We start from the raw sequence: 55,549 nt of genomic DNA, 5'->3' as shown, positions 1-55,549 counted from the left end.
GGGCGAAGCCGACGAGGGAGAAGCCCGGCGGCAGCAGGCCGCGGTTGGCCAGGTCGTAGATGGCCGGCATGAGCTTCTTGCGGGACAGGTCACCGGTGACCCCGAAGATGACCAGGCCGGACGGCCCCGCGATGCGCGGGAGCCGCCGGTCGGAGGGGTCGCGAAGCGGGTTGACGGGTGCCGGCGGGAGATCGTCCGCGTCCGACAGTGGTGTCAACTCGGGGAAATCAGTGCTCACTTGATGGGCTCCGCTTTCGTGCGCTGTGAGCAGGGGGTCACTTCTCGTCGGCGAACGAGGCCAGCGAGGCGGTGACGGTGTCGAGCAGTTCGTTCCAGGACTGCTCGAACTTCTCCACGCCCTCGTCCTCCAGCACCTGGACCACGTCGTCGTAGTCCACGCCCGCGGCGGCGATGGCGTCCATCACGGCCTTGGCGTCGGCGTAGTTGGGGACGATGGTGCCGCCGGTGACCACGCCGTGGTCGTCGGTGGCGTCCAGGGTGGCCTCGGGCATGGTGTTGACGGTGCCGGGGGCGACCAGCTCGGTGACGTACAGGGTGTCCGGCAGGGCCGGGTCCTTGACGCCGGTGGAGGCCCAGAGCGGGCGCTGCGGCTTGGCGCCGGCGGCCTCCAGGGCCTTCCAGCGGGCGCTGCCGGCGGTCTTGCCGTCGACGGTGCCGAAGACCTCCTCGTAGGCCTGGTAGGCGAGGCGGGCGTTGGCCAGGGCGGCCTTGGAACGGAGGTCCTTGGCCGCGCCGCCGATCTTGTCCAGGCGCTTGTCGATCTCGGTGTCGACGCGGGAGACGAAGAAGGAGGCGACCGACTCGATCTGGGAGAGGTCCAGGCCCTTGGCCTTGGCGGCCTCCAGACCGGTCAGGTAGGCGTCGATGACGGCCTTGTAGCGGTCCAGCGAGAAGATCAGCGTGACGTTGACGCTGATGCCCTTGCCGATGACCTCGCCGATCGCGGGCAGGCCGGCCTTGGTGGCGGGGATCTTGATGAAGACGTTCGGGCGGTCGACCAGCCACCACAGCTGCTTGGCCTCGGCCACGGTGGCGGCGGTCTCGTGGGCCAGCCGCGGGTCGACCTCGATGGAGACCCGACCGTCGCGGCCGTTGGACGCGTCGTAGACCGGGCGCAGCACGTCGGCGGCGTCGCGCACGTCCGAGGTGGTGATCATGCGGACGGCCTCGTCGGTGGTGACCTTGCGGACGGCGAGGTCGCGCAGCTGGCCGTCGTAGGAGCTGTCGCCGCCGCCGATGGCCTTCTGGAAGATGGTCGGGTTGGTGGTCACGCCCACCACGTGCTTGTGCTGCACCAGCTCGGCGAGGTTGCCGGTGTTCAGCCGCTTGCGGCTGAGGTCGTCCAGCCAGATCGCCACGCCTTCGTCGCTGAGGCGCTTCAGTGCGTCAGTCATGGTGCTTCCGTCCCTTTACTTCTTCGCTGTGGGGTGGTGTGGGGGCGGGCCGGGGCGCCGATGTGCGGTCGGCGCCCCGGCCCGGTGCCGTCAGCGGTTGACGGCCTCGAGCGAGCGCAGCGCGTTGTGGGCCTCGGCGACCACGCGCTCGGCGGTGATGCCGAACTCCTCGAAGAGCACCTGGTAGTCGGCGGAGGCGCCGAAGTGCTCCAGCGAGACGATCCGGCCGTGGTCGCCGACCAGCTCGCGCCAGCCCTGGGCGATGCCGGCCTCGACCGAGACGCGGGCCTTGACCGACGGCGGCAGCACGCTGTCGCGGTAGGCCTGGTCCTGCTCCTGGAACCACTCGAAGGACGGCAGCGACACGACGCGGGTGGCGATGCCCTCCGCCTCCAGGACCTCGCGGGCCTTGACGGCCAGCTGCACCTCGGAGCCGGTGCCGAGCAGGATCACCTGCGGGGTGCCGGTGGAGGCCTCGGCCAGGATGTAGCCGCCCTTCGCGGTGTCCTCGGCGTTGCCGTAGGACGAGGAGGTGCGGTCGAAGGTCGGGACGTTCTGGCGGGTGAGCGCCAGGCCGACCGGGCCGGGGTGGGTGGTCTGGCGCTCGATGACGGTGCGCCAGGCGACGGCGGTCTCGTTGGCGTCGGCCGGGCGGACCACGGTCAGGCCCGGGATGGCGCGCAGCGAGGCCAGGTGCTCGACCGGCTGGTGGGTCGGGCCGTCCTCGCCGAGGCCGATGGAGTCGTGCGTCCACACGTAGGTGACCGGCAGCTTCATCAGGGCGGCCAGGCGGACGGCCGGGCGCATGTAGTCGGCGAAGACCAGGAAGGTGCCGCCGTAGACGCGGGTCTTCCCGTGCAGCGCGATGCCGTTCATGGTGGAGCCCATGGCGTGCTCGCGGATGCCGAAGTGGATGGTGCGGCCGTAGGGGCCGGCCGACTTCAGCGGGTTGCCGTCGGGGAGGAAGGAGCTGTCCTCGTCGATGGTGGTGAGGTTGGACTCGGCGAGGTCGGCCGAGCCGCCCCACAGCTCCGGGATCACCGCGCCGAGCGCCTTGAGGGTCTCGCCGCTGGCCTTGCGGGTGGCGACGGCCTTGCCGGCCTCGAAGACCGGAACGGCCTTCTTCCAGCCGTCGGGCAGCTCGCGGGCCTCGATCCGGTCGAACTCGGCGGCGCGCTGCGGGTTGGCGGCGCGCCAGGCGTCGAAGGTCTGCTGCCACTCGGCGCGGGCGGCCTTGCCGCGCTGGACGACCAGCCGGGCGTGCTCGATGACCTGGTCACCGACCTCGAAGGTCTTCTCCGGGTCGAAGCCCAGGACCTTCTTGGTGGCGGCGATCTCGGCGGCGCCGAGCGCGGAGCCGTGGGCCTTGGCGGTGTTCTGGGCGTCCGGGGCCGGCCAGGCGATGATCGTGCGCATCGCGATCATCGACGGGCGGGAGGTCTCGGCCTTCGCGGCGGCCAGCGCCTCGGCCAGCGCGGCGACGTCGATGTCGCCGTTGGCCTTCGGGGTGACGCGCTGGACGTGCCAGCCGTACGCCTCGTAGCGCTTGAGGACGTCCTCGGAGAAGGCGGTCTCGGTGTCGCCCTCGATCGAGATGTGGTTGTCGTCGTACAGGGCGACCAGGTTGCCGAGCTTCTGGTGGCCGGCCAGCGAGGAGGCCTCGGCGGAGATGCCCTCCTCCAGGTCGCCGTCGGAGACGATGGCCCAGATGGTGTGGTCGAACGGCGACTCGCCGGCCGGGGCGTCCGGGTCGAACAGGCCGCGCTCGAAGCGGGCGGCCATGGCCATGCCGACGGCGTTGCCGATGCCCTGGCCGAGCGGGCCGGTGGTGGTCTCGACGCCGGCGGTGTGGCCGTGCTCGGGGTGGCCCGGGGTGCGGCTGCCGGCCACCCGGAAGGCCTTGAGGTCGTCGAGCTCCAGGCCGTAGCCGGAGAAGTAGAGCTGGGTGTAGAGCGTCAGGCTGGTGTGACCGGGGGAGAGGACGAACCGGTCACGGCCGACCCAGGACGGGTCGGTGGGGTCGTGGCGCAGGAAGCGCTGGAAGATCAGGTAGGCGGCGGGGGCCAGCGACATGGCCGTCCCGGGGTGTCCGTTGCCGACCTTCTGAACCGCGTCCATCGCCAGGACGCGGGCCGTGTCGACGGTCCGCTCGTCGAGGTCCGACCACTCGAATGCATTCGGCGTCGTGCTCACCCTGTCTCAGGGCTCCTTCCATTGTGAAGAGTGACCCCGTGAGGGACCGGGTCGGCCACGTCGCTGGGGCCGGACGCTGGGTGGTGCCGGTCACGGAGGGTAGATCCCGCTTCTGTGGGCGAGCCTACCGTCCGGGCCGGGGCTCACCCTCCGTGGTGGGACAACTCAGGCATGTTGGTCGTCATTCCCCGGACTGTCCGTGGACGACCGTGCGCCGGCACGGCCCGCCCCTTTGTCCACCCTCGCCCGGATCCGTCCGGTTCGCCTCTCCGGGGTGCGGGAGGGGGGACGAGGGCCCCCGCGGGGGCCGCCTCGGCAACGTTCCAGGTCGGGGCGGTGGGGGTTCACCCGGGGGTGTGCGTTCCGCCTCGCCGGGGCACCCCGGGGCCGGTGGGGAGATATGGAGCGTCTAAGGTGGCGTGGTACGCGCAGAGCGGACGATTCGGGAGACAACGTTCCGGTGGCCGCCTGTGAGGATTCATCTTCAGTTGGGGTGTTAGTGACCGCCGTCGAATCCCGTCCCGCCGGGGTCACCGGGGCGAGGCCTGCGCACCGGCCGTTCGGGGCCCGTGTCGGCGCCTTCGTCGCACTGACCAAGCCGCGGATCATCGAGCTGCTGCTGATCACCACCGTTCCGGTGATGTTCCTGGCGGAGCGCGGTGTGCCGGACCTGCTGCTGGTGCTGAAGGTGGTCCTCGGCGGGTACCTCTCGGCGGGCGGCGCCAACGCCCTCAACATGTACATCGACCGCGACATCGACGCGGTGATGTCCCGCACCGAGCGCCGGCCGCTCGTCACCGGCATGGTCTCGCCGCGCGAGGCGCTGGTGTTCGGCATCGCGCTCGGCGTCCTGTCGACGGTCTGGCTGGGCGTCCTGGTCAACTGGCTGTCCTCGGCGCTGGCGCTGGGCGCACTGCTCTTCTACGTGTTCGTCTACACGCTGGGGCTCAAGCGGCGCACCGCGCAGAACATCGTCTGGGGCGGCATCGCCGGGTGCATGCCGGTCTTCGTCGGCTGGGCGGCCGTCACCAACTCGGTCTCCTGGTCGGCGCTGGTGCTCTTCCTGGTGATCTTCTTCTGGACGCCGCCGCACTACTGGCCGCTGTCGATGAAGGTCCGCGAGGACTACGCCCGGGCCGGGGTGCCGATGCTGCCGGTGATCAAGGGCAACCTCGCGGTCGCCAAGCAGATCGTCGCCTACTCCTGGGTGATGGTGGCGGTCTCGCTGCTGCTGTGGCCGCTGGCCGACACCAGCTGGCTCTACCCGGTGGCGGCGGTGCTGCTCGGCGCGGCCTGGCTCAAGGAGGCGCACGCGCTGTACGGGCGGGCCAAGGCCGGTGTGGTGGGCGCCAAGCTCAAGGAGATGCGGCTGTTCCACTGGTCGATCACCTACCTGACGCTGCTGTTCGTGGTGATCGCGGTGGATCCGTTCGTGAAGTGATGCGCTGACTGCCGAGAAGGCCCCGGTCGATCCGACCGGGGCCTTCTCCGTTTCCGTGCTTCCGCGCTCTTCCGTTCCGCTACCGGGCGGGGAGCTCGGAGGGGCCGACGTGGCCGTCCAGCCAGTCCTTGAGCGGCTGCGAGGCGTGCAGGAAGCCGGTGATCCGCCGGTACGCGTCCCGGGTGCCCAGCCAGGCCTCCGGGGCCCACTCCTGCCAGGCGATCAGCCCCTTGTGGCGCAGCAGCGCGATCCGCGGGTGGTCCTTGGGGTAGCCGCGCGGGGCGGACTTCAGGGAGTCCCGGCCGACCACCTCGGGGCCCTTCGCGCGGACCCGCTCGACCACCCGTTCCAGCTCCGCGCCGGAGACGTCCTCGGCGACCGCGGCCCGGTAGCGGTCCAGCTGGTCGGCGGCGAGCCGGTACAGCCCGTTGCCGCAGGCCAGGCCGTCGGCGGAGAGCTGGACGTAGCCGCCGGCCCGCAGATGGGCGCCGATGTGGGTCTTGTACGGCGACTTGTCGGCGCTGAACCGGACGTCGCGGTTGGGGCGGAAGATCCTGCCCGGCCCGAACTCGGGTTCCAGCTCGGCCAGCAGCCGCTCCATGGGCTCCCGTACGGCGTGCTCGTACTGGCCCTTGTGGGACTGCCAGAAGGTCTTGGAGTTGTCGGCCTCGAGGTGCTCGTAGAAGTCGAGAGCCTCGGCCGGCCAGCCGTCGAAGGTCACCCCTCCAGTATGTGGCCCGGTGCACACGGCGCTCCCGTCGCCAGCTTCGCTACCGCTCGGTAGCATGCGGGCATGAGCAGCGCAGAGACCGCCACCCCCGCCGCGCCGGACGCCCGTGCCGAGCGCCGCGCCAAGCGCATCGCCAAGAACCTGACCGCCTTCGCCGCGCAGCACGGCGGCAGCGCGGACGGCGTCGTCGAGTACGTCGGCGCGGTCGCCACCCGGATCGTGGTGGTCGGCGCCGACGGCGCGTGGGGCGACCAGGTCGCGCCCAGCTACGCGGTGGGCCGCCGCGCCGCCGAGCTGGCCGGCGTCACCCTGCACGACTCCTTCGAGGGCGAGCTGGCCCTGAAGGTGCGGACCGGCGCCTACGAGTGGAAGCGGATGGCCGGCCTCCAGCTCGGCGGCTGACCCCTTCCGGCAGGGCGCACGCACGCCGAAGGGCCCCGGTCTCGTCGACCGGGGCCCTTCGTTCGCGTCCGGGGGCCGTCAGACGGCCGCGGGCTCGGCGACCCGGGAGGCCGGGGCGCCGGCCGCGACGGGGGCGTCGTCGCGGGCGCGCAGGGCGAGCGGGATGCGCAGGGCGGCGATCCACAGGACGGCGGCGCCCAGCATGTGGAGGCCGACCAGGATCTCGGGGACGTCCGTGAAGTACTGGACGAAGCCGATCACGGCCTGGAGCAGCAGGCCGATCAGCAGCTCGCGGGCCCGGGCCTTGGCGGCCGGCGGGGCCTTGACCGCCGCGAACACGAAGATCACCGCGATCGACAGGCCGATCGAGACGAAGGCCAGGTCGGCGTGGGCCTGGGCGAGGCGGTCGTAGTCCACCGGGATGCGCGGGACCATCTTGTTGTCCTGGGGCGTGCCGGGGTGGTGGCCCGCGCCGGTGACCAGGGTGCCGGCGGCCACCAGCAGGCCGATCACACCGACCAGGACGTAGCTGAGCCGCTTGATCGGCTCGGCCACCAGCGGGCGGACCGGGCCGTCGCCCTCCTTGCTGCGCTCCCACATCAGCGTCGCGACCCAGACCAGGCCCATCGCGGCGATCAGGTGCAGCGCCACGGTGTAGGGGTTGAGGCCGGTCAGCACGGTGATGCCGCCGAGCACGGCGTTGCTCATCACCAGCCAGAACTGCGCCCAGCCGAGCTTGGTCAGGCTGTGCCGCCAGGGGCGGTGGCAGCGCGCGGCGAGGATCGCCCAGCCGATGGCGGCGCTCAGGACGTAGGTGAGCATCCGGTTGGTGAACTCGATGACGCCGTGGAAGCCCATCTCGGCGGTCGGGGTGAGGCTCTCGTCGGTGCAGCGGGGCCAGGTGGTGCAGCCGAGGCCGGAGGCGGTGAGCCGGACGGCGCCGCCGGTCACGACGATCACCACGCTCATCACCAGCGCGGCGAACGCGGCGCGCTTGACCATGGCGGCGGAGGGCTGCCAGCGCTCGGCGAGCAGGGAGAAGGGGGTGGTCTTAGGCACGGCGTCCATGGTATGCGGCCTTACGGCCGATCTTGGGGCGGGGCGGTCGTGGCCGCGGCGGCCGAGCGGCGGAGTCTTCCCGTGTCGACATAGCGGCAAACCCGTCAACCGTAAAGGGGTGGCAAAAAGGACTGTTCGGGCAAGCCGGTCATTGGTCTTGACCAATCACCCATTTGGCCGAAAGAGTGCGGCTTGGTCCATACCTTTTTCAGGTGGACCCCTCCCACCCCCCGCACGTAAGCGGAGAACCTGCACATGCGTATATCCGTACCCGCCGCAGCGCTCGCGCTCGGTGGATCTCTCGTTCTGGCCGGGCTGGTAGCCCCGGCCGCCCAGGCCGCCGACCCGAACCAGTGCCTGAGCCTCGGGGTCGCCAACCTCTACGGCGAGTTCGTCGAGACCGACGACACCCACACGCCGGACGCCGAGGGTGCGGTGGCGGTCGGCGGCAACGCCGACTTCACCGGTGGCTTCTCGGTCGGACAGGAACTGACCGCCGACCAGGTCAAGGCGCTGCCGGGCGGCAACGCCCTGGTCGTCGCCGGCAAGCTGACCGGTGGCAACACCCAGGTCATGAAGGGTAACGGCATCTACGGCTCGGCCGCCGCCGGCGCCGTGATCCAGGCCCATCAGGGCAACACCGGGCAGGGCGCCTCGCCGATCGACTTCGGCGCCGAGTTCGCCCGGGCACGCGCCGTCGCCACGACGCTGGCGGGGCTGCCGCAGACCGCCGGTGCCACCGTCGAGGCCAAGGGCAAGGAGCTCTACCTCACCAGCGGCGACGCCAGGTTCAACAGCTTCACGGTCTCCGCGGCCGCCCTGCAGGGCGCCACCGACATCTTCGTGAAGGTGCCGGCCGGCGCCGTCACCGTGGTCACCGTGACCGGCCAGTCGTACGACCAGGCCGCCGCGCGGACCACCGGCTTCCACCTGTGGGACGAGGGCAAGAAGGCCTACGTCCTGGACGACAAGGTGCAGAGCGCGCACGGCGGCGCCGTCCGCTCCAAGCTGCTCTGGAACTTCCCGACCGCCACCAAGGTGGTCAAGAGCAGCTCGGCCGCCTGGTCCGGCACCGTGCTGGCGCCGAACGCCGCGTTCGACCTCGGCTCGGCCGCCCCGGTGAACGGCTCGGTCATCGTCAAGTCGCTGAGCGGCAAGGGCGGTGCGGAGACGCACCACTATCCGTTCACCGGCTGCCTGCCGGCCGTCGTGCCGCCCACCACGCCGCCGACCGCCCCGGCCACCACGCCGCCGGTGGTGGTGCCGACCGGTACGCCGTCCGCCACCACCACGCCGTCGACGCCGGCCACCCCCGGCGCCACCACCACGCCGTCGACGCCGGCCACCCCCGGCACCACCGGTACGCCCGCTCCGTCCGTGACGCCGGGCGGTTCGGGCAGCCCGTCCGCGTCGGGTACGGCCGCGCCGTCCGGGGGCGCCTCGGCGAGCCCGTCGGCCTCCGCCTCCGGCGCGGCGGTCGTGCCGGCCGCGGCGGCGAGCCCGTCGGCCCAGGCCAACGCCGGGGGCGACCTCGCCCACACCGGCTCCGGCCCGGTCGTGCCGCTGGCGATCGGCGGCGCGGTGGTGATCGCCGCCGGTGGCGCGCTGGTCCTGGTCGCGCGTCGGCGCAAGGCGGCCGGCCAGGTCTGAGCCCGCCACGGGATCGTTCCGGCCCCGGCCGGAACGATCCGGCCCGGCCCTCACTGATCCGGATTGCCCGATCAGGCACCCCCGGTGATCGCGAACGATCACCGGGGGTCGCGCTTTTCGGCCACTCTGGCAGAGTTCACTTCAAGTTGGGCGAAGCGGCGTCGTCCGAGGCAGTGGGTGTGATGGGCTGCCGATGCACAGGCCGGTGCGGACGCATAGAGGAAATCCGGCCGCGCAGCGGGGTGTGGAGGGGAGCGGGGGTGCCGGTAGAGTCCCCCGGACAGTCGTAGCGGGCCACCGCTGTTCCACTCAACACGCCTGCTGCACAACACCGTTCGGAGGGGACAACGAGATGGCGCGACAGCGGCGGCAGACAGGGATCGGAACCGGCGCGGCGATCGCGGGCACGGCGGCGGCCGCCGTCCTGCTGCCGGTGGTGCTGGCGACCAGCGCCTCGGCGCACGTGCCGACCTGGCAGGTGACGTGCGACAAGATCGTGATCGACCTGACCAACTACAGCCCCGAGGCGAACATCAAGAACGTCGTCAGCCTGAGCATCGACGGCGTGAAGCTGCTCGACCAGCAGGTGTTCGGCAAGGAGTTCCACCAGACCTTCCCGGTGGCCGCGCACAGCGCGCCGGTCGACGCCACCTTCGTGGTGACCACCACCGAGGACCCGAAGAACAACGACTGGAACAAGACGGAGACCAAGACCATCCCGGTCTGCGCGACCCCGACGCCCACCCCGACCCCGACGCCGACTCCCACGCCGACGCCGACCCCCACCCCGACGCCGACCCCCACGCCGACCCTGACCCCGACGCCGACTCCCACGCCGACGCCGACCCCGACGCCGAGCCGTACGGCGACGCCGACCCCCACCCCCACGCCGACCCACTCGGTGACGCCCACCCCGAGCCGCACGCCCACCCCGACGCCGACCCCGACCGCTACGCACACCCCGGTCGCGCCGGCGCTCGCGCAGACCGGTAGCAGCGACGCCACCCCGGTCATCGCGGCCGTCGGCGGCGGCGTCGTGCTGCTCGGCGGCGCGCTCCTGCTGCTCGCCCGCCGCCGCCGCGGCGACAACACCGAGGGCTGACACCCGCGACCTGCACGGACGGCGGCCCTCGCTCGAAGCGTCGAGCGAGGGCCGCCGGGTTGGCGGACGGGGTGGCGCCGGCGGGCAACTGAGTACGTGTACTCATGCACCGCACCCGTCGAGCCGGAAGACTTCCGGTGACACGACAGTGAGACAAGGCGCAGGGGGGAACCGTGCCGAATCCCGATGGTGCTTCGGGGGTCAAGGTCAATCCGGCGGCGTTGGAAGGCTGTGGCCAGGCCGCTCAGCACATAGCCGGGCAGGTGCCGGGAGAGACGGCGAAGATCGTCGCGCCGAGCGATCAGGCGGCCGCGACGCTTCAGGGCTGGTCCACGGCAACCGCGATACGCAATTGCGGCACGAACTGGAAGAAGCTGCTGGACAAGCTCTCCGGCGACATGTCGGACGTCGGCTCCAAGCTCGTCACGACAGCGGGCTACTACCGGCAAGTGGAGCAGAGCGTCTACGCGCACCTCCGCGGTGCGGCGGGCCCCGCTCAGGGCGGCGCGACGCCGGCGCCGGAGACCGATCCGTTCGGGACGGTCCTGGTGGGCGAGAACTCGACCGCCGCCGCCATGGCACGTGCCGCCGCAGAGCGGAAGGCCCAGTAGCCGGTGGACATCACGAGCCTCTACAACGCCAACATCAACAACATCACCACCGCGAAGAACGCCTTCGACACCCTGGCCAAAGCCTTTGGGCAACATGTGGATGCCTGGCAGCACGAGGTCGCCGACCGGCTGAGCGCCTCGCAGTGGACCGGTCCCAGCTCCGCCAAGGCCCACGGCCGTATCGCGGATCTGGGAGGTCAGCTCCGGGCTGCCCGGCAGGAGATCTCGTTCGTCAGCAAGGCGCTGGCCAACGCCGCCGAACAGTTCGCGCTGGCCCAGTCCCACTTGATCAGCGCCCTGGACGACGCCAAGAACGCGAAGCTCAACGTCGCCCCGGACGGGAGGATCACATGGGACAACGAGCCCTCCTCCCCGAACTTCGCCGGCGCCGGTGCCGAGACGGCCGCAGTCGCCATCAGCAACCGCATCACTGCCGCACTCAACGAGGCGGTTCACGCCGACCAGGAGATCAGCACGCGACTGAGCCACCTGGCGGCCAACGCGAGCAGCGGCACCGGACTGAACGCCGCCACAGTGGCACAGGACCAGGCCGCCGAGACGGCCCGCGAGAACATACCCGTGGCGGGTACCGACCCGAACAGTGTCAAGCAGTGGTGGAACGGCCTCTCCGAAGCTCAGCAGCAGAAGTTCATCGAGGCCCATCCCGACCGGATCGGCAACCTGGACGGCATCCCGGCCGTTGCCCGTGACCGGGCCAATCGCATCACCCTGCAGCAGGCGAAACAGGACCTCCAACTCCAGTTCGACCACCTGGGGCCCGAGCCGCCCGCGAAGGTCGCGGGTGTAAGCGGCGCCGTGTCGAACCCCGCCCGCGACGAGTGGGAGAGGAGGAAGGCCCTCCTGCAGGAGCAGTTGAACGGTGTGAACGCCATCGACGAGCGGCTGACGACCAAGGTCGACGAGCGGAATCCGCCGACCTACCTGCTGGGCTTCGACACCAGGGGCAATGGCCATGCCATCGTCGCCGTCAACAATCCGGACACCGCTGACAACGTCTCGACGTATGTCCCCGGCACCGGCGCACGGCTCGGCGGCATCAAGGGCGACATCGTCCGCTCGGACCGGATGGTCGCCGCGGCCAATGAGGCCAGCAACAGGTCGAAGACCACGTCGTCCATCACCTGGGTCGGATACGACGCACCGCAGTCGATCGTCCCGGACGCGACGAAGGACACCTACGCGAAGGATGCCGCAAGCAGCCTTCACGGTTTCGAGGCGGGACTTCGCGCCACCCATCAGGGGACTCCGTCGAACAATACGATCCTTGGTCACAGCTACGGGACTACGACCGTCGGCTATGCCATGCGCGACAAGGGCCTGCCGGTCGACAACGTCGTCCTGATCGCCAGTCCTGGTGCAGGCGTCGAGCATGCTCGTGATCTCGGCGTCGATCCGTCTCACGTCTTCGTTGCGAAGGGCGACATCGACAGGATCGACATGGCGCCTCCCCTGAGGGCCGACAACCTGGTGAGCAATGGTGCCAACAACATCGGTTCCTGGTACGGCGTCGTGCAGAACCCCGACCATCACCTGATCCACGGACGGGACCCCATGGTCCCTGACTTCGGAGCACGGGTCATCCCGACCACTCCGGGGACGGGTCACTCCGACTACTGGAACGACGGGTCAGCGTCTCTCCAGGCCATGGGGGAGATCATCGCGGGAAAGCGGAATTCATGAGGGCTGGAAACCACACATCCACAGCGTCGCCATGGCTTGGTCGGACGGTCGTCGCAGCCGTGCTGGCCATTGCGGTTGCGGCTCTGAGCTCCTGTGGGGTGACGACCGTCGCGGAGCGGCGGAAGGCGACGATCACGCTGAACGAGGCCAAGAAGCAGGTGGACAGTTACCTCGCCGAGATCCAGGCGAAGATGCCCCTCGAGCCCTTGGCGAGCAGCATCAGCGACTTCAGCGATCTGGAGTGTGAGCTCAATGACGTCGGCCCGCACGGTAGGAAGGAGACCTCACGCGGGTTCAGCTTCGGGGATGTCCCGCTGGCGAGCAGGACGGAAGCCGCTGCTGCCTTCCGTGCTCTTCTGATCGGGAAGGGGTTCGAGCCGGCTCCGGAAGCCACTCCTGACTGGGTGAAGCTGGAGAACCCCAAGGACAGGTTCGTCGCGATCCTCAACGGAGCCTCGGATGACGGCCACCAGCTCTCGCTGAAGGTCGTCTCCCCCTGTGTCTGGCCGAACGGGACGCCGTCCCCCTGACGTGGGGCGGTGGCCCGAAACGTCCGCCCCTCGCTCGGCCGAGCGAGGGGCGGACGCTTCGGGCCGGAGGCGTGCGGGCTACTCCCAGCGGAAGAAGCGGGCGGCGGCCGCGAGGGCGAGGGCGGACCAGACGGCCAGGATGCCGAGGTCGGCCCAGGGGGTGCCGGCGCCGGACTGGAGGACCGAGCGGAGGCCGTCGGAGAGGGCGGCGATCGGGAGGAGTTCCAGGACGGACTGGACGGCGGCGGGGAACTTCGAGAGCGGGACGATCACGCCGCCGGCCAGCAGCAGCAGGATGAAGACCAGGTTGGCGGCGGCCAGGGTGGCCTCCGCGCGCAGGGTGCCGGCCATCAGCAGGCCGAGGCCGGAGAAGGCGGCGGTGCCGAGGACGAGCAGGGCGGCCACGGTGAGGGGGTTGCCCTGCGGGGACCAGCCGAGGGCCAGGGCGATCACCGACAGCAGCGCCACCTGGAGCGCCTCGGTGACCAGGACGCAGCCGGTCTTCGCGGTCAGCAGCGCCCAGCGGGGGAGCGGGCTGGCGCCGAGCCGCTTCAGCACGCCGTAGCGGCGCTCGAAGCCGGTGGCGATCGCCTGGCCGGTGAACGCGGTGGACATCACCGCGAGCGCGAGCAGCCCCGGGGCGAGGAAGTCGACCCGCTTGCCCGGCCCCTCGACGGCGACGATGTCCACGGCGGAGAAGAGCACCAGCAGCACCGTCGGGATGACCACGGTGAGCAGCAGCTGCTCCCCGTTGCGCAGCAGCATCCGGGTCTCGAACGCGGTCTGGGCGAGCAGCATCCGGCCGACCGGTGCGGCCCCCGGCCGCGGGGCGTAGTCGGTGGTGGTCATGAGCGCAGGTCCCGTCCGGTCAGGTCGAGGAAGACGTCTTCGAGGCTGCGGCGCTGCACCGCGAGCCGTTCGGGCAGGATCCCGCCGGCCGCGCACCAGGCGGTGACGGTGGCCAGCAGCTGCGGGTCGACCGGTGCCTCGACGCGGTAGCTGCCGGGGGAGGTCTCGGCGGCGGTGGCGCCCTCGGGCAGTTCCTTGAGCAGGGTGGCGAGGTCCAGCCCGGGCGGGCCGTCGAAGCGCACGGTGGACTCGGCGCCGCCGCGGCAGAGCTCCTCCGGGGTGCCCTCGGTGATCACCTTGCCGCGGTCGACGATCGCGACCCGGTCGGCGAGCTGCTCGGCCTCCTCCATGTGGTGGGTGGTAACCACCACGGTGACGCCGTCCCGGCGCAGGTCGCGGACCAGCTCCCAGGTGGCGCGGCGGGCCTGCGGGTCCAGGCCCGCGGTGGGCTCGTCCAGGAAGACCAGCTCGGGGCGGCCGACCACGGCCATCGCCAGCGCCAGCCGCTGCTGCTGCCCGCCGGAGAGCCGCCGGTAGGTGGTACGGCCGCAGGAGCCGAGGCCGAGCCGCTCGACCAGCGCGTCGACGTCCAGCGGATGGGCGTGCAGCTTGGCGGTGTGCCGGAGCATCTCGACCGCGCGGGCGCCCGCGTAGACGCCGCCGGACTGCAGCATCACGCCGATCCGCGGGCGCAGCTCGGCGCTCTGGGCGACCGGGTCGAGGCCGAGCACGCGCACGGTGCCGGCGTCCGGGCGGCGGTAGCCCTCGCAGGTCTCGATGGTGGTGGTCTTGCCGGCGCCGTTGGGGCCGAGAACGGCGGTGACGGCGCCGCGCGCGATGCTGAGGTCGAGACCGTCCACCGCGGGCTTGTCCCCGTAGCGCTTGACCAGCCCGGTGATCTGGACCGCGGGTTCGGATTGCATACGGGTGAGTCTAAGAGGCCCCAACAGGCCGTTTGCACACTGGGCTTGATCACTTCATCCGCTGGTCAGGTAAGGCTTACCTGCGTGACAGATGCCACGGGTGAGGCCTGGATCACGGCTTGTCCTGTCGGAAGTAATTACGCAACACTGGTGTTGTGAAAAACATGCGCGAGCACGCCACGCACCAGGAGGCCGAGTCGGCCCCCGGCTGCGCCGTGCCCGCGACGGCGGCCGAGGTGCTGCTGGACGGCCACCGCGCCACCCGCGACCGGGTCGCCCGCTCGATCCTGGACCACGGTCCCTCCTCCGCCGCCGACCTGGCGAACCGGCTCGGCCTCACCGCCGCCGCTGTCCGCCGTCACCTGGACGGCCTCACCGCCGCCGGTCTGGTCGAGTCCCGCGAGCAGCGGGTCTACGGCAGCCGCGGCCGGGGCCGCCCGGCCAAGGTCTTCGCCCTGACCGACGCCGGCCGGGACGCCTTCTACCAGGAGTACGACCAGCTCGCCGCCGACGCCCTGCGCTGGATCTCCGACTCGGTCGGCGGCGGCAAGGCCGGCGAGGAGGCGGTGGCCGCCTTCGCCCGTGCCCGGTTCGGCCGGCAGGCGGAGAAGTACCTGGAGGCGCTGCGTTCCACCGGGGCGGCGGAACGCACCGAGGCACTGGCCCAGGCGCTGAGTGCCGACGGGTACGCTGCCACGGTGCGGAGGGTCCCGTCGGCCGCGGCGAAGGCCCCGGCGGGCGCCCAGCTCTGCCAGCACCACTGCCCGGTCGCGCACATCGCCGAGCAGTTCCCGCAGCTCTGCGAGGCGGAGACCGAGGTCTTCTCCCAGCTGCTGGGCACCCATGTGCAACGGCTGGCCACCATCGCCCACGGCGACGGGGTCTGCACCACCTATGTGCCGGCACCCGGTGCCGCATCGTCGCCCGCCCTGCGCACCGCCGCGGGCCGGGACACCGGTGCCGCGCCGACTGCCGGTACGTCCACCGATGATTCAGCGTCCGCGCGTTAGGAAGCCCGCATGACTGACACCGTTTCGCACCCCGAGCTCGAAGGCCTCGGCACTTACGAGTACGGCTGGGCCGACCCGGACGTGGCCGGCGCCGCCGCCAAGCGCGGACTGAACGAGGACGTCGTCCGCGACATCTCGGCCAAGAAGAGCGAGTCCGAGTGGATGCTGAACCTGCGTCTCAAGGGCCTCAAGCTGTTCGGGAAGAAGCCCATGCCGACCTGGGGCTCCGACCTGTCCGGCATCGACTTCGACAACATCAAGTACTTCGTCCGCTCCACCGAGAAGCAGGCCGAGTCCTGGGAGGACCTGCCGGCGGACATCAAGGCGACGTACGACAAGCTGGGCATCCCGGAGGCGGAGAAGCAGCGCCTGGTCGCCGGTGTCGCCGCCCAGTACGAGTCCGAGGTCGTCTACCACCAGATCCGTGAGGACCTGGAGGAGCAGGGCGTCATCTTCCTGGACACCGACACCGCGCTGCGCGAGCACCCGGAGCTGTTCAAGGAGTACTTCGGCACCGTCATCCCGGCCGGCGACAACAAGTTCGCCGCGCTGAACACGGCCGTGTGGTCCGGCGGCTCCTTCATCTACGTGCCGAAGGGCGTGCACGTCGACATCCCGCTGCAGGCCTACTTCCGGATCAACACCGAGAACATGGGCCAGTTCGAGCGGACGCTGATCATCGTCGACGAGGACGCCTACGTCCACTACGTCGAGGGCTGCACCGCGCCGATCTACTCCTCCGACTCGCTGCACTCGGCGGTCGTGGAGATCATCGTCAAGAAGGGCGGCCGCTGCCGCTACACGACGATCCAGAACTGGTCGAACAACGTCTACAACCTGGTCACCAAGCGCGCCGTGGCGTACGAGGGCGCGACCATGGAGTGGGTCGACGGCAACATCGGTTCCAAGGTCACCATGAAGTACCCGGCCGTCTACCTGATGGGCGAGCACGCCAAGGGCGAGACCCTGTCCATCGCCTTCGCCGGTGAGGGCCAGCACCAGGACGCCGGCGCCAAGATGGTCCACATGGCGCCGAACACCTCCTCCAACATCGTCTCCAAGTCGGTGGCCCGGGGCGGCGGCCGTACCTCCTACCGCGGTCTGATCGAGATCGGCGAGGGCTCCAAGGGCGCCAAGTCCAACGTGCTCTGCGACGCGCTGCTGGTCGACACCATCTCGCGCTCGGACACCTACCCCTACGTGGACGTCCGCGAGGACGACGTGTCCATGGGCCACGAGGCGACCGTCTCCAAGGTCAGCGAGGACCAGCTCTTCTACCTGATGAGCCGCGGCATGACCGAGTTCGAGGCCATGGCGATGATCGTCCGCGGCTTCGTCGAGCCGATCGCGCGCGAGCTGCCGATGGAGTACGCGCTGGAGCTGAACCGGCTGATCGAGCTGCAGATGGAGGGCTCCGTCGGCTGACCCGCCGGCCGCCCCGCCGTCCATCGACACGTATTTTGAGGAAGAGAGCACAACGAACAGCCATGGCTGACACGCCTTTGAATGTCGCTGCGAACAACACCGGCTCCACCACCGCCGGTTCGATCGAGGTCGGCACCGCCGGCGCCGGCGCCCAGCTGGCCGGCCCCGGCACCGGCCGGGACAGCGTCCGGCAGCCGATCGACGCCCGCGTCGCGGTCGAGCCGTCCTACGACGTCGCGGACTTCCCGGTGCCCACCGGCCGCGAGGAGGACTGGCGGTTCACCCCGCTGCACCGCCTCGCCGGCCTGCACGACGGCACCGCCGCCGAGGCCGAGAAGGGCGAGGACAAGGTCGAGCTGAGCCTGCCCGAGGGCGTCACCGCCGAGGCCGTCGGCCGCGACGACGCCCGCCTCGGCAAGGCCGGCAAGCCGGTCGACCGGGTCGCCGCGCAGGCGTTCAGCGCCTTCGAGCAGGCGCTCGTGGTCACCGTCCCCAAGGAGACGGTGCTCACCGAGCCGGTGCGGATCGACGTGCACGGCGAGGGCGGCACCCGCTTCGCCCACGTGGTCATCGACGTCAAGCCGTTCGCCGAGGCCGTCGTGGTCCTGGGCCACACCGGCACCGGCACCCGGGCCGCCAACGTCGAGCTGCTCGTCGGCGACGGCGCCAAGCTCACCTTCGTCTCCGTCCAGGACTGGGACCGCGACGCCGTGCACGTCGCCCAGCAGACCGCGCTGATCGGCCGCGACGCCTCGCTGAAGTCCGTCGTCGTCACCTTCGGCGGTGACGTGGTCCGCCTGCACCCGCGGGTGCGCTACGCCGCGCCCGGTGGCGAGGCCGAGCTGTTCGGCCTCTACTTCGCCGACGCCGGCCAGCACCTGGAGCACCGGCTGGTCATCGACCACGACACCCCGCACTGCCGGTCCAACGTCGTCTACAAGGGCGCGCTGCAGGGCCAGGACGCGCACGCCGTGTGGATCGGCGACGTGCTGATCCGCGCCGCCGCCGAGGGCACCGACACCTACGAGCACAACCGCAACCTGGTGCTCACCGACGGTGCCCGGGTCGACTCCGTGCCGAACCTGGAGATCGAGACCGGCGAGATCGTCGGCGCCGGCCACGCCTCCGCCACCGGCCGCTTCGACGACGAGCAGCTCTTCTACCTGCAGGCCCGCGGCATCCCGGCCGACGAGGCCCGCCGCCTGGTGGTGCGCGGCTTCTTCGCCGAGCTGGTCCAGCAGATCGGCGTCGCCGAGATCCAGGACCACCTCATGGAGAAGATCGAGGCCGAGCTGGAAGCGGCGGTCTGACACCCATGAGCTTCCTTCGCGCCTGCGCGCTGAGCGAACTGGCTGAGGACGTGCCCAAGCGCGTCGACCTCAACGGTGTCCCGGTCGCCGTCGTCCGCACCGACGAGGGGGTGTTCGCGATCAACGACATCTGCTCGCACGCGAACGTCTCGCTGTCCGAGGGCGAGGTCGAGGACTGCATGATCGAGTGCTGGCTGCACGGCTCCAGCTTCGACCTGCGCTCCGGCAAGCCCTCCGGCCTGCCCGCCACCAAGCCGGTCGCTGTCTACCCCGTAAAGATCGAAGGGGACGATGTGCTCGTCTCCGTCAACCAGGAGTCCTGAGTACACATGGCTACCCTTGAAATCCGCGACCTGCACGTCTCCGTCGAGGCCGAGAACGGCCCCCGGGAGATCCTGAAGGGCGTCGACCTGACCGTGAAGCAGGGCGAGACCCACGCCATCATGGGTCCGAACGGCTCCGGCAAGTCCACCCTGGCCTACTCGCTGGCCGGTCACCCCAAGTACACCGTCACCGGCGGCACCGTCCTGCTGGACGGCGAGGACGTCCTGGAGATGTCCGTCGACGAGCGCGCCCGGGCCGGCGTCTTCCTGGCCATGCAGTACCCGGTCGAGGTCCCCGGTGTCTCGGTCTCCAACTTCCTGCGCACCGCCGCCACCGCCGTCCGCGGCGAGGCCCCCAAGCTGCGGCTGTGGGTGAAGGAGGTCAAGGAGGCGATGGCCGCCCTCCAGATGGACCCGGCCTTCGCCGAGCGCAACGTCAACGAGGGCTTCTCCGGCGGCGAGAAGAAGCGCCACGAGATCCTCCAGCTGGAGCTGCTGAAGCCGCGGATCGCGATCCTCGACGAGACCGACTCCGGCCTGGACGTCGACGCGCTGCGGATCGTCTCCGAGGGCATCAACCGGGTCCGTGAGACCGGTGAGGTGGGGACCCTGCTGGTGACCCACTACACCCGCATCCTGCGGTACATCAAGCCCGACTACGTCCACGTCTTCGCGGGCGGCCGCATCGTCGAGTCCGGCGGTGCCGAGCTGGCCGACAAGCTGGAGGAGGAGGGCTACGAGGCCTACGTGAAGGGTGGCGCGTCCGAGTGACCCGTACGCACGAGTCGGCGGCGTCGACGGTCCTGCCGGGACTGCTCGACACCGACGCGATCCGCAAGGACTTCCCCGTCCTGCAGCGCCTGCTGCACGACGACAAGCCGCTCGTCTACCTGGACAACGCGGCCACCTCGCAGAAGCCCCGCCAGGTGCTCGACGCGCTGAACGCCTACTACGAGCGGCACAACGCCAACGTCCACCGCGGCGTGCACGTGCTCGCCGAGGAGGCCACGGCGCTCTACGAGGGCGCCCGCGACAAGGTCGCGGCGTTCATCAACGCGCCGAGCCGCGACGAGGTGATCTTCACCAAGAACGCCTCCGAGTCGCTCAACCTGGTCGCCAACATGCTCGGCTGGGCCGACGAGCCCTACCGGGTGGACGCCGAGTCCGAGATCGTCATCACGGAGATGGAGCACCACTCCAACATCGTCCCGTGGCAGCTGCTCTCGCAGCGCACCGGCGCGAAGCTGAAGTGGTTCGGGCTGACCGACGAGGGCCGGCTCGACCTCTCCAACATCGACGAGCTGATCACCGAGAAGACCAAGGTGGTCTCCTTCACCCTGGTCTCCAACCTGCTCGGCACCGTCAACCCGGTCGAGGCCATCGTGCGCAAGGCGCAGGACGTCGGCGCGCTGGTCGTGATCGACGCCTCGCAGGCCGCCCCGCACATGGTGCTGGACGTGCAGGCGCTGGAGGCCGACTTCGTCGCCTTCACCGGCCACAAGATGCTGGCCCCGACCGGCATCGGCGTGCTCTGGGGCCGCCAGGAGCTGCTGGAGGACCTCCCGCCGTTCCTCGGCGGCGGCGAGATGATCGAGACCGTCACCATGGGCTCGTCCACCTACGCCCCGGCGCCGCACAAGTTCGAGGCCGGCACCCCGCCGATCGCCCAGGCGGTCGGGCTGGGCGCGGCCATCGACTACCTGTCCGGCATCGGCATGGAGCGGATCGCCGCCCACGAGCACGCCATCACCGCGTACGCGGTCGAGCGGCTGCTGGAGGTCCCGGACCTGCGGATCATCGGCCCGCGCACGGCCGTCGACCGCGGCGCGGCGATCTCGTTCACGCTGGGCGACATCCACCCGCACGACGTGGGCCAGGTGCTCGACGAGCAGGGCATCGCGGTGCGCGTCGGCCACCACTGCGCGCGGCCGGTCTGCCTGCGGTACGGAATTCCGGCGACCACGCGGGCGTCGTTCTACCTGTACTCGACGCCGGGCGAGGTCGACGCGCTGATCGACGGCCTGCACCACGTCCGGAACTTTTTCGGCTGAGGACGGGGCACGCGACCATGAAGCTCGACTCGATGTACCAGGACATCATCCTGGACCACTACCGCAACCCGCACGGCAAGGGGCTGCGCGACGGTGACGCCGAGGTGCACCACGTCAACCCGACCTGCGGCGACGAGATCACCCTGCGGGTGAAGCTCGACGGCGGCACCGTCGCCGACGTCTCCTACGAGTCCCAGGGCTGTTCGATCAGCCAGGCCAGCGCCTCGGTGCTGAACGACCTGGTGGTCGGCAAGTCCGTCGGCGAGGCGCAGGCGGTCCAGGAGGCCTTCCTGGAGCTGATGCAGAGCAAGGGCCAGGGCGAGGGCGACGAGGAGGTGCTGGAGGACGCCGTCGCGTTCGCCGGCGTCTCCAAGTACCCGGCCCGGGTCAAGTGTGCCCTGCTCAGCTGGATGGCCTGGAAGGACGCCACCGCCAAGGCCCTCGCCGAGCACCCCACCGTCACCGACTGACACCGCAGAGGAGGACACCCACCACCATGAGCGACGAAACCACCACCTCCCCTGCGGAGGAGACCGCGTCCGGCCCGGTCGGCACCAGCGCCGGCACCGTCTCCGTCGAGGACCTGACCGAGGCCCTGATGGATGTCGTCGACCCCGAACTGGGCATCGACGTCGTCAACCTCGGCCTGATCTACGGCGTCCACATCGACGAGTCCGATGTGGCCACCATCGACATGACGCTCACCTCGGCGGCCTGCCCGCTGACCGACGTCATCGAGGACCAGGCCAAGACCGCCACCGACGGCCTCGTCCAGGACCTGCGCATCAACTGGGTCTGGATGCCGCCGTGGGGCCCCGACAAGATCACCGACGACGGCCGCGAGCAGCTGCGCGCCCTCGGCTTCAACGTCTGAGGCCTGTCCGCCGCTTTTGCGTGGCCCCTTCCTCCTCCTGGGGGAAGGGGCCACGCGTTTTCAGCTTTCCGTGACGTGCACGGCCTTCGCGACCAGCTCGCCGATCCGGTCGACGGCGGTGGAGGGGCCGGGGAAGAACCGGTTCTTGGTAAGCGCGAAGGCGATCCCCGTCGCGGTGTCGGCGTACGCCGCGCTGCCGCCCATGCCGGGCATGCCGAAGGTGCTCAGGGTCTGCTGCGGATCGGCCCCGGGCCGGCCGAGGTTCCAGCCCAGCGCGCGCGGCACCGGGAAGCCGATCAGCTGGTCGACCTCGGCCGTGGCCAGGGCCGTGATCTCGCGCAGCCGCTCCTCCGACACCAGCCGGATGCCGTCCACCTCGCCGAGCAGCGCGGCGTACATCCTGGCCACCGCGCGGGCGGACATCGTGCCGCCCGAGGGGATGTCCGAGGTGAGCACCACGGGGTCGTTGCCGTACGTGGCGCTCGGGGTCACGGCGGGCGGCGTCGCCTTGAACAGCGGCAGGTCGGCGGGCATCGCCGCGATCATCTCGGCGGAACCGGGCGCGTCCTCAAGGCGGGCGAGCCGCCCGAGCTCGGACTCCGGGACACCGACGAACAGCTCGTCGGCGATGCCCAGCGGCTGCGCCACCTCCTCCCGGAGCACCTGCGAGACCGGTCGGCCGGTGGCCCGGCGCACGATCTCACCCATCACGAAGCCCCAGGTCATCGCGTGGTAGCCGGTCCTGGTCCCGGGCTCCCACCAGGGCTCGGAACCGGCGATCAGCGCACACATCCCGTCCCAGTCGGCCAGCTCCCGCACCGTGAGCCCGGCCGGCACCGCCGGGACGCCGAGCGAGTGCGTCAGGGCGTGCCGCACGGTCGCCCCGGCCTTGCCATGGGCCCCGAACTCGGGCCAGAGCTCCACGATCGGCCGGTCGTACTCGATCACCCCGCGCTCCGCGAGCACGTGCACCACGGTCGCGGTCACCCCCTTCCCGGTGGAGGCGCTGTAGAACGGCGTGTCCGGGCCGACCGCCCGCCCGCTCCCCGGATCGGCGACCCCCGCCGCAACGTCCACCACCAGCTCCCCGTGCCGGTACACCGCGACCTGGACGCCCAGCTCCTCGCCCGACTCCACCATCTCGTCAACGGCCCGCTGCACAAGCTCCTGCATCCCGCTCTCCTCCTCGGCTGCGGCGCTCCTGTGCACCGCTCACCCGTAGGTCGCCACCGGGGGAGCGATCTCGACATGCGGTGCTCTCGCTCCCAGCAGGGCGGCACGTGCGCGTGCGACACCTCTTTCCGTCACGGAAGCACCACCTTCGGCCGCCTTGGGCCGTCCACCGAGGCCCGCGCAGGCCCGGCAGATCCCCGGCGCGGGCACCGGATCGTGGCACTTGGCGCACTCGGAGTAGCTTGCTTTCTGTGTCCCTTCCGCCGGCCGAGAGGGCGGCATCTTGTGCTCCAACCGATAGCGGAGCACGGCCGCCGCCGAATGCATCGGAGCCGGCAGCCCCGGCAACAGGGCGTGCGCGAGGTCGGTCGCGCTGCACCCGCGCGCCAACCACTGCGCCACCAGCGGCGCCAGTTCCCGCGCCTCGGCCTCGCCCAGCCGCAGCCGGGGCTCGGCCCGGATCACGCGGAACAGGGTGGCCACCGCCTCCCGCCCGCCGTCGTCGGCCGACTCCGCGGGGAGGGTGGGTTCTTGGCACCGTTCCTTTACAACAGGGCCGCCAGCAATGCCGGTTGGCGGCCCACCGGACGCCGGACGGGTGACACCCGGCCGCGCGAGCTGGGGGGTGTCGTAGACGTGCGCCTCGCTGCGGAGGGTGCCGTCGGGCAGCCGGACCTTCTCGACGCGGTAGTACCCGGCGTCGGTGAGTTCCTTCAGGGCCTTGCGGACGGCTCCGCGCCCCTGCGGACTGGTGTCGGCCATGTGCCGCCCGTCCTCCCGCCAGCCGTCGGGCCGGGAGAGGAGGTCCGCGAGCAGACCGCGAGCGGTGTAGCTCAACCGCCGGTACTGCAACACGGAGTTGGGCAGCACGGTGAAGTTGCGCACGTGGGCGCTACGATGGATGTGCATAGGGAGGCTTGTCTCCTGTTGCCGGACCCCGGGGTGTTCCAGCACCGCCGGGGTCGCATTTTTCTCTTTGAGTACGGAACGTACCATGCCATTTGACACAGCGTGAGCTGTTCGTGACTACCTGATAGGGTCCAAGGCTCCCCCCGGCTCGGCGACTCCCGCTACCGTTCCGCGAGCTATTGGAGAACTGACGCAAAGGGGGAGTGGCATGACCGTGATCGCGGTGACCGGGCACATGGACCTCACTGATGAGAGTGTCGTCCTGGTCCGCGAAGCGCTGGATCAGCTACTCGCTGACCATGCCGAGCACGGCCTCACCGGTGTCTCGTGCATCGCCAAGGGTGCGGACTCGATCTTCGCTGACGCGGTGCTCTCGCTCGGCGGCCGACTGGTCGCCGTGATCCCGTCGGCCGACTACCGCCAGACCAAGGTCAAACCGGGACACGCAGCCGAGTTCGACCGTCTTCACCAGGCCGCCGCTGAGGTTGTCGTCATGCCGTTCGCCGAGGCCGATCGCGAGGCGTACGAAGCCGCCAACAACGAGTTGCTGCGCCGTGCTGACCACTTGTTCGCCGTGTGGGACGGCAGGCCCGGCAGTGGGCGTGGGGGAACCGCTGACACTGTCGCCGCGGCCCGTTCAGCCCAGCTACCGGTAACGGTCGTGTGGCCAGAGGGGGCCGCCCGTACAAGCTGACGGTGCCATCAGCTGGCCGCCGCCCCGAAACGGAGGTTTCGGGGCGGCGGTGTTTGTGCTGGTCGGGGGACGTAGGCGTAGCGGAGGTGTCCGTGACTACCTGGCAGTGGCGAGGTCTCCACGTGCGACGGCCTCGCGGAGGACCGTGGCGATCTCCTGCGGCAGGAGGTCGACCGCGTTGAGCGCCTCGGTGGTCAGGGGGATCTCCTCCAGGAGGTACTCGCCCCGGCCTTCCTGGCTGAACTCGGGACCGCTGCGGTTCTCGAAGTCCCACTTCTCGATGGTGGCGAGGTAGAAGTCCTGGCGCTCGTCATCGGTCTCGATGCTGTGGAGGAGGCCGACGATCCGGGCTTCGCCGGCGACCTCCTCGCGCACCTCGCGCGACAGGGCGTCTTCGGGGCTGACGTCGGTCGGCTCGACCTTTCCGCCGACGATCACCCAGTACGGGGCGATGCCGGGGCGGATGCGCTTGATCAGCAGCATGGTGTCGTTCGGAGTGACGAGGACGGCGCGGACGCGGTGCTGCATGGTGCCTTCTTCCTGAGCGGGGCGGGTTCCTTCTGCTCAACGGCCCGGACGCATTGAGAATTGGGCATCGGCCGCGTGCCGGTGCACGCGGCCGATGCCCGAAACGCCTGCCCAGTGTGCCGCCCGCAGAAAAACTTGATGCGCTTGCCAGTGGTGTAGTCGGTCCACTGCGTCATTGCCGTGGAGGAGGTCCGTTCACGCCGCGCCGAGGTCTGACGGACGGGTCGAATGTCAGCCTGCTGCTGCGCAAACCGCTCTTTAGACGGAAAGGTTTGCGTGGCAGTGGTATATCTGCGAGCGGGCGGCCAGGCTGGTGCCGCGACCTCGGAGGGAGCGAAGCCATGTCGGTTGTTGCATTCGCGCAGCTGCTTCTGCCTGACTCGCCGTACGCCATGTGGGTCCGGGGAGAGCTGGAGGAGTACCTCCGCCTCCCGGACGACGGTACGCGGGTGGAAGTCGTCGGAGGGGAGATCGTCGTGTCACCGGCGCCGGTGTTTGCCCATGGTGGGATCCTCTCGGACATCCAGCGAGGTTTTGAGCGGGCCTTGTTCGTGGATGACGGCTTTTCCTGGAGGGCAGTCCAGACGATCAACCTGGACCTGGTCGAGGCCGGGGACGGTTACATTCCCGACCTGGTGGTGCTGCACAAGGACAACGAAGCCGAGAAGCGGTCGCAGGACGTTCTCCATCTCCACCCGCACGATCTTGAGCTGGTGGTCGAGGTGACCTCCGTATCCACCGCCGGCCGTGATCGTCGCCCCGTGTTCGGGCGGCAGGTCAAGCCCACCAAGTGGAGTGGATACGCGCGGAGCGGAGTGCCGTACTACCTGCTGGTGGACCGGGACCCGCGGCAGCCGGGTGTCACTCTGTTCGGCGAGCCGGACAAGGCTGAGGCCACGTACCAAACCCTGGGTGAGTGGAAGTTCGGGGAGGGCGTTCGGCTGCCGGAGCCGTTCGGCGTCGAGATCAACACCGACACCTGGAAGCCCTGGAGCGCGTAGGGCCGGGTGAAATGGCGCCGCCCCGGAACGAGTGTCGTTCCGGGGCGGCGGCGTGTGTGGGGGGTCAGGCGGTCCGGGGGCGCTTGGCGACGGCTATCGCCAGGGCGGCGCAGAGGAGGGCGGCGAGGAGGGTGAAGCCGCTGGTGGCGGGGAGGAGGCCGTAGGTCTGGACGAGGGCGCCGACGGCGACGATGGGGAGGGAGGAGCCGAGGTAGATGATGATCCACAGGGAGCTCAGCTCGGAGCCCCTCCGTTCGGGGTTCATCGCGGCGACGGTGGTGGTGAACAGGGAGCGGAAGGCGATGCCCTGGCAGGCGCCGCCGAGGACGCTGCCGATGAAGAGCAGCGCCGGGGTGCCGGTGTACTGGGCGGCGACGACCAGGGCCAGGCCGGTGGCCAGGCCGGCCATGCCGAGGGCGATCACCAGACGGTCGGCGGTCGGCGGGACGAGCAGCTGGGCGACGGCCGAGGAACCGAGCAGGAGGGCCGCGACCACGGCGCCGATCAGCTTGGAGTCGGTGTGCAGCAGCTTGGCGGCGAAGGCCGGGGCCAGGCTGAGGTAGACCCCGAAGACCGCGTAGGAGATGAACCCGGCCGCGGCGGCGAGCAGGAACTCCCGGCGGCCGGTGCGCGGCAGTCGCAGGCGCTGCGGGCGCAGGTGGGCCGGGGTGGTGATGCGCGGCGGGGCGGCCGGCGCGCGGTTGCGGCCGGGCATCCGCGGGTGGACCAGCGCGAGCGGCACGCAGAGCGCGAGCAGGGCGACGGCGTGCAGCAGGAACGGGCTGAGCAGGGGGTCGGAGCCGCCGGCCAGCAGGGCGCCGACCACCGGGCCGAGCGCGACGCCGCCGGCGGAACAGGCCAGGGTGATCTTGGCGGCCCGGGTCGGGTGGTCCGGCATCAGGTCGCCGAGGGCGGCCCCGGCGGCGCCGGTGGTCAGGCCCACCGCGATGCCCTGGACGGCCCGGCCGGCCGCGAGCTGCCAGAAGCCGCCCGCGGTCGCGAACACGACGTCGCCGACGGCGGACAGCGCGACGGCGGGCAGGATCAGGGCGCGTCGGCCGAGGTGGTCGGACCAGTGGCCGACCACGGCCAGCACCGGGACGAGTGCGAACACGTAGAACGCGAAGAGGATCGTGGTGTCCAGCGCGGTGAGGTGCATCCGCTGCTGGAGGAGCGAGTAGATCGGCGTGGCCAGGTTGGCGCCGATCAGCATGAGCAGCAGGGCGCCGGCGACGAGGCCGACGCGGACTCCGCGCAGCGCGTTCCAGCGGCTGATCGCGGAGAGCTGGAGCTGGGCGCGTGGCGCGAGCTCCAGGGGAAGCAGGGCCTCCGACAGTCGGCGTCCGTCGAACTGCGCGGTGCGCAGGCCGGAGCCGGCGGGGGAGAGGTCCGCCATGGCAGGGGTCTCCTGTGGCCGGGCACCACCCGGGTCGGCGGGGTGTGCCGGTGCGCCCGTCCTGGCGGCGCTGTGGTGGTGGCCTCGGTGCGGGCTCCCTGGTGGGGCAGGTGAGCTGAGAGGGGGGGCTACGTTGCCCGTCGGCGCGCGCGGGGTTGTGCGCGGTACCGACTTCGAAGGATAAGGGGTGGGCGCACGGTTTCGGCGCGCGCCCCTTGAGGCCGGGCGTCCGGGGTGCCCGGCCTATACGCTGAGGTGGTGGACCGGTGACGCGGAGGTGATCTCCGCGTGCCCCGGCCCGGCTGACCGCTCGGCGTAGGGAGAACGCGCAACGATGGCCGCACGACGTCGTAGGAACGCGGACACCCCGGCGGCGGGTGCGCCGGGCGAGGGTGCGGTGCTGCCCGCCGACCTGGAGCTGCAGGACCTGTACGGGGCGTTCGCCGCCCACGGGCTGGACGACGAGGACCTGGACGACGCGGCGGTGCTGGTGCCGCCGGTCACGCTGCCGTCCGAGCCGGAGCTGGCCGAGCGGGCGAAGGCCGTCCCGATGTTCGGGTGGGCGCTGAAGCTGGCCCGCTGGACGGCCCCGCACCGCGCGGTGGACGAGTTCGGCGACCTCACCGGCCCCGACCGGGCCCCGGCCGCCCGGCTGCTGGGCCTGGCCCCCGAGGAGGGGGACGCGCCGGAGGAGGCGGTGGTCGAGGCGATGCGCGCCTGGTCGCTGGCCTGTGACCTGGACCTGGTCGAGATCGGCACCACGGCGGCCGGCGAGCACGTCGCGATCCCCGGGCCGGACCTGGAGCCGGCCGAGGCGGGGGACGCGGAGACCGTCCTGGAGCTGTGGCTGACGGCCGCCGGGATCGTCCGCGAGCTGGCGGTCGAGGCGGACTCGCAGGACCTGGAGGCGGAGGACGGGGAGCGCGCGGAGGAGGACGAGGACGGCCTGAGCGACGTCGAGGAGGCCCGCGACGAGGCCGCCGAGCTGCTCGACGAGGCGCTTCAGGTGCTGTACGAGACCACCGCCTTCGCCGAGCCGGGCAACGAGACGGTGCCGCTGGGCGTGCTGGCGGCGCTGTTGGTGGTCCCGGACGGCGAGGAGCCGAGCGACGAGCTGCTCGGCGACATCACCGACGTGATGGTCGCCCTGGACCCGATGCTCGCCGACCTCGCCGAGCTGGGCCTGCTGGAGTACCGGCCGATCGACCCGGAGCTCTTCGACGAGGAGGAGGAAGGGGCGGACGGGGAGGCCGAGCGCTCGGCGGAGTCGGCGGAGCTGGACGAGGCGGAGTCCGCCCGGTTCGGGCTGGTCCGGCTCACCCCGCTGGGCCAGTACGGGATCCGGCAGTGGCTGCTGGAGGACGGCTACGACGCCCCGCTGGTCGGCGACCTGGCCCGGGGCGACGCCGCCGAGCTGCTGCGCGGGGTCAGCGAGGCCGCCAATGTGCTGCCCGAGGAGGAGCTGAAGGTCTGGGTGGCCGGCCGGGAGCCGGTGGCGGCGGCGCGCGAGCTGCTCGCGGCGGCGCGCGGCATCGACGCGTACGCCCCGATGCGGCGGCTGCTCTGCCACTCGGCGCTGACCCTGCTCGGCGCGCCCGCCGAGCCGGCCGTCCGGGAGGTGCTGGACGACCCGGAGCTGGGCGGCGGCGCGCGGGCGTGGCTGGTCTCGCTGGGCGTGACGGACGTGCCCGTGCCGGACCGGGCGATGGCGCTGTGGACGGTCGTGGACGCCTTCGCGGCCCAGCTGCTGGACACCGGCGGCGATCCGGACCAGCTGCGCGACCTGGTCTCCGAGCTGCCGGTGACGGACGACCCGGTCGGCTACTTCGGCGAGCTGTGGCGGGTGGAGCACCCGTACACGGCGGATGTGCTGGAGGCGGTCGGCGAGCTGCATCCGGACCGGGCGGTGGCCAAGGAGGCCCGCAAGGCGGCGTTCAAGGCCCGGTCCAGGGGCTGAGCGGGCTGAGGGCCGGGCGGCGCGACCGTCAGTTCGGCAGGTCGAGCGAGCCGTCCTCGGTGAAGGCGAAGAACGGGTTGTGGGCGAGCTCCCAGAGGTGGCCGTCCGGGTCCTCGAAGTACCCGGAGTAACCGCCCCAGTCCGTCGCCGCCGGTGCCTTGACGACGATGGCGCCGGCCGCCACCGCCGTCTCCAGGGCGGCGTCCACCAAGGCCTGGGACTCCAGGTTCACGGCGAGGGTGACACCGCGGAACGCCGGTTCGCCCGCGGACGGCACGCCCGCGTCGGCGGCCAGCTCCTCGTGCGGGAACAGGCCGAGCACCGAGTCGGCGGTGCGGAACCAGACGATGTTCGGGCTGGAGGCGGCGGAGCGGTGCCAGCCGAGCGCCTCGTAGAAGCGGGCGCTGCGGTCGAGGTCGGCCACACCGAGGGTGACGATGCTGAGCCGGGCGGGGAAGGACGAGGTCGCTGTCATGCCCGCCAGCCTAGAGAGGGGCACTGACAGCGGCGCTCCGGACGGGTCCGTCCGGAGCGCCGCGGCCGATCCTCCGGGCGGGCAAAGGGCCTGATGACCCGGTAGGTCGGGCCACGTATCGTTGCCCGGGTGCCGACGGCACGGTGCGGACGGCTAGGGCAGGGGGTGCGGCGCGGGATGACGCGGGCGAGCGGAGGGGGCCGGGACGGCCGGTTCGGGGATGGTGCGGGCACGGTGGATCCGTTCGACCGCCCGGACGATCCCCTGGACGGCCCTCCGGGCGGGTACCCGGCCGGCGACCTGGAGGAGTTCCTCGCCGTCGAGGAGGAGCTCGCCCGCCGCAGTCTCGTCGCGGCCGACTTCCCGGTGTTCGGCGTCGTGCCGGTGCCGGGCCAGGGCGGCGCCGCCCTGGTCGGGTACGGGCACGACGGGTGCGGGGCGGACGGCTACGGCGCGGACTTCGGCGGGACGGTCGCAGGCGCGGGCGGCGGAGCGGTGGGCGGCGCGCCCGGCTGGATCGAGATCGGCTTCGGCGACCGGACCTCCCCGGCCGGCCCGTACGTCACCGTGCGCACCCACCGGCCCGGCGCCGACCGCTACGAGCCGCTGCCCGAGCTGGAGGACGTGGTCGAGGACGAGCGCGACCGGGTCTACGAGCAGCTCGGCGTCGACGAGGGCGACACGCCCGGCCGGGTCCGCGCGCTCCGGGAGTGGATCACCGTGGACGGCGAGTCGCGCGCCGTCGAGGTGCACGAGGACCGGCGCGGCCTGTGGTCCGGCGCGGCGCTGCCCGGCTGCTGCCCGATCGGCGGGGTCGAGCCGGTCTGGGCCGGCCGCTTCCGGGTGGACGGGCTGACCGTCACGGTCTGCGGGCGCGGTGTGCCGCCGGGCGGCGTCGAGCTGGCGCGGATCCGTGACCACGAGCGCTATCTGAGCGGCCGCACCGCGCTGCTGCGCGAGCTGGCGGTCCGCCGCGGCCGGCACCTGCCGGTGGAGCGACGCGAGCTCTCCCCGGTCACCGGGCTGGAGGCGCACCGGGCGGTGATCGCGCACGGCATCAGCGAGGCCGCCGCCCTGGAGGCGCGGCTGCGCTCCGGGCGCCCGCCCAGGCCGCCCCGGGGGGCGCGCGCCGAGGCGGGCGCACTGCGCTGGGAGGCGGCGGTGCGCCAGCAGATGCGGCTTGCCTCGGAGACCCGCGAGGAGGCCGCCGAGGCGGTCGCCGCGATGGTCGAACAGCTCGGCCGGCTCTCCCAGTTGACGCACTGGGTGGTGGGGACGGCGGAGGGCGACGCGGCGGTGGAGGAGTCGATCCGGTACACCGTGTTCGCCAGCGAGGTGGCGAGTGTGCCGGCGCAGCGCGCCTGGCAGCAGGTGCGGCTCGGGGAGCGCGGGGAGCACCGGATGGGCGAGCAGCTGTGGCTGGCGGCCTGGGAGCAGTGGCGGGCGGCGCGGACCGGCGGGCGCTGAGTCGACGCGGAGCAGACGGCCCGTCAGCAGTGCTACGGCGGCTGACGGTTCACCGGCCCGTGGTGTGACCCGTGGTGTGACCCGTGGTGTGACCTGTGGTGACCGGGCAAAAATTGAGCAATGGGTTTGCATAAGGTCGGCAAATGACCACCCTGACGAGGTGTCCGCGTCATCGGGTGTTCACCGCGCGGGCAGAGTCTGCTGGGCGTCGACGACCATGCTCGACACCTCGCACGCCACGCGCCGGGGACCCCCCGGTCGGCGGCCCACCCCTCAGGAGTGACTGCCATGTCGCTGTCCCGCCGGGACTTCGTCAACCGTTCCACCATCGTCGGGGCCGGCGTTCTGATCGCCGGCAGCGCCGAGGCCCTGGCCAGCGCGCCGGGCGCGATCGCCGCCCCGGCCGGTGGCGAGGTGCCGGTCGCCGCGGCCGCCGAGGGCGAGCGCGTCGCCGTCGGCTACGGCCCGCTGGTCGCCGACCCGGAGGGCCTGCTGGCCCTGCCGAAGGGCTTCAAGTACAAGGTCCTGAACCGCGCCGGCGTCAGCAAGCTGCGCACCGGCGAGTTCACCCCGAGCAACCACGACGGCACCTCGGCGTTCGAGGACGAGCGCGGCGGCAACCTGCTGGTCGTCAACCACGAGCTGGGCGGCGCCCGCGCCAACTGGCCGAACCCGGTGCCGCTGACCGAGGGCCACGTCTACGACCCGGGCGCGGCCGGCGGCTGCACCATCGTGCACGCCAAGGCCAACGGCAAGGTCGAGCAGTGGGTCGGCATCGCCGGCACCGCCACCAACTGCGCCGGCGGCGTCAGCCCGTGGGGCACCTGGCTGTCCGGCGAGGAGACCGAGGACAAGGCCGGCAAGAACGGCTTCACCAAGGACCACGGCTACATCTTCGAGGTCGACCCGTTCGACGACGACTACAACCGCGACCCGCAGCCGGTCAAGGCGTTCGGCCGCTTCGCCCACGAGGCCGTCGTCGTCGACCCGAAGCGCGGCCACGTCTACCTGACCGAGGACGCCTCCAACCCGAACGGCCTGCTGTTCCGCTGGACCCCGCCGGCCGGCTTCAAGCACGGCCGCTACCAGCTGCGCAAGCTGGCCGCCGACGCCGGTGTGCTGGAGGCCTTCAAGGTCTTCGACGCCCAGGGCAAGTTCATCGACGACCTGTCCCGCGCCACCACGGTCGGCACCACCTACGGCGTGGACTGGGTCAAGGTCCAGGAGCGCGACGCGAGGACCGTCTCGATCCGCAAGCAGTTCAAGGACGGCGAGGTCACCCGCGCCCGCAAGCTGGAGGGCATGTGGTGGGGTGACGGCGGCTTCTACTTCGTCTCCAGCTTCGCCCGCTCGGAGAGCCCGCTGCAGCACGACGGCCAGGTCTGGTTCTTCAACCCGGCCCGCCGCACCATCACCCTGAAGGTCCTGCTGGGCGTCAACACCGACGTCTGGGGCGACCACGACAACTTCGACGGCCCGGACAACATCACCGTCTCGCCCTACGGCGGCATCGTGATCGCCGAGGACGGCGAGGGCGTCTCGCACCTGTTCGGCGCCACCGAGGACGGTCTGACCTACGCCATCGCCCGCAACGAGCTGAACATCGGCACCGCCGAGAAGCCCGAGTTCAGCGAGTTCACCGGCGTCACCTTCTCGGACGACGGCAAGACCCTCTTCGCCAACATCCAGACCCCGGGCATCCAGCTGGCCATCACCGGCCCGTGGCACCGCCTGAACGAGCACAAGCGCGGCCAGGGTTACGGCCAGTGAGCTGAGCGCGAGTGATCGTCAGGGGCCCGCTCCTCGGAGCGGGCCCTTTCGCGCACCGGGCCCTTTCGCGCACCGGGCCGTCAGGGCTCGGCGGGCAGCCGCAGCTGGAGCATCGCGAGCAGCCGCTGCTGCGGCTGCGCCAGGTCGATGCCGGTCAGCTGCTCGGCCCGGCGGACCCGGTAGCGCAGGGTGTTCGGGTGGATGTGCAGGGCGTCCGCCGCGACCCGGACCTCGCCCAGCGCGTCCAGCCAGGCCAGCACCGACTCGGCGAGCCGGGTGCCGTGCCGGCGGTCGTACTCGGCGAGCGCGGTGAGCCGAGGGTCGCGCAGGCCGCCGCGCTCCTGGAGCAGCGCCAGCATCTCGCTGACCAGCACCTCCGCCTGGACGTCGATCAGCGCCGCGACCTCCAGGTCCACCCCGCCGCGGCCCATCGCGTCCAGGATCCGGTCCGCCTGGGCACGCGACTCCGGCACCCTGGCCAGGCCGTCCACCGTCGAGCCGATCGCCGCGCGCAACGGGACGCCCAGGTGGTCCCGGGCCGCCTCGACCACCTCCTGCGCCCAGCCGCGCACGGTGGTCATCGGCAGGTTGGCGGGCAGCTCGGGCAGCAGCACGTAGACCCGGGACTCGATCGGCGCGAGCAGGGCGGCGCGGTGCCGGGCCGCCGTGTGCACCGAGATGAGGCCGGTCACCTCCGCCCGGGTCAGCTGCTCGGTGGTGCCCGCGCTGTACGCCAGCACGGTGGCCGGGCGGCGCAGGTCCAGGCCGAGGTGGGTGGCCAGCGACTGCGGGCCGGTGGAGCCCTCCAGCAGGCCGGTGAGCAGGGTCTGGGTCAGCCGGACGTCCGCGGACAGCTCCCGGCGCCGGCGCACCAGCTGGGCCGCGGCCACCCGGGCGGCGCCGACCAGCGCCTGCTCGGCGAGCGGCGCCAGCGGCTGGGATCCCTCCTGCACCCAGATGGTGCCGAGCGGCTGCGCACCGGTCCGGATGCCGATCGCCAGCCGGCGGCGCAGACCAAGCTCCGGGTGCGGGTCGACCGCGATGGCCGTGTCGGAGCTGCGCAGGTGCTGGAAGACGCCCCACTCGCGGAGCTTGGACAGGTACGGCTCGGGGCCCTGCCAGCCGAGGATGGACAGCCGGCGCAGGTCGTCGACCTCGTCGGAGTCGGAGGAGCGGGAGTAGGCGAGCACCCGGCTGGAGGTGTCCTCGATCGAGACGATGCCGTTGGTGAGGACGGCGACGGTCTGGGCGAGCGAGAAGAGGTCACCGGCGTTGTGCTCGGCGGCGCCGGGCGTGTCCGGGGCGTCCGGCCCGGCGATGATCGCGCGGGCGAGCGAGTCGAGGTGCTCCCAGCGGGTCTCCCGGCGCACCGAGAGCAGTGCCACGCCCGCCTCGGTGGCCGCCTCGCGCAGCGCGTCGGCCTGCCCGGGGGCGTCCAGCTTGACGGCGACCGCGGCGGCCCCGGCCCGGCCGGCGGCGCGCAGCGCCGGGAGCGCGGCCCGGCCGCGGGCACCGATGGCGAGCACGAGCTCGCCGGGGGCGGCGGTCGGCGGGTCCTCGGGGTCGAGGATGGCGACGTCGCGGACCGGGACGTCCAGCCCGTGCGGCGCCGCCTGGAGCTCGACGAGCGGCTCGCCCAGGGACATCAGCAGCTGGCGGAGCGGGAGGCCGGGGGTGGTCATACGGGCCTCCTCGGGGCGTCCGGTGGGGCTCTGGCGGGGCGCCGGCGGGGCGTCCGGTGGGGCTCCGGTGGCTGGTGACCCCGGTTCTTCATCCGAGCGGACAACGCCGTCCGAATGATTTTAGCCGTCCGGCCAATCAAGCGGGCCCCGGTGCAGGAATAGCGTTCGTCATGTGGCCGGCGTGCGACCCGCGCCGGCATCCCCCCGCAAGAAACGAAGGAGAGCGTGCGCTCATGGACGCTGTGACCCAGGTCCCCGCGCCGGTGAACGAGCCGGTCCACAGCTACGCCCCGGGCAGCCCGGAACGGGCCCGTCTGGAGGCCAAGCTGAAGGAGCTGGGCGGCCAGGAGCCGGTCCAGCTGACCATGACGATCAACGGTGAGCGCCGGATGGGCGGCGGCACCGAGTTCCACGTCGTCCAGCCGCACAACCACGCGGCGAGGCTCGGCACCCTGCGCAACGCCACCCAGGCGGACGCGCAGGAGGCCATCGACACTGCCCTGGCCGCGGCCCCGGCCTGGCAGGCGCTCTCCTTCGACTCCCGCGCCGCGATCTTCCTGCGCGCCGCCGACCTGCTGGCCGGCCCCTGGCGCGAGACGCTGGCCGCCGCCACCATGCTCGGCCAGTCCAAGACCGCGCAGCAGGCCGAGATCGACACGCCCTGCGAGCTGGTCGACTTCCTGCGCTTCAACGTGCACTTCGCCCGCCAGATCATGGCCGAGCAGCCGATCTCCTCGGACGGCGTGTGGAACCGCAGCGACCACCGCCCGCTGGAGGGCTTCGTCTACGCGATCACCCCGTTCAACTTCACCGCCATCGCCGGCAACCTGCCGACCGCCCCGGCGCTGATGGGCAACGTGGTGCTCTGGAAGCCCTCGCCCACCCAGCAGTTCTCCGCACACCTGCTGATGCAGCTGCTGGAGGAGGCCGGCCTGCCCAAGGGCGTCATCAACATGGTGACCGGCGACGGCCTGGACGTCTCCGCCGTCGCGCTGAAGCACCCGGCGCTGGCCGGCATCCACTTCACCGGCTCCACCGCCACCTTCCAGCACCTGTGGCGCGAGGTCGGCAACAACATCTCCGGCTACCGCACCTACCCGCGGATCGTCGGCGAGACCGGCGGCAAGGACTTCCTGGTCGCCCACCCGTCCGCCGACAAGGCCGTGCTGAAGACCGCCATGACCCGCGGCGCCTTCGAGTTCCAGGGCCAGAAGTGCTCCGCCCTGTCCCGCGCCTACGTCCCGGCCTCGATCTGGGCCGAGCTCAAGGACGAGTTCCGCGACGAGGTCGAGGGCCTCACCATGGGCGACGTCACCGACCTGGACAACTTCATGTCGGCCGTCATCGACGAGCGCTCCTTCGCCAAGAACAAGGCCGCGATCGACCGCGCGCAGGCCGACGCCGAGGTCGAGGTCCTGGCCGGCGGCACCTACGACGACTCGGTCGGCTACTTCGTCCGCCCGACCGTCCTGGTCTGCGAGGACCCGGCGAGCGAGTACTTCAAGGACGAGTACTTCGGCCCGATCCTGGCCGTGCACGTCTACGAGGACGACAAGTACGACGAGATGCTGGCGCAGATGGAGTCGGTGTCGGCCTACGGCCTGACCGGCTCGATCATCTCCCAGGACCGCGAGGCCGTGCAGCACGCGATGCACAAGCTGCGCTTCGCCGCCGGCAACTTCTACATCAACGACAAGCCGACCGGCGCGGTCGTCGGCCAGCAGCCGTTCGGCGGCGGCCGGGCCTCGGGCACCAACGACAAGGCCGGTGCCAAGCAGAACCTGGCGCGGTGGACCTCGACCCGCTCGGTCAAGGAGACCTTCGTCCCGCCGACGGACTACCGCTACCCGCACATGGGCTGAGTGCCCCACCGGGACCCCCTCGCGGTCCCCTGACGCCCCCGGTCCCGCAGCCGGGCGGCGTCCCCACGGGCGGCGGACCCCACTCCCCGGTCCGCCGCCCGTCTTTCTGCCACCCTTAGAAGCACCAGCTCCAGGAGTCACGATGCTCCGTTCCGCCCTCCTCGCGGCCTCCCGGTCCTCGCAGGTCCGCACCGTCGTCGAGAAGTTCCCGCCGACCCACGCGATAGTCGAGCGCTTCGTCGCCGGCGAGGCCCTCGACGACGCCGTCACCGCCTGCGACGACCTCGTCGCCACCGGCCGCAAGGTCACCCTGGACCACCTCGGCGAGGACACCCGCGACGCCGCCCAGGCCGCCGGCACCGCCGAGGCCTACGAGTACCTGCTCAAGGCGCTCAAGGAGACCGGTCTGGCCGCCGGCGCCGAGGTCTCGGTCAAGCTCTCGGCCGTCGGCCAGTTCCTCCCGGTGGACGGCGAGAAGATCGCCCTGGAGAACGCCCGCCGGATCTGCGAGGCCGCCGCCGACGCCGGCACCACGGTGACCCTCGACATGGAGGACCACACCACCACCGACTCCACCCTCGGCATCGCCCGCGAGCTGCGCCAGGACTTCCCCTGGCTGGGCGTCGTCCTCCAGGCCTACCTGCGCCGCACCGAGGACGACTGCCGCGAGTTCTCCGGCGCCGGCTCGCGCGTGCGCCTGTGCAAGGGCGCCTACAAGGAGCCCGAGTCGGTCGCCTTCCAGGGCAAGCACGAGGTCGACCTCGCGTACGTCCGCGCGCTCAAGATCCTGATGGCCGGCGAGGGCTACCCGATGATCGCCTCGCACGACCCCAACATGATCAAGATCGCCGGCCAGCTGGCCCAGTGGAACGGCCGCAAGCGCGACTCCTTCGAGTACCAGATGCTGTACGGCATCCGCCCCGAGGAGCAGCTGCGCCTCGCCGACGAGGGCAACACCATGCGTGTGTACCTCCCGTACGGCCAGGAGTGGTACGGCTACTTCATGCGCCGCCTCGCCGAGCGCCCGGCCAACCTCACCTTCTTCCTGCGCGCCATGGCCACCCGAGGCTGACGCGTACGAACGCCGAACGGCCCGCGCCCCCACCGGGGGCGCGGGCCGTCGCGCGTCCGGGTCCTACAGGAAGTCCTTGGTGTCCAGTTCGAGTTCGAACGGCGCCGGAAGCGCGAGCGGCTCGCCGAAGGCGGCCAGGTGCACCTCGGTGTACTCGTCGCGCTTCGGTTGGGAGAAGAGGCTGACCTGGGACTTCTCGCGGTCGATGAGCAGGTAGAGCGGGATGGCGGCGCGCGCGTAGCAGTGGCGCTTGGTGATCCGGTCCTGGTCCGGCTTGCTCGATGTCACCTCCGCCACCATCGCCACACCGTCCGGCTCCATCCACGACGGGGCACCGCGGAAGAGGCGCAGTTCCCTGGGGGCGAAGGTGGCGTCGGGGATGACATGGTTCTTCGGGCACAGTCCGCCGCTGACGAGTCGGAGGCCCTTGCCCCCTGACACCTGCATATGGATCTGGGATTTTGCCTTCACCTGGTCGATCAGCAGGTCGATGTAGTCCTCGTGATCGCCATCCGGCGGTGGTGCCACGCTGATCTCTCCCTCGATGAGCTCGGCCCGGAAGCCTTCGGGGGAGTGCAGGCTCAGGAAGCCCTCCAGCAGGATGTCCTCCTGCGACGGGGAATCCGTGATCGGTTTCTCATGCGCCACAGCACTCATGATGCCCCTCCTTCAGGTGGACGTCACGCTAGTGCCGGGTCGATCGGGGTTATGCCATGTGCGCGCGGTTTTCATCCGATGGTGTGAGGCGGTGGGCGCCGGGGAGCCGGCATCGTCCGCGCGCGCAGGCGGAGCGGCCCGTCGGGGGAACCGACGGGCCGCTCCCGGCTGGGCTTCCTTCCGTCATGGCCACCCGCGGCCGTCGGGTGCGTTCAGGAGCCGTCGCTGCGGATCAGGCGGAGGGTGGGTCTGGTGGTCGCCGGCGGCTGCTCGTCCGACAGGTCCAGGTCCAGGTCCGGGAAGGCTCGGCGGGCCATGGCGCGCATGCGTGTCTTGCGTTCGTCGTCGGCTTCCTCGTCGCCCGGGTAGAGGACGAAGCACTGGGCGCCGGTGGCCTCGTCCTCCCAGTGGTAGCTGCGGTAGTTCGGCGGCGGCTGTTCTTCCGGCACGGGGACCTCCGGTGGTCGGGGGTCCCCACCGTAGGCGACCGGCCGGTGCCGGGAAAGGGCCGGGAGTGCGGCCGGGCGGGGGACCTCGCCGGGTTGTACGCCGGGCTTTCACCCGATCGTGCGAGGGGGAACGGCGAGGAGTGACGGGGACGACGGCGCCCCCGGCGAGTGCCGGGGGCGCCGTCGGGGGTGGGTCAGAGCATCGCGGCGGCGGGCTTGACCATGGCGCGGGCGGTCTTGGCGTCGACGTACTCGCCGATGGCGGTCATCACCCACTCGCCCGAGTACTGGCGGATCAGCTTGCACATCACCACACCGGTGTGCGGCTCGGAGTGGGTGAGGTCGAAGCGGACCAGCTCCTGGTTGGTGGCGGCGTCCACCAGGCGGCAGTAGGCGTTCTTGACCTCGGTGAACTTCTGGCCGGAGAAGGAGTTCACGACGAAGACCAGGCCGCAGACCTCCGGCGGGAGGCCGTCCAGGTGGACGGTGATCGACTCGTCGTCGCCGCCGCCCTCGCCGGTCAGGTTGTCGCCGGAGTGGGCGATGGCGCCGTTGAAGATGCCCAGCTTCATGAACCAGGCGGTGTCCAGCTTCTCGCGCTGGGCGTCGAAGGCCAGGCAGGAGGCGTCGAGGTCGATGTTGCGGCCGCGGCCGGCGGGCTCCCAGCCGAGGCCCATCCGGACGGCGGACAGGAAGGGCTTGCCGTTCTTCTCCAGGGAGACCGAGCCGCCCTTGGTGAGGCTGACCCGGCCCTTGTCCAGGGTGACCTTGGTGAAGGACGGGGCGGCGGCGGGCGGGGCCGGCGGCGCGGGGGGAGCGGGCGGCATCGGGGGCGCGGTCTGCGGCATCGGCGGAGCGGAGGCCATGGCGAGCCGGGGGTCGACCGGGGCGGCGGGCGGCGGCGGCGGGGTGACCGGGGCCGGAGCGACCGGGGCCGGGGGTGCGACGGGCGCCGCGGCCGGCTGCTCGTCGACGCTGACGCCGAAGTCGGTGGCGATGCCGGCCAGGCCGTTCGCGTAGCCCTGGCCGACCGCGCGGACCTTCCAGGCGCCGTTGCGCTGGTAGACCTCGACCACGATCAGCGCGGTCTCCCGGCCGAGCGGCGGCGGGGTGAAGGTGACCAGCACCGTGCCGGTGGCGGCGTCCCGCACTGTCGCGGTCGGCTCGATGCCCGCGAAGGTGGCGCCGGACTCGTCGGGGCTCGCGGTCACCACGATCTTGGTGATCCCGGCCGGGACGGCGGCGGTGTCGACGATGATGGCGTCCGGCGTTCCGGCGGCGGCCGGACGGTGGGTCACACCGGGCCCGTTCGGGGCGTTGTAGAAGACGAAGTCGTCGTCCGAGCGGACCTTTCCGGCGTCGGTCAGCAGCAGGCCCGAGACATCCAGCGCCTTGGGTGCGGTGACCTCGACGGTCACCCGCGCGGCGGTCAGCGGGGCGTTGCCGCCTTGGGTCAGGACCGTGGACACGAACTCCTCCTGGGATGCGGTGGTGCGGCACCGGCCCCGGCGTCTGGGGCGGCTGTGCCGGCTGGCGACCACAGTAACGAACGAGCCCGGTCGGATGAGCCCGAACGGGGCGCTGACCTGTTGGGTTGCCCGACCGCCGGCGGGGCGCGGTCCGACCGGGGAACGGTGCGGCGGTCAGCCGGCCGGGGCGGCGGCGCGGGGTGCCGGCACCGGGGCCGGAGCAGTGGTTGGCGCGGGGGCCGGTGCGGGGGCCGCCGGAGGTGCCGTGAAGGTGCCGAGGGCGGCGACGGCGCGCGGGCGGCCGATGCCGAAGGCGCTGGCATTCCAGGATCCGGGGGTGCGCGGGCCGACGCTCCGGGACGGGCCGGCCTGCCCGGCGGACCGGGTGCCGCGCACGGTGAAGGTGTAGCGGCCGGGGCGGACGTCCGTACCGGGCGGGGTGGTGAAGCGGTAGACCGCCGCGCCGCGCTCCTGGTGCGCGGTGACCACGGCGCCGGCGAGGTCCGTCCACGCGGTGCCGACGCCCGGGGCCGCCGTGCCCGGGGCGAGGCGGAACTCGGCCTGCAGCGCGGTGAGCGGCTCGCTGACGGTCAGTGCGAGGACGTGCCGGGTGCCGTCGCGGCCGAGCGGCTGGACCACGGCCGCACCGGAGAGCGCCTGGTCCTCGACCGCGTCGGTGCCGACGGCCGGCCGGGTCACGCCGGTGTCCTTCGTACTGCCCTTCGCCGGGCCCGGCGCCCCGCTGTCGGTCGCGGGCTCGGCCGCGCCGTCGGCCGTGGTGTCGGCCGTGCCGAGGGTTCCGCCGGTCCACTCGCGCGGGGACGGGGCGGGCATGCCGGGGTCCGGGGCGGCGGGGACGAACGGGCGGGGCGTGGCCGACGAGGGGGAGGGCGCGGGCACGGACGGCGACGGCGACGGGGAGGCGCCGGCCGGTGACGGGTCCTCGGCGGGTCGGCGGGCGGTCTGCGCGCCGTCGGCCGCCGCCGCGAGCTGCTCGTCGGCGGACTGCGGGTGGTCCGGCCGGCCACCGGCCAGGGTCTCCGGGGCGCCGCCGGGGCCGGGCTGCTCCGTGGCGGGCCCGCCGTTGACGCCGTGTCGGGGCGCCGGGCCCTCGGCGAGCGGCGCGGTGGACGGGGAGCCGTCGGTGCGGGGCACGGACGGGCCGGCGGAGCGCTGGGCGGGCACGGAGTCGGGGGCGCGGGTGCCCGCCGCCGGGCCGGAGGCGCCGGAGGTGGGCGTGCCCGGGGCGGCGGAACGGCGGCCCGCCGTCGCGTTCGACCCGGCGGCGTCCGGGCCGGAGGCGGTCCCGGTGCCGGAGGTCGTGCCGTTGCCGCCGATGCTGTCGGGGGAGGTGGACGGGCTGGGCGGCGGCGCGCTGGAGCCGACCCGGGCGACCCCGGCCCGGCGGCCCACGCCCTGCTGCTCGTTGAGCAGGAAGGTGGTGGCGATGCTGATGCCCACGACGGTCGACATCGCCATCGCGGCGCCGGAGAACCGCAGGGTGGGCAGCCGCAGTCGGCCCCCGAACGGGCCGGGACGGCCGTGCCGGCCGTGGCGCGTGCCGTACCGGTCGGACGCGTGCGTCGCGTCCTGCCCGGTGTCGTCGGACAAGGTCACCGGACCCCTCCCTCCCCTGAAGTCGCCGTTGCGGTCGTGGCATTCTCCCACGTGCCGACGGCTGTGCCGGTGCCGCCGGACCGGGCGGACGGCCGCCGGCTCCCCGGTGCGGCCGGCGCGTTCGGTCCGGTCCCGTCGAATCCGGTCCGGTCCGATGCGGTACCGGCTGGTCCGGTCCGGTCGGGGACGTCGTCAGGATTCGTTCGGGCACGGTCCGGCCGGGTCGTGCGGGGGCGCGCGTGCGGAGTCCGACCGGACGCGCGCGCGGGCGTGCGCCGGCAGGGGGACGAGCGTAGCAGCGTGCCCCCGGGCGGTGGCCAGTGGTCGGACGGAATTGATCCAATCCGTGGACAACCCTTTGACCAGCGGAAGTTGACGGTCCGTCTGACAAGGCCGGTAAGGGATACTCGACCGCTGCGGGGATTATTGCAACCCCCTTGCAACCCTTGCCCGAGCGCTGCGCGGCGGAGCACGCTGGAGGACATCCCACGCCGTCCCGGAGAGACCGTCATGCCGCCCGACCCGCTGCCAGCACCCTTCAGTGCCCCCCTCGCCGCTACCCCCACGGGCGGCGATGAGGCAGGCTCCACCGCCGCTCCGGCGGCGGTGGAGGAGGTGTTGACGCTGCGGATCTCGTTGGGCGAGGAGGTGGTCGGAGAGGTCCGTACGCGGTTCCGGTTCGACGCCGCGCGCCCGTACGAGGTGCTGCTGACGTTCCACCTGGGGAGGCCGGACGAGGCCGACTGGGTGTTCTCGCGCGAACTGCTGCGCGACGGCCTCCGCTCGTTGAGCGGCCAGGGCGACGTCAAGCTGTGGCCGGCGTACTGCCCGTGCCACGGCTCGACGTTGCACCTGGCGCTCGAGTCCCCGCACGGCAGCGCCCTGCTGGAGGCCTCCAGGCCGAAGGTCCAGGAGTGGCTGGACCGCACGTACGCGATGGTCTCGGAGGCGGCCGAGCAGGCCCACGGGCCGAGTGACGACGAGCTCTCCGAACTGCTCGCCGGCGGCCACTGAGCCCGGCAGACGGAGGGCCCCGGCGGACGGAGGACCCCGGGGCGGTGGCCCCGGGGACGGTGGGCCGCAGGGGCGACGAGGGTTACGAGGGTCGCGGGGGCGGCAGGGGCGACAGGGGGAGACGGTCGGTTCGCGGACGCGGCGGCGCGGACCCGTCGGCCGGGGGGCGCGGGCCCGGTAACGGCGGCGTCCCGGGCAGCCGGACCGTCCCGCCGACCAGCCCCGCGCGGAGCCTGCGCACGGCCGGCGCCGAGGAGGTCGGCAGCAGGTCGTACGGATCGTCCGGGCCGGCCACCGCGACCAGCACCGACTCGGCGAAGCGGTACGGCCGGTGGGCCAGCAGGCCGCCGAGGTAGCGGCGCAGCCGGGACAGCTCGGCCCGCACCGTCACGGTCCGGGCCGGGTCCCCGAACAGCGCGTCGGCCAGCTGGGCGGCGCTGAGGCCCTCGCGTTCGGTGGCCAGCAGGAGCAGCAGCTCGGCGTGGCGCGGGCTGAGCGCGTGCGACCAGCTGCCGGCCGCGCCGTGCACCGAGAGGCCGGGGCTGCCCGCGCGGCGCAGGTCGAGCCGGACCCTGGCCCCCTCGGCCTGCTCGGCCAGCAGTCCGGCGGCGGGGCCGGCGGTGTCCCCGCCCGGGCCGCCGGGGCCGTCCGGCTCGCCCGGTGCGGCCGGTGCGGTGTCCTGCGGCAGGAGCGGGCGGACCAGCCAGCCGTCGGCGAGCGGCTCGATCACGCACTCGCCCAGGCTGGGCAGCCAGTGCACGGCGGCCGAGTTCCAGCCCTCGGCGGGCAGCCGCAGCCGGGCCGGTGGCGGCAGTCCCGCCGCGGCCGCCGTCCAGCCCGCCGCGTCCACGACCAGGGCGGGGCCGTTCACCCGGGCCAGCATCGGGGCGGCCAGGGTGCGCAGGTGGTGCAGGGATTCGAGCCGGCGGGCGCGCAGCTCGGTCTCGGCGAGCTTGGCGGCGGTGGCGGTCAGCTGGAGCAGGTATGGGCGGACGGAGTGGGCCGGGCCGCTGAGGTTGATCGCGCCGATCAGCCGGCCGGTGCCGGGGTCGTGCACCGGGGCGGCGACGCAGGTCCAGGAGTGGTGGCTGCGCAGGTAGTGCTCGGAGGAGTGGACGTGCATCGGGCGCTCGGCGCGCAGGGCGGCGGCTATGCCGTTGGTGCCGACCCGCTCCTCCACCCAGCGGGCACCGGTGAGGAAGCCGATCCGGTCGGCGCTGCGGCGCAGGCCGCGTTCGCCCTCCTGCCAGAGGATGTGGCCGTCGGCGTCGGTGATCGCGAGGATCAGCGGGGGCTGCTCGACCTGCTCCACCAGGGTGCCGCGGAGGATCGGGAGCAGCGGGTCGAGGCCGCTGGCCCGGCGGCGGTGCTCGATCTCGGCGGGGCCGAGGTGGACGGCGGCGGCGCCGGCGTCCGGGTCGAGGCCGAGGCGGCGCAGGCGCTCCCAGGAGTCGCCGATCTCGGGGCGGGGCTGGTGGAAGGGTGGGTCGTCGGGGGCGGCGGCGTCCCGGTGGGCGGCGCGGGCGGCGGCCTCGGCGAGGGCGCGCTCGTGGACCTTGGCCAGTTCGGCCGCGCTCTGCGCGGTGCGGCGTTCGGGTCGTCGGGTCTGCCGTCCGGACTGCCGCACTCGTGTCGCTCCTCGCCGCCGTTCGAGGGCGCGCCGGGGCCGACGCGCTGACGAAAGCGTACGGGCGCCACCGGTTCCTGGGGATGGGGTCTGCCAACTCGGAATACCAGACGGTATGAGAGTGGTCATGCCAACGAATTGTGGCTCGTGCGTTCTAGCGGGCGGGCGTCTGCTGCTGGGCGGTCTCGACGGTGTGGTGGAGGTCGGCGGTGGCATCGAGGCAGGTCACGGCGGTGAGGGCGAGGCAGGCGGTCAGGGCCAGGGCGGCGGTCCGGCGGGCGGCGACCGCCCCGGCGGGGCGTGGGTGGAGCAGGGCGGCGACCCGACGGGGGACCGGTCCGCCGTGGGCCGCGGGGGCGTGCCGGGGGCGGCCCGGCCAGGGGGAGCGGCCGGCGGCGAGGGCGGCCCGGCCCACCGCGCGGGCGGTCACCCTGCGGTCGCCGACCCGGGCGGCCGCGGACTCGTCGGCCCAGCGTTCCAGGTGGTAGCCGAGCGGTGCGCGCAGGGCCCGCAGGGCCGGGTGGGCGGCGGCCGCGTGGGCGGCCAGGGCGAGGAACAGGTGGTGGCGGGCGGTCAGGTGGGCGCGCTCGTGGGCGAGCAGGGCCGCGCGCTCGGGGGCGTCCAGGGCGCGCAGCATGCCGGCGGTGACCACGATCCGGCCGGGTTCGGCGGGCCGGCCGGGGCGACGCGGGCGGCCGGGCAGGGCGAAGGCGTCGGCCTGCTCGTCGGGCAGGACGGCGAGTTCGGTGGCGGGCGGGGTGGTGAGCAGTCGCCTGACGCGCTGGGTCCATGGGGTGCGCGCCCAGCGCACGGGTGCGCGCGGGGGGCGCGTGTCCGGATGCTGGTCGTTCGGGCCGTGCGGCGGGCCCGGTGCCCGGGTGGCGGCGTCGGCGGCGGTTCCCGCGGCGCGCCCGGTGGAGGTCGGCGCGGTGGAGGCGGCCCGGGGGGAGGTGGCGTCGACGGCGGTGCGGGCGGCGTCCAGGTCGCGTCGGCGGAGGCGTACCGTGCGCAGTCCGAGGGCCACGAGGGCGGCGAGCGCCAGGGCGGCCGACACCGCCGCCGCCGTCGGGGTGCCGGGCGGTCCGGCGGCGAGCCAGTGCGGCGAGAGGTGGCCGAGGGCGGCGACCGGCGGGAGCCGGAGCAGTCCGGCGACGGTGAGCAGGCCCAGCGAGCACAGCGTGCCGCCCGCGAGCACGGCCGCGGTGGCGGCCAGCGTCCAGACGGCGGCGCGCGGCGACAGCGCCTCGGCGAGCCGGCGGGCCGGCAGCACGGCGAGGAAGGGCAGCAGCAGCGGGGCCCAGACCGCGACGATCACCGGGCGGCGTCCTCGTCGCCGAGCAGGTCGCGCAGCAGCCGCTCGTCCGCCGCGGAGAGGTCGGAGACGAACCGGGCGAGCACCGTCGAGCGGTCGGCCTCCCGGCCCAGTTCGGCGTGCATCCGGCGGGCGGCCAGTCCGGCGGGGTCGGCGACCGCGGGGACGTAGGCGTAGCCGCGTCCGGCGCGGGTGCGGTGCACCGTCCCCTTGTCGTGCAGCCGGGCGAGGATCGTCGTCACGGTGGTCCGGGCCAGGTCGGCGCCGAGCGACCCCTGGACGTCCTGCGGCGTCAGCGGCCGGTCGGCGGCCCAGAGGGCGGCGAGCACCTCGGCCTCCAACTCGCCGGCGGGCCGGCGGGCGGACGGTACGTCGGACATGGCGGGGGTTCCTCCAGCTATCGTCTACAGTCATGTAGACCGTCTACGTGACTGTAGACGGTCGGGCGTGCGCTGCGGTGCCGCCCACCAACGTACGGGAGGTCCGCCGGTCGTGTTCCAGTCGTTCGCCGATGCGGCGCCCGCCGGCGCGGATGTGTTCGGTGTGCTCGGTGCGCTCGCGGGGTCCGTATTCGGTCCGTTCATGACCGGTATCGACCGTTATGTGTCGATCACCCCGCTTCTGGTAGTAGTTGTCTCCATGCTCCTGATTGTTCTCGAAGTGTTCGGCGTCCGGCGGGCCCACCGTCGCGGTGGTGAGGTCCGGTGATGACGTTCAACGAGCTGGCCGTGTACGACGGCAGTGGCATCGACGGCGGCCTGTACCGCCGGGTGGTCGGCTGGGCGGACGCCGCGCCGCACTGGTTCAACCAGCTGGTCGAGGTGTGGTCGCTGGTCGGCCTCGGCCTGTTCGCGCTGCTGATGCTCGCCGCCTGGTGGCGGGCGCGCGGCAGCGCTGCGGCGGTGCAGGCCAGGGTGCTGGCCTCGCCGCTGATCGTGGTCGTCGCCTACGCGGTGAACTCCGGCTTCAAGGGGCTGGTGGAGGAGGTCCGGCCGTGCGACCAGCTGCACGTGCGCAACACCCTGGAGACCTGCCCGGGCGCCGGTGACTGGTCCTTCCCGAGCAACCACACGGTGATCGCGGTCGCGGCGGCCGTCGCGCTCTGGTTCGCCGACCGGCGGATCGGCGCCGTCGCCGCGGTGGCCGCCGTGCTGATGGGCGCCTCCCGGGTCTGGGTCGGCGTGCACTACCCGCACGACGTGCTGGTCGGCGCGCTGGTCGGCCTGCTGGTGGCCCTCCCGCTCGCGCTGGCGGCCGGTGCGGCCGGTCCGCTGGTGGAACGGGCCCGTTCCGGCCCGCTGCGGCCGCTGCTCGGTGCGGGTCCGCAGGCGGTCGCGGCGCCGGCCGGTCGGCCGGTCGGCGCCCGGCAGGACTGACGGCACCGGAGCGGACCCCCCGACCGGGGCGTGGCCGCCGTCCCGGCCCTTGTGCGGCCGGGGTGGCGGGGAGAGCATGTGAGCCGGGCGCGGCTGCCCCCCAGGGGAGCACCCGCCCGGCTCAGTCGTGCCAGGGCGCCGCGCGCGCCGGGCGTGCCAGTGGAGGGAAGTGCTGCCCATGCCGTACCGACTCGACATCACCCAGGGGGACTGGCCGGCCGAGGAGCTCGCCAAGGGCGTCGAGGGGCTGCTGGCCGAGGCGATGGTGCTCACCCTCGCGACCGCCGGCCACGAGCACGGCCCGCACGCCAACCTCGCCTTCTTCGCCCACGACGACGACCTCGTCCTCTACTTCGTCAGCGAGCGCGCCACCCGGCACAGCCACCACCTGGCCGAGGAGGCCCGGGCGGCGGCCACGGTGTTCCTGCCGCCGCCGGTCTTCGGCGAGCAGCTGCGCGGCCTGCAGCTGACCGGCAGCGCGGGCGAGGCGTGGGGACGCCAGGCGGAGGCGGCGCTGGCGGCCTACCAGGGGCGTTACCCCGCCTTCGCGCAGGACGACGAGGTCCGGCGGCAGTTCCTGACCGGGGGCGGGGCGGCGGCGCTGTACCGCTTCCAGGTGGAGGAGCTGACGGCGGTGGACGAGCCGAAGTTCGGCCGGCGGCACTACCTGCGGGCGGCCGTGCGGCGCTGAGCCGCCCGGCCCGGTGGCGCGGTGGCGGGCCGGCCCGGTGGTCTAGAGGCGGGCCCGTCCGCCAGGTTGTCTGTACAACTTATCGGCCGGTTCATCTGGGATCCGCCGTTCGGACGCCCCTCGGACACCCGGTGGCATCAGCCTGGCCGCATGAGAGTCATCGTCGTAGGAGCAGGCGTGCTCGGCACCATGCACGCCTGGCAGGCCGTCGAGCGCGGTCACGAGGTCGTCCACCTGGAGCGCGAGGCGGAGGCGCGCGGCGCCTCGGTGCGCAACTTCGGCCTGGTCTGGGTCAGCGGCCGGGCCCAGGGCGAGGAGCTGGACACCGCGGTGCGGGCCCGCGAGCTGTGGGAGCGGATCGGCGGGCAGGTGCCCGGCCTCGGCTTCCGCGCCAACGGATCGCTCACCGCGATCCGCACCGAGGCGGAGCTCGCGGTCGCCGAACAGGCGCTGACGCTGCCCGACGCCGAGCTTCGCGGCTACCGGCTGCTCGACCCGGAGCAGACCCGGGCCCTCAATCCGGCCCTGCGCGGCAAGCTGCTCGGCGCCCTGCACTGCGAGCGGGACGCCGCCGTCGAGTCGCGCGTCGCCCAGCCCGCGCTGCGCGCCGCCCTGACCGCCACCGGCCGGTACACCTTCCTGCCCGGCCGCGAGGTCCGCGACGTCATCGGCGAGAACGCCGTCCGCGACGACCACGGCGACGTCCACACCGGCGACCTGGTCGTGCTGTGCACCGGCGCCTGGCTGGGCGGCCTGGTCCGCGAGCTGGCGCCCGGGCTGCCGGTCCGCAAGGTGCGGCTGCAGATGATGCAGACCGACCCGCTGGGCGAGCCGCTGACCACCTCGGTCGCCGACGGCGACTCCTTCCGCTACTACCCGGCCTTCGCCGGCAGCGCCCTGGACCGCCTGCGCGAGGTCCAGCCGCAGTCGCCGGTCGCCGCCGAGCACAAGATGCAGCTGCTGATGGTCCAGCGGCTGGACGGCGGCCTCACCATCGGCGACACCCACGAGTACGACCAGCCCTTCGGCTTCGACGTGGTCGAGGACCCGTACGACCACCTGGTGGGCGTGGTCGAGGACCTGCTCGGCCGCCCGCTGCCGCGGATCCGCCGCCGCTGGGCCGGCGTGTACGCGCAGTGCGTCGACACCACCCGGGTCGTCCACCGCGAGCGCGTGCGCGACGGCGTCTGGCTGGTCACCGGCCCCGGCGGCCGCGGCATGACCTGCTCGCCCGCCATCGCCGAGACCACGGCGAACCTCGCCAACCTGTAAGCCCGCCTGTAAGACCGTCGGAGGAACTGAACATCATGCCGTACGACATCAGCCTGGTCGTCCTGGACATGGCCGGCACCACCGTGGCCGACGACGGCCTGGTCGAGCGTGCCTTCCAGGCCGCCGCCGGCTCGCTCGGCGTCGAGGCCGGCAGCCCCGAGCACGCCCGCATGCTGGAGCACGTCCGCGCCACCATGGGCGAGTCCAAGATCTCCGTCTTCCGCCACCTGTTCGGCGAGGAGGAGAAGGCCCAGCGCGCCAACACCGCCTTCGAGGCCGCCTACCACGACCTCGTCGACGCCGGCCACTGCGAGGCGCTGCCCGGCGCGGCCGAGGCCATCGCCGAACTCCGCGGCCAGGGCCGCAAGGTGGTCCTCACCACCGGCTTCTCCCGGGCCACCCAGGACCGCATCCTCACCGCCCTCGGCTGGGAGTCGATCGCCGACCTCACGCTCTGCCCCGCCGAGGCCGGCCGCGGCCGCCCGTACCCCGACCTGGCGCTCACCGCGCTGCTGCGCACCGGGACCGACTCGGTCCGTCGGATCGCGGTGGCCGGCGACACCGGCTACGACATGCTGACCGGTTCGCGCGCCGGGGCCTCCGTCGTCGCCGGCGTCCTCACCGGCGCCCATGGCGAGGAGCGCCTGCGGGCGGACGGGGCGACGCACGTGCTGGCGTCCGTCGCCGGGCTGCCCGCGCTGCTGGCGGGCTGAGCCGGGGGCCGGTACACCGGGCGGGCGCGACGGGAGGCGCGCCCGCCCGGCCGGCTTTCCACACCCCAAGTACGCTGACCGGCATGAGCCCGCGCCGGTCCGCGCGGCCCGCCCGGACCCGTTGTGGCCGGTGCGCCCGCCGGCCTGTCAGCCGCGCGGCTCCACCGTCGCCGCGAGGGCTCCCGGCAGCTCGGCGCAGACGGTTCGCAGGCGCCGGGTGAGGTCCTCGCGGGTGTGTCCGGACGGTTGTGCCACCCATGCGGCGAGGGCCTGGTGGAACGCGGACAACAGCATGTCGAGCGCGAGCCGGGCGCGTAGCCGGGCGGCGCCGTCCGCAGTCGCGTCCAGCGTGAAGCGCCGCACCGCGACGGCGACCGCCTCCCCGCCCACCCGGTCGCAGAAGGCCAGCCCGTGGGCGCTCATCGAGGGCGTCCGGGCGGCCAGTTTCCGGCTCGCCAGCACGCGTTCGGCCCAGCCCCCGTCCGGCATCCTGCCGATCGACTCGACCAGGGCGTCCTCGTACAGCGAGACCAGCCGACGCCCGTCCGGCGGGCAGCTCTCCAGGACCTCCAGGAACACCGCCCAGAGGTCCTGGGTGGGCGCCATGGCGACGTCCTCCTTGCTGCTGAACGTGCGGAAGAAGGTCCGCTTCGAGACCTCGACCGCCTCGCACAGCCGGTCCAGTGTCACGCCGTCGAAGCCGTGTTCGCCGAACAGCTCCAGTGCGGTGTCGATCAACGCCTGCCGGGTGCGCAGTTTCCTGCGTTCACGCAGCGGCGGCTTCGCGGGGGCGGCGACCGTCTCGGGAGTCATCGTGGTCAGCCTATCGCGGCGAGTAATGCCACCTGTAGGCTTATGCCACTCAGTGGCAGAATCTTGGGGAGGACCTTCCATGCGTGCACTCCTGGTCGACAGCTCGGCCCCCGGCCGCCTGCGCCTCGGTACGGCCCCCGATCCGGAACCGGCCCCGCACCAGGCGCTGATCCGGGTCACCGCCACCTCGCTCAACTACGGGGAGGTCGCCTTCGGCCTCGACTCGGCGGCCGATGGCACGGTCCTCGGCTGGGACGCCGCCGGAATCGTGGAACGTGCCGCCGCCGACGGTTCCGGGCCGGCGCCCGGCACCCCGGTGACCACCCTGATGCCCGGCGGTGCCTGGGCCGAACTGCGGGCCGTCGACACCGGGCTGATCGGCGTGGCACCCGCCGGGGCCGACCCGGCGGACCTCGCCACCGTCCCGGTCGCCGGTGCCACCGCCCTGCGTACCCTGCACCGGGTGGGGCCACTGCTCGGCCGTACCGTCCTGGTCACCGGGGCCACCGGCGGAGTCGGCCGGTACACCGTCCAGCTCGCCCGCGCCGCGGGGGCGCACGTGATCGCGTCCACCGGTGCGCCGGAACGGAACGGCGCTCTGCTGCGGCGCCTGGGGGCGCACGAGGTGGTCGGCTCGCCGAAGGAGTCCCCGCGGCCCGTCGACGGCGTGATCGACCTGGTCGGCGGGCCCCAACTGGTGGAGGCCTACGAGGCTCTGGGGCCGGGCGGCACACTGGTCGCCGCCGGGCACAGCGCGGGCGAAGGGGAGACCTTCCCCTTCGGTGCGCTCTTCGGGGACCAGGACCGGCACGACCGCAGCCTGGTGACCTTCATGCTGCTCGCCTGCACCGGCCTGGACCGGGACCTCACCTGGCTGGCCCACCGCGTCGCGGCGGGGGAACTGGACCCGGGCATCACCTGGCGCGGCGGCTGGAGGGACGCCGCCGATGCCGTGGACGCCCTGCTCGCCGGCCGGCTCCACGGCAAGGCGGTGCTGGCCTTCGACGACTGAGCCGTATGAGGCGGATGAGGCGGATGAGGCGCAGGGCCGTTGCGGTCGGGGCCCCTGGAGTGCGACGGGCCCCGGCCGGGCGGCGCGTTGCGGTCCCCTCGCGCGGCCGCCACCCTGATTGTTGACGAGGGGAAACCCGCGGCCGGATATTCGACATGCCGCCGAAACAATGGCGTCCGGGTATTGCCAGTGTTCGCCGGGAACTCCTAAAGTCGCACGCATGGCAGCTGGAGAGTTCCTGGCTGCTCGCCGGCACGTCGATCTCGGACGGCTCGCGAGCGCCCTCTGTACGGCCGCTCCGGCGTGAACCGGCGGCGGCCCCCGGACGGGTGGACGGGGGCCGCCGCAGGACGCCGGACCTTCCCGGGGTGGCTCGTCCCCGCACCGTTCGTGCAGGTCGATGAGGTGCCCCGATTCCTTCGCCGCGGATCCCCGGTCGGACCGCGCGCCCGTGCACGCCGTCCGGGAGGCGGGCGCGACCGTCGTGCGGGCCGGTGGGCCGCTTCCCCGTGAATGATTCCGGTGCCGCCCCCTGATATTTCCCGGGGCCGCCGCGTCCGGAATCACCGAAAAGCATGGAGGGAATTCATGAGCGAGATCGGCGATTCGGAAACGAACGGTTCGCCCCGGGTCGGCCGGCGCGGCTTCCTCGCCGGCGCCGCGGCCGCGGCCGCCACCGCCGCCGCCCCGGCGGCGCTCCAGCTCGCGGCGGCGCGCCCCGCCGCCGCGGCGGCCGAGGCCGCTGCCGGGGCGGGCGCCGCCCGGCCCAACATCCTGCTGATCGTCACCGACGACCAGCCCAAGCACACCGAGTGGGCCACCCCGCAGACCGTGGACTGGATCGCCGGCCACGGCGTCCGCTTCACCCGCGGCCACGTCACCACGCCGCTCTGCGCGCCCTCGCGGTCCTCGGTGTTCTCCGGCCGCTACGCCCACCACCACGGCGTGCGCAACAACGGCGCCTCGCACAGCCTCGACCAGCACACCACCGTGCAGCGCTACCTCCGGCAGGCCGGCTACCGCACCGGGCTGTTCGGCAAGTACCTCAACTCCTGGGCGGTGGCGGACAACCCGCCGCACTTCGAGGAGTGGGCGCTGCTCCAGCCCGCCTACAACAACGCCACCTGGAACATCGACGGCGACGTCCAGACCCTCACCGGCTACACCACCAACATCATCAAGAACCGCACCCTGGCGTTCCTCGACAAGGCCGCCACCGACACCCGCCCCTGGTTCGCCTACGTCACCCCCTACGCCTCGCACGAGCCCAACGTGCCGGCCCCCAAGTACGCGGACACCGTCGTCCCGCCGTGGAACGGGCGCCCCTCGGTGCCCGAGGACGACCGCAGCGACAAGCCCGGCTACATCCAGAACGCCACCGCCACCCTCGCCGACGCCCAGGCGGTGCGCACCCGCCAGCTGCGCACCCTGCTCTCCGTCGACGACGCCGTGCAGGCGGTCCACGACAAGCTGGTCGCGCTCGGCCAGCTGGACAACACCCTGGTGATCTACCTCGGCGACAACGGCTACACCTGGGCCGACCACGGCTGGCTCAAGAAGTCCGTGCCCTACTCCCCGGCGCACGAGGTGCCGTTCTACCTCTCCTGGCCGGCCGGCGGCCTCGGCGCGGGCACCACCGACCACCGGATCGTCGCCAACATCGACGTCGCCCCGACCATCCTCGACGCCGTCGGCATCACGCCCGACACGCCGCAGGACGGCCACTCGCTGCTCACCGCCGCCGACCGGGACCACCTGCTGGTGGAGTGGTGGAAGCAGGGCACGGCGGCAGGCGGCCCGCCCACCTGGTCCTCCTACGTGGCCGCCGACAAGCAGTACACCGAGTACTACGCGCTGCACACCGACGCGAACGGCACGGTGTCCGGCACCGGTGAGGTGAAGTTCCGCGAGTACTACGACCTGGCGGCCGACCCCTACCAGCTGAGCAACCTGCTGTACCAGGCCACCCCGCAGCAGGAACAGGCGCTCGGCGTACCGGCGTTGGCGGCGCAGCTGGCCGCCGACCGGGCCGCCTGACCCCCGGCCGGGCGGCCTGACCCGCTCGGGCTCTTCCCCTTCCCCTTCCCCCGATGGTCCGGGGGTGGTGGCCGGCCGCCACCCCCGGACCCCGACCCCCGACCAGAACGAGGAACCGCCGTGTCCACCACCAAGCCCTGCTGCGCCCCCGGCCGTGACGGCGACGGGGCCGCCGCGCCCGCCGCGCCCGTCGCGCCCGTCGCCCTCACGCTTGCCGCCCCCGGAGCCGTCTCACGGGTGGCGCGGCAGCTCACCGGCCTGGCCGGCGGGCGGTTCCTGATGGGCACGGACGATCGGGAGGGCTACCCGGAAGACGGTGAAGGGCCGGTCCGCGAAGTCGAGTTGAGCCCGTTCCGGATCGCGCCGACCACGGTGACCAACGCGGCCTTCGCGACCTTCGTCAAGGCCACCGGCCACCGCACCGAGGCGGAGACCTTCGGCTTCTCCTACGTCTTCGAGGGCTTCCTGCCGGAACGGCTGGCCACCACCTCCCCGCAGGTGGCCGCCGTGCCGTGGTGGCGGGCGGTCGCCGGGGCGAGCTGGCGCGCGCCCGAGGGGCCGGGCTCCTCGGTCACCACCCGCCAGAACCACCCCGTGGTGCACGTCTCGTGGCACGACGCGCAGGCGTACTGCGCCTGGTCGGGCACCCGGCTGCCCACCGAGGCCGAGTGGGAGTACGCCGCCCGGGGCGGCCTGGAGCAGGCGCGCTACCCGTGGGGCGACGAACTCACCCCGGGCGGCCGGTACATGTGCAACACCTGGCAGGGCGTCTTCCCCACCCTGAACACGGCGGCCGACGGTCACCGGGGGACCGCCCCGGTGACCGCCTTCCGGCCGAACGGCTTCGGCCTGTACAACACCGTCGGCAACGTCTGGGAGTGGTGCGCGGACCGGTTCAGCGCGGACTTCCACCTCACCGGCCCGAACCGCGACCCGATCGGCCCGCCGGACGGCGAGGCACGGGTGATGCGCGGCGGCTCCCACATGTGCCACGCCTCCTACTGCTACCGCTACCGGGTGGCGGCACGCAGCTCCAACACACCGGACAGCTCGGCCGGGAACATCGGCTTCCGGGTGGCGGCGGACGCCCGGTGACCCCGGGTGCCGGCCGGTGCGGGGCGCCCCCTCAGTGCAGGGTGCCCGCGTACCGCTGGGTGAAGCGGGTGCCGGTGGCCGCCGTCACGGTGACGTCGTAGCGGCCCTGGTCCAACGGGTACACGGCGGTGGCCGTGGTGTTCGGGCCGACCCGGACGGTCTGCTCGGTGCCCGCGTAGTCGTTCGGCGTGAGGGTGAAGGTGACGGCCGTCCGACCGGCGTTGGCGAGCGTGAAGGTGAGTGCCGAGGCGTCGGGCACGGCGTTCACCACCGGCACCGCGACGTCGTCCTGCTCGGCGCGGACCACCGTCCCGGCGTAGCGGCGGACGAAGCCGTCCGGGCCGTGCACGGTGAAGTCGTAGCGGCCGTCGGTGGTGGCGGCGTCCCAGGTGTGGGTGCGGCTCGCGCCGGGGGCCACGGTGTACGGGGTGCCGGCGAAGGCGTAGACGGTGTTCGGGTAGACGGTGAACGGGTAGGCGACGCCGCCGTCGTTGCGCAGCGTACAGGCGATCAGGCCGGTGTCGCGGTCGACGGCGGCCTCCGCCCAGGGGCGGTAGGGCAGTCGGCGGTGCGGGCGGGTTCCGGTCTCCTGGACGGGCATGGACTGGGCGCCGACGGCGGGGAGTTGCACGCCCGGCAGCTTGGTGCCCGCGTCGGCCCTGGCCATCAGGGCTTTGGTGTCGGGGAGTTGCGGGATCGAGTAGTCGGGGGCGGTGAAGTCGAAGCAGCTGGTGAGGTCGCCGCAGACGGCGCGGCGCCAGGCGGAGATGTTGGGCTCGGCGACGCCGGTCACCTGCTCCATGAAGCGCA

The 55,549-nt window shown here is 72.7% G+C and carries 54 protein-coding genes (1 of these 54 cut by a window edge); 32 read left to right on the top strand and 22 right to left on the bottom strand.

What is annotated here, in order from left to right:
- The 3 genes from zwf to tkt form a co-directional block, all read right to left on the bottom strand.
- Positions 1–208, bottom strand: partial view of a glucose-6-phosphate dehydrogenase gene (zwf, locus tag ABZW10_RS23650; protein ID WP_355369224.1) — the beginning only. Its footprint begins 1,340 nt before the window's first position; only the first 208 of its 1,548 coding nucleotides appear in the window; the start codon lies at positions 206–208; its stop codon lies off the left edge, out of view.
- A 67-nt stretch (positions 209–275) separates the two neighbouring features.
- Complete coding sequence (tal, locus tag ABZW10_RS23645) at positions 276–1,415, bottom strand: transaldolase (RefSeq protein ID WP_355369128.1); 1,140 nt, start codon at positions 1,413–1,415, stop codon at positions 276–278.
- A gap of 90 nt (positions 1,416–1,505) precedes the next feature.
- On the bottom strand, positions 1,506–3,608 hold the full coding sequence (gene tkt / locus ABZW10_RS23640) for a transketolase (protein WP_355369126.1): 2,103 nt from the start codon (positions 3,606–3,608) through the stop codon (positions 1,506–1,508).
- A 499-nt stretch (positions 3,609–4,107) separates the two neighbouring features.
- Here tkt and ABZW10_RS23635 point away from each other — a divergent pair, with 499 nt between their 5' ends.
- Positions 4,108–5,049 carry a heme o synthase gene (locus ABZW10_RS23635; RefSeq protein ID WP_355369124.1) on the top strand — a complete coding sequence of 314 codons (942 nt, stop codon included), beginning with the start codon at positions 4,108–4,110 and terminating at the stop codon, positions 5,047–5,049.
- A gap of 79 nt (positions 5,050–5,128) precedes the next feature.
- On the opposite strand, the gene ABZW10_RS23630 is transcribed toward ABZW10_RS23635, so the two are convergent.
- Positions 5,129–5,770: a DUF2461 domain-containing protein gene (locus ABZW10_RS23630; RefSeq protein WP_355369122.1), complete on the bottom strand. Its 642-nt coding sequence runs from the start codon at positions 5,768–5,770 to the stop codon at positions 5,129–5,131.
- 72 nt (positions 5,771–5,842) lie between these two features.
- On the opposite strand from ABZW10_RS23630, the gene ABZW10_RS23625 reads away from it, so the two are divergent.
- A complete protein-coding gene (locus ABZW10_RS23625) occupies positions 5,843–6,181 on the top strand; it encodes a hypothetical protein (protein WP_355369120.1) in 339 nt (112 codons plus the stop codon).
- A 78-nt stretch (positions 6,182–6,259) separates the two neighbouring features.
- Here ABZW10_RS23625 and ABZW10_RS23620 read toward each other — a convergent pair whose 3' ends face one another.
- Positions 6,260–7,249, bottom strand: a complete 990-nt coding sequence (locus tag ABZW10_RS23620) for a COX15/CtaA family protein (RefSeq protein ID WP_355369118.1) — start codon at positions 7,247–7,249, stop codon at positions 6,260–6,262.
- A gap of 246 nt (positions 7,250–7,495) precedes the next feature.
- On the opposite strand from ABZW10_RS23620, the gene ABZW10_RS23615 reads away from it, so the two are divergent.
- The 5 genes from ABZW10_RS23615 to ABZW10_RS23595 all read left to right on the top strand — a co-directional run bounded on the left by ABZW10_RS23615 (position 7,496) and on the right by ABZW10_RS23595 (position 12,834).
- Positions 7,496–8,890, top strand: coding sequence for a choice-of-anchor A family protein (locus tag ABZW10_RS23615; protein WP_355369116.1), 1,395 nt, complete (start codon positions 7,496–7,498; stop codon positions 8,888–8,890).
- Between the two features lie 352 nt (positions 8,891–9,242).
- Positions 9,243–9,992, top strand: coding sequence for an LAETG motif-containing sortase-dependent surface protein (locus ABZW10_RS23610; protein WP_355369114.1), 750 nt, complete (start codon positions 9,243–9,245; stop codon positions 9,990–9,992).
- Positions 9,993–10,165: 173 nt separating this feature from the next.
- On the top strand, positions 10,166–10,603 hold the full coding sequence (locus tag ABZW10_RS23605) for a type VII secretion target (RefSeq protein ID WP_355369112.1): 438 nt from the start codon (positions 10,166–10,168) through the stop codon (positions 10,601–10,603).
- Between the two features lie 3 nt (positions 10,604–10,606).
- A complete protein-coding gene (locus ABZW10_RS23600; RefSeq protein WP_355369110.1) occupies positions 10,607–12,304 on the top strand; it encodes an alpha/beta hydrolase in 1,698 nt (565 codons plus the stop codon).
- A 59-nt stretch (positions 12,305–12,363) separates the two neighbouring features.
- Positions 12,364–12,834 carry a hypothetical protein gene (locus ABZW10_RS23595; protein ID WP_355369108.1) on the top strand — a complete coding sequence of 157 codons (471 nt, stop codon included), beginning with the start codon at positions 12,364–12,366 and terminating at the stop codon, positions 12,832–12,834.
- A gap of 78 nt (positions 12,835–12,912) precedes the next feature.
- Here the strand turns inward: ABZW10_RS23595 and ABZW10_RS23590 are convergent, their stop codons facing one another.
- Positions 12,913–13,683, bottom strand: a complete 771-nt coding sequence (locus tag ABZW10_RS23590) for an ABC transporter permease (RefSeq protein ID WP_355369106.1) — start codon at positions 13,681–13,683, stop codon at positions 12,913–12,915.
- Positions 13,680–14,606: an ABC transporter ATP-binding protein gene (locus ABZW10_RS23585; protein WP_355369104.1), complete on the bottom strand. Its 927-nt coding sequence runs from the start codon at positions 14,604–14,606 to the stop codon at positions 13,680–13,682. The genes ABZW10_RS23590 and ABZW10_RS23585 overlap by 4 nt, the downstream gene beginning before the upstream one ends.
- Before the next feature lie 164 nt (positions 14,607–14,770).
- Here ABZW10_RS23585 and ABZW10_RS23580 point away from each other — a divergent pair, with 164 nt between their 5' ends.
- From ABZW10_RS23580 to ABZW10_RS23545, 8 genes are all read left to right on the top strand, one after another.
- On the top strand, positions 14,771–15,616 hold the full coding sequence (locus ABZW10_RS23580; protein ID WP_355369102.1) for a helix-turn-helix domain-containing protein: 846 nt from the start codon (positions 14,771–14,773) through the stop codon (positions 15,614–15,616).
- 9 nt (positions 15,617–15,625) lie between these two features.
- Positions 15,626–17,041, top strand: coding sequence for a Fe-S cluster assembly protein SufB (sufB, locus tag ABZW10_RS23575; RefSeq protein ID WP_355369100.1), 1,416 nt, complete (start codon positions 15,626–15,628; stop codon positions 17,039–17,041).
- 62 nt (positions 17,042–17,103) lie between these two features.
- Positions 17,104–18,351, top strand: coding sequence for a Fe-S cluster assembly protein SufD (gene sufD / locus ABZW10_RS23570; protein ID WP_355369098.1), 1,248 nt, complete (start codon positions 17,104–17,106; stop codon positions 18,349–18,351).
- Positions 18,352–18,356: 5 nt separating this feature from the next.
- Positions 18,357–18,674, top strand: coding sequence for a non-heme iron oxygenase ferredoxin subunit (locus ABZW10_RS23565; RefSeq protein ID WP_355369096.1), 318 nt, complete (start codon positions 18,357–18,359; stop codon positions 18,672–18,674).
- A gap of 6 nt (positions 18,675–18,680) precedes the next feature.
- Positions 18,681–19,445 (top strand): Fe-S cluster assembly ATPase SufC, encoded by a 765-nt coding sequence (gene sufC, locus ABZW10_RS23560; RefSeq protein ID WP_355369094.1) that lies wholly within the window; start codon positions 18,681–18,683, stop codon positions 19,443–19,445.
- A gap of 32 nt (positions 19,446–19,477) precedes the next feature.
- Positions 19,478–20,725 carry a cysteine desulfurase gene (locus ABZW10_RS23555; protein ID WP_355369222.1) on the top strand — a complete coding sequence of 416 codons (1,248 nt, stop codon included), beginning with the start codon at positions 19,478–19,480 and terminating at the stop codon, positions 20,723–20,725.
- Positions 20,726–20,742: 17 nt separating this feature from the next.
- Entirely contained in the window at positions 20,743–21,195 is a 453-nt protein-coding gene (sufU, locus tag ABZW10_RS23550) for a Fe-S cluster assembly sulfur transfer protein SufU (RefSeq protein ID WP_355369092.1), read from the top strand.
- A 26-nt stretch (positions 21,196–21,221) separates the two neighbouring features.
- Positions 21,222–21,599, top strand: a complete 378-nt coding sequence (locus tag ABZW10_RS23545) for a metal-sulfur cluster assembly factor (protein WP_355369090.1) — start codon at positions 21,222–21,224, stop codon at positions 21,597–21,599.
- 60 nt (positions 21,600–21,659) lie between these two features.
- On the opposite strand, the gene ABZW10_RS23540 is transcribed toward ABZW10_RS23545, so the two are convergent.
- On the bottom strand, positions 21,660–22,772 hold the full coding sequence (locus ABZW10_RS23540; protein ID WP_355369088.1) for a serine hydrolase domain-containing protein: 1,113 nt from the start codon (positions 22,770–22,772) through the stop codon (positions 21,660–21,662).
- A 39-nt stretch (positions 22,773–22,811) separates the two neighbouring features.
- On the bottom strand, positions 22,812–23,657 hold the full coding sequence (locus tag ABZW10_RS23535) for a hypothetical protein (protein ID WP_355369086.1): 846 nt from the start codon (positions 23,655–23,657) through the stop codon (positions 22,812–22,814).
- 232 nt (positions 23,658–23,889) lie between these two features.
- On the opposite strand from ABZW10_RS23535, the gene ABZW10_RS23530 reads away from it, so the two are divergent.
- The gene (locus ABZW10_RS23530) at positions 23,890–24,375 is read left to right on the top strand and encodes a hypothetical protein (protein WP_355369084.1); all 486 of its coding nucleotides are present in this window, start codon (positions 23,890–23,892) and stop codon (positions 24,373–24,375) included.
- Positions 24,376–24,471: 96 nt separating this feature from the next.
- On the opposite strand, the gene ABZW10_RS23525 is transcribed toward ABZW10_RS23530, so the two are convergent.
- Positions 24,472–24,903, bottom strand: coding sequence for an NUDIX domain-containing protein (locus tag ABZW10_RS23525; RefSeq protein ID WP_355369082.1), 432 nt, complete (start codon positions 24,901–24,903; stop codon positions 24,472–24,474).
- A 341-nt stretch (positions 24,904–25,244) separates the two neighbouring features.
- On the opposite strand from ABZW10_RS23525, the gene ABZW10_RS23520 reads away from it, so the two are divergent.
- Positions 25,245–25,904 (top strand): Uma2 family endonuclease, encoded by a 660-nt coding sequence (locus ABZW10_RS23520; RefSeq protein ID WP_355369080.1) that lies wholly within the window; start codon positions 25,245–25,247, stop codon positions 25,902–25,904.
- Between the two features lie 64 nt (positions 25,905–25,968).
- Here ABZW10_RS23520 and ABZW10_RS23515 read toward each other — a convergent pair whose 3' ends face one another.
- Positions 25,969–27,300, bottom strand: coding sequence for an MFS transporter (locus tag ABZW10_RS23515; RefSeq protein ID WP_355369078.1), 1,332 nt, complete (start codon positions 27,298–27,300; stop codon positions 25,969–25,971).
- 334 nt (positions 27,301–27,634) lie between these two features.
- Here ABZW10_RS23515 and ABZW10_RS23510 point away from each other — a divergent pair, with 334 nt between their 5' ends.
- Positions 27,635–29,257, top strand: a complete 1,623-nt coding sequence (locus tag ABZW10_RS23510) for a hypothetical protein (RefSeq protein ID WP_355369076.1) — start codon at positions 27,635–27,637, stop codon at positions 29,255–29,257.
- 28 nt (positions 29,258–29,285) lie between these two features.
- On the opposite strand, the gene ABZW10_RS23505 is transcribed toward ABZW10_RS23510, so the two are convergent.
- On the bottom strand, positions 29,286–29,732 hold the full coding sequence (locus tag ABZW10_RS23505) for a VOC family protein (protein ID WP_355369074.1): 447 nt from the start codon (positions 29,730–29,732) through the stop codon (positions 29,286–29,288).
- 234 nt (positions 29,733–29,966) lie between these two features.
- Here ABZW10_RS23505 and ABZW10_RS23500 point away from each other — a divergent pair, with 234 nt between their 5' ends.
- Both ABZW10_RS23500 and ABZW10_RS23495 read left to right on the top strand, forming a co-directional pair.
- Positions 29,967–31,199: a hypothetical protein gene (locus tag ABZW10_RS23500; protein WP_355369072.1), complete on the top strand. Its 1,233-nt coding sequence runs from the start codon at positions 29,967–29,969 to the stop codon at positions 31,197–31,199.
- Positions 31,200–31,487: 288 nt separating this feature from the next.
- The gene (locus tag ABZW10_RS23495) at positions 31,488–32,969 is read left to right on the top strand and encodes an alkaline phosphatase PhoX (protein ID WP_355369070.1); all 1,482 of its coding nucleotides are present in this window, start codon (positions 31,488–31,490) and stop codon (positions 32,967–32,969) included.
- Positions 32,970–33,049: 80 nt separating this feature from the next.
- Here ABZW10_RS23495 and ABZW10_RS23490 read toward each other — a convergent pair whose 3' ends face one another.
- Positions 33,050–34,651, bottom strand: coding sequence for a helix-turn-helix domain-containing protein (locus tag ABZW10_RS23490; protein WP_355369068.1), 1,602 nt, complete (start codon positions 34,649–34,651; stop codon positions 33,050–33,052).
- A 233-nt stretch (positions 34,652–34,884) separates the two neighbouring features.
- On the opposite strand from ABZW10_RS23490, the gene pruA reads away from it, so the two are divergent.
- Positions 34,885–36,513: an L-glutamate gamma-semialdehyde dehydrogenase gene (gene pruA, locus ABZW10_RS23485; RefSeq protein WP_355369066.1), complete on the top strand. Its 1,629-nt coding sequence runs from the start codon at positions 34,885–34,887 to the stop codon at positions 36,511–36,513.
- A gap of 142 nt (positions 36,514–36,655) precedes the next feature.
- Positions 36,656–37,585 (top strand): proline dehydrogenase family protein, encoded by a 930-nt coding sequence (locus tag ABZW10_RS23480; protein ID WP_355369064.1) that lies wholly within the window; start codon positions 36,656–36,658, stop codon positions 37,583–37,585.
- A gap of 63 nt (positions 37,586–37,648) precedes the next feature.
- Here the strand turns inward: ABZW10_RS23480 and ABZW10_RS23475 are convergent, their stop codons facing one another.
- The 4 genes from ABZW10_RS23475 to ABZW10_RS23460 form a co-directional block, all read right to left on the bottom strand.
- A complete protein-coding gene (locus ABZW10_RS23475) occupies positions 37,649–38,242 on the bottom strand; it encodes a Uma2 family endonuclease (protein ID WP_355369062.1) in 594 nt (197 codons plus the stop codon).
- Positions 38,243–38,454: 212 nt separating this feature from the next.
- Positions 38,455–38,691, bottom strand: a complete 237-nt coding sequence (locus tag ABZW10_RS23470; RefSeq protein WP_355369060.1) for a hypothetical protein — start codon at positions 38,689–38,691, stop codon at positions 38,455–38,457.
- Between the two features lie 194 nt (positions 38,692–38,885).
- The gene (locus ABZW10_RS23465; RefSeq protein WP_355369220.1) at positions 38,886–40,148 is read right to left on the bottom strand and encodes a TerD family protein; all 1,263 of its coding nucleotides are present in this window, start codon (positions 40,146–40,148) and stop codon (positions 38,886–38,888) included.
- Between the two features lie 186 nt (positions 40,149–40,334).
- The gene (locus tag ABZW10_RS23460; protein ID WP_355369058.1) at positions 40,335–41,777 is read right to left on the bottom strand and encodes a hypothetical protein; all 1,443 of its coding nucleotides are present in this window, start codon (positions 41,775–41,777) and stop codon (positions 40,335–40,337) included.
- A gap of 618 nt (positions 41,778–42,395) precedes the next feature.
- Between ABZW10_RS23460 and ABZW10_RS23455 the strand changes: the two genes are divergently transcribed.
- Positions 42,396–42,791, top strand: a complete 396-nt coding sequence (locus ABZW10_RS23455; protein ID WP_355369056.1) for an SsgA family sporulation/cell division regulator — start codon at positions 42,396–42,398, stop codon at positions 42,789–42,791.
- An 82-nt stretch (positions 42,792–42,873) separates the two neighbouring features.
- Here ABZW10_RS23455 and ABZW10_RS23450 read toward each other — a convergent pair whose 3' ends face one another.
- The 3 genes from ABZW10_RS23450 to ABZW10_RS23440 all read right to left on the bottom strand — a co-directional run bounded on the left by ABZW10_RS23450 (position 42,874) and on the right by ABZW10_RS23440 (position 46,110).
- A complete protein-coding gene (locus tag ABZW10_RS23450; RefSeq protein ID WP_355369054.1) occupies positions 42,874–44,418 on the bottom strand; it encodes a GAF domain-containing protein in 1,545 nt (514 codons plus the stop codon).
- A 154-nt stretch (positions 44,419–44,572) separates the two neighbouring features.
- Complete coding sequence (locus tag ABZW10_RS23445) at positions 44,573–45,733, bottom strand: M48 family metalloprotease (protein WP_355369052.1); 1,161 nt, start codon at positions 45,731–45,733, stop codon at positions 44,573–44,575.
- Positions 45,730–46,110 carry a BlaI/MecI/CopY family transcriptional regulator gene (locus tag ABZW10_RS23440; protein WP_355369050.1) on the bottom strand — a complete coding sequence of 127 codons (381 nt, stop codon included), beginning with the start codon at positions 46,108–46,110 and terminating at the stop codon, positions 45,730–45,732. Before ABZW10_RS23440 ends, ABZW10_RS23445 begins: the two co-directional genes overlap by 4 nt.
- A 112-nt stretch (positions 46,111–46,222) precedes the next feature.
- Between ABZW10_RS23440 and ABZW10_RS23435 the strand changes: the two genes are divergently transcribed.
- The 5 genes from ABZW10_RS23435 (at position 46,223) to ABZW10_RS23415 (ending at position 49,782) form a co-directional block, all read left to right on the top strand.
- Positions 46,223–46,438 (top strand): hypothetical protein, encoded by a 216-nt coding sequence (locus ABZW10_RS23435; RefSeq protein ID WP_355369048.1) that lies wholly within the window; start codon positions 46,223–46,225, stop codon positions 46,436–46,438.
- Positions 46,438–47,106, top strand: coding sequence for a phosphatase PAP2 family protein (locus ABZW10_RS23430; protein ID WP_355369046.1), 669 nt, complete (start codon positions 46,438–46,440; stop codon positions 47,104–47,106). The genes ABZW10_RS23435 and ABZW10_RS23430 overlap by 1 nt, the downstream gene beginning before the upstream one ends.
- 178 nt (positions 47,107–47,284) lie before the next feature.
- Complete coding sequence (locus ABZW10_RS23425; RefSeq protein ID WP_355369044.1) at positions 47,285–47,797, top strand: pyridoxamine 5'-phosphate oxidase family protein; 513 nt, start codon at positions 47,285–47,287, stop codon at positions 47,795–47,797.
- Positions 47,798–47,947: 150 nt separating this feature from the next.
- The gene (locus ABZW10_RS23420) at positions 47,948–49,069 is read left to right on the top strand and encodes a TIGR03364 family FAD-dependent oxidoreductase (protein WP_355369042.1); all 1,122 of its coding nucleotides are present in this window, start codon (positions 47,948–47,950) and stop codon (positions 49,067–49,069) included.
- Positions 49,070–49,104: 35 nt separating this feature from the next.
- Positions 49,105–49,782, top strand: a complete 678-nt coding sequence (locus ABZW10_RS23415; protein ID WP_355369040.1) for a phosphonatase-like hydrolase — start codon at positions 49,105–49,107, stop codon at positions 49,780–49,782.
- A 147-nt stretch (positions 49,783–49,929) separates the two neighbouring features.
- Here ABZW10_RS23415 and ABZW10_RS23410 read toward each other — a convergent pair whose 3' ends face one another.
- Entirely contained in the window at positions 49,930–50,595 is a 666-nt protein-coding gene (locus ABZW10_RS23410; protein WP_355369038.1) for a TetR family transcriptional regulator, read from the bottom strand.
- Positions 50,596–50,674: 79 nt separating this feature from the next.
- On the opposite strand from ABZW10_RS23410, the gene ABZW10_RS23405 reads away from it, so the two are divergent.
- From ABZW10_RS23405 to ABZW10_RS23390, 4 genes are all read left to right on the top strand, one after another.
- Positions 50,675–51,607: a zinc-binding dehydrogenase gene (locus ABZW10_RS23405; RefSeq protein ID WP_355369036.1), complete on the top strand. Its 933-nt coding sequence runs from the start codon at positions 50,675–50,677 to the stop codon at positions 51,605–51,607.
- Positions 51,608–51,776: 169 nt separating this feature from the next.
- A complete protein-coding gene (locus ABZW10_RS23400; protein ID WP_355369218.1) occupies positions 51,777–51,914 on the top strand; it encodes a putative leader peptide in 138 nt (45 codons plus the stop codon).
- Positions 51,915–52,195: 281 nt separating this feature from the next.
- Positions 52,196–53,644 carry a sulfatase gene (locus ABZW10_RS23395; protein WP_355369034.1) on the top strand — a complete coding sequence of 483 codons (1,449 nt, stop codon included), beginning with the start codon at positions 52,196–52,198 and terminating at the stop codon, positions 53,642–53,644.
- Between the two features lie 237 nt (positions 53,645–53,881).
- Complete coding sequence (locus ABZW10_RS23390; protein ID WP_355369216.1) at positions 53,882–54,739, top strand: formylglycine-generating enzyme family protein; 858 nt, start codon at positions 53,882–53,884, stop codon at positions 54,737–54,739.
- Positions 54,740–54,770: 31 nt separating this feature from the next.
- Here the strand turns inward: ABZW10_RS23390 and ABZW10_RS23385 are convergent.
- The coding region (locus ABZW10_RS23385; RefSeq protein WP_355369032.1) for a phospholipase domain-containing protein at positions 54,771–55,549 on the bottom strand (779 nt) is incomplete at its 5' end.

The sequence above is a fragment of the Kitasatospora sp. NPDC004723 genome (genome assembly GCF_040609255.1).
In the GTDB taxonomy this organism is placed as follows: Bacteria; Actinomycetota; Actinomycetes; order Streptomycetales; family Streptomycetaceae; genus Kitasatospora.
Note: the sequence above shows the minus strand (reverse complement) of the source record. Positions and strands in the feature narration are given on the sequence as shown.

What these genes read in the sequence shown, in the direction of transcription:
- ABZW10_RS23625 (WP_355369120.1), top strand. Translation starts at nt 5,843, where the DNA reads ATGAGCAGCGCAGAGACCGCCACCCCCGCCGCGCCGGACGCCCGTGCC.
- ABZW10_RS23565 (WP_355369096.1), top strand. Translation starts at nt 18,357, where the DNA reads ATGAGCTTCCTTCGCGCCTGCGCGCTGAGCGAACTGGCTGAGGACGTG.
- sufC (WP_355369094.1), top strand. Translation starts at nt 18,681, where the DNA reads ATGGCTACCCTTGAAATCCGCGACCTGCACGTCTCCGTCGAGGCCGAG.
- tal (WP_355369128.1), bottom strand. Translation starts at nt 1,415, where the DNA reads ATGACTGACGCACTGAAGCGCCTCAGCGACGAAGGCGTGGCGATCTGG.
- sufB (WP_355369100.1), top strand. Translation starts at nt 15,626, where the DNA reads ATGACTGACACCGTTTCGCACCCCGAGCTCGAAGGCCTCGGCACTTAC.
- ABZW10_RS23410 (WP_355369038.1), bottom strand. Translation starts at nt 50,595, where the DNA reads ATGACTCCCGAGACGGTCGCCGCCCCCGCGAAGCCGCCGCTGCGTGAA.
- ABZW10_RS23495 (WP_355369070.1), top strand. Translation starts at nt 31,488, where the DNA reads ATGTCGCTGTCCCGCCGGGACTTCGTCAACCGTTCCACCATCGTCGGG.
- ABZW10_RS23405 (WP_355369036.1), top strand. Translation starts at nt 50,675, where the DNA reads ATGCGTGCACTCCTGGTCGACAGCTCGGCCCCCGGCCGCCTGCGCCTC.
- ABZW10_RS23620 (WP_355369118.1), bottom strand. Translation starts at nt 7,249, where the DNA reads ATGGACGCCGTGCCTAAGACCACCCCCTTCTCCCTGCTCGCCGAGCGC.
- ABZW10_RS23520 (WP_355369080.1), top strand. Translation starts at nt 25,245, where the DNA reads ATGTCGGTTGTTGCATTCGCGCAGCTGCTTCTGCCTGACTCGCCGTAC.
- ABZW10_RS23430 (WP_355369046.1), top strand. Translation starts at nt 46,438, where the DNA reads ATGACGTTCAACGAGCTGGCCGTGTACGACGGCAGTGGCATCGACGGC.
- ABZW10_RS23395 (WP_355369034.1), top strand. Translation starts at nt 52,196, where the DNA reads ATGAGCGAGATCGGCGATTCGGAAACGAACGGTTCGCCCCGGGTCGGC.
- ABZW10_RS23530 (WP_355369084.1), top strand. Translation starts at nt 23,890, where the DNA reads ATGACCGTGATCGCGGTGACCGGGCACATGGACCTCACTGATGAGAGT.
- ABZW10_RS23545 (WP_355369090.1), top strand. Translation starts at nt 21,222, where the DNA reads ATGAGCGACGAAACCACCACCTCCCCTGCGGAGGAGACCGCGTCCGGC.
- ABZW10_RS23510 (WP_355369076.1), top strand. Translation starts at nt 27,635, where the DNA reads ATGGCCGCACGACGTCGTAGGAACGCGGACACCCCGGCGGCGGGTGCG.
- ABZW10_RS23420 (WP_355369042.1), top strand. Translation starts at nt 47,948, where the DNA reads ATGAGAGTCATCGTCGTAGGAGCAGGCGTGCTCGGCACCATGCACGCC.
- ABZW10_RS23525 (WP_355369082.1), bottom strand. Translation starts at nt 24,903, where the DNA reads ATGCAGCACCGCGTCCGCGCCGTCCTCGTCACTCCGAACGACACCATG.
- sufD (WP_355369098.1), top strand. Translation starts at nt 17,104, where the DNA reads ATGGCTGACACGCCTTTGAATGTCGCTGCGAACAACACCGGCTCCACC.
- ABZW10_RS23490 (WP_355369068.1), bottom strand. Translation starts at nt 34,651, where the DNA reads ATGACCACCCCCGGCCTCCCGCTCCGCCAGCTGCTGATGTCCCTGGGC.
- ABZW10_RS23475 (WP_355369062.1), bottom strand. Translation starts at nt 38,242, where the DNA reads ATGAGTGCTGTGGCGCATGAGAAACCGATCACGGATTCCCCGTCGCAG.
- ABZW10_RS23540 (WP_355369088.1), bottom strand. Translation starts at nt 22,772, where the DNA reads ATGCAGGAGCTTGTGCAGCGGGCCGTTGACGAGATGGTGGAGTCGGGC.
- ABZW10_RS23480 (WP_355369064.1), top strand. Translation starts at nt 36,656, where the DNA reads ATGCTCCGTTCCGCCCTCCTCGCGGCCTCCCGGTCCTCGCAGGTCCGC.
- ABZW10_RS23585 (WP_355369104.1), bottom strand. Translation starts at nt 14,606, where the DNA reads ATGCAATCCGAACCCGCGGTCCAGATCACCGGGCTGGTCAAGCGCTAC.
- ABZW10_RS23580 (WP_355369102.1), top strand. Translation starts at nt 14,771, where the DNA reads ATGCGCGAGCACGCCACGCACCAGGAGGCCGAGTCGGCCCCCGGCTGC.
- ABZW10_RS23400 (WP_355369218.1), top strand. Translation starts at nt 51,777, where the DNA reads ATGGCGTCCGGGTATTGCCAGTGTTCGCCGGGAACTCCTAAAGTCGCA.
- ABZW10_RS23610 (WP_355369114.1), top strand. Translation starts at nt 9,243, where the DNA reads ATGGCGCGACAGCGGCGGCAGACAGGGATCGGAACCGGCGCGGCGATC.
- ABZW10_RS23515 (WP_355369078.1), bottom strand. Translation starts at nt 27,300, where the DNA reads ATGGCGGACCTCTCCCCCGCCGGCTCCGGCCTGCGCACCGCGCAGTTC.
- ABZW10_RS23615 (WP_355369116.1), top strand. Translation starts at nt 7,496, where the DNA reads ATGCGTATATCCGTACCCGCCGCAGCGCTCGCGCTCGGTGGATCTCTC.
- ABZW10_RS23415 (WP_355369040.1), top strand. Translation starts at nt 49,105, where the DNA reads ATGCCGTACGACATCAGCCTGGTCGTCCTGGACATGGCCGGCACCACC.
- ABZW10_RS23505 (WP_355369074.1), bottom strand. Translation starts at nt 29,732, where the DNA reads ATGACAGCGACCTCGTCCTTCCCCGCCCGGCTCAGCATCGTCACCCTC.
- ABZW10_RS23440 (WP_355369050.1), bottom strand. Translation starts at nt 46,110, where the DNA reads ATGTCCGACGTACCGTCCGCCCGCCGGCCCGCCGGCGAGTTGGAGGCC.
- ABZW10_RS23590 (WP_355369106.1), bottom strand. Translation starts at nt 13,683, where the DNA reads ATGACCACCACCGACTACGCCCCGCGGCCGGGGGCCGCACCGGTCGGC.
- ABZW10_RS23425 (WP_355369044.1), top strand. Translation starts at nt 47,285, where the DNA reads ATGCCGTACCGACTCGACATCACCCAGGGGGACTGGCCGGCCGAGGAG.
- sufU (WP_355369092.1), top strand. Translation starts at nt 20,743, where the DNA reads ATGAAGCTCGACTCGATGTACCAGGACATCATCCTGGACCACTACCGC.
- pruA (WP_355369066.1), top strand. Translation starts at nt 34,885, where the DNA reads ATGGACGCTGTGACCCAGGTCCCCGCGCCGGTGAACGAGCCGGTCCAC.